This window comes from Citrobacter sp. CK181, from assembly GCF_030333595.1.
In the GTDB taxonomy this organism is placed as follows: Bacteria; Pseudomonadota; Gammaproteobacteria; order Enterobacterales; family Enterobacteriaceae; genus Citrobacter_B; species Citrobacter_B koseri.
In genome coordinates this window covers 251328-308998 of sequence record NZ_JAOWFN010000014.1, presented here as the reverse complement: position 1 = coordinate 308998, position 57671 = coordinate 251328, and the positions used below count along the sequence as shown (strand labels likewise).

Annotated in this window: 50 protein-coding genes and 7 tRNA genes (2 of these 57 cut by a window edge); 18 read left to right on the top strand and 39 right to left on the bottom strand. The window is 54.9% G+C overall.

Annotation, left to right across the window (positions count from 1 at the left end; all coding sequences use genetic code 11):
• Both lptE and leuS read right to left on the bottom strand, forming a co-directional pair.
• Positions 1 to 142, bottom strand: the start of a protein-coding gene (gene lptE, locus OGW17_RS15005; protein WP_024130546.1) for an LPS assembly lipoprotein LptE. 452 nt of this gene lie to the left of the window's left edge; 142 of the gene's 594 nt are visible here — the first part of the coding sequence; its start codon is at positions 140 to 142; its stop codon lies off the left edge, out of view.
• 14 nt (positions 143 to 156) lie between these two features.
• Complete coding sequence (leuS, locus tag OGW17_RS15000; protein WP_081353220.1) at positions 157 to 2739, bottom strand: leucine--tRNA ligase; 2583 nt, start codon at positions 2737 to 2739, stop codon at positions 157 to 159.
• Between the two features lie 235 nt (positions 2740 to 2974).
• Here leuS and OGW17_RS14995 point away from each other — a divergent pair, with 235 nt between their 5' ends.
• Positions 2975 to 3457: a zinc ribbon-containing protein gene (locus OGW17_RS14995; protein WP_012133343.1), complete on the top strand. Its 483-nt coding sequence runs from the start codon at positions 2975 to 2977 to the stop codon at positions 3455 to 3457.
• Between the two features lie 93 nt (positions 3458 to 3550).
• On the opposite strand, the gene rihA is transcribed toward OGW17_RS14995, so the two are convergent.
• The 10 genes from rihA to miaB form a co-directional block, all read right to left on the bottom strand.
• The gene (rihA, locus tag OGW17_RS14990; protein ID WP_047458179.1) at positions 3551 to 4489 is read right to left on the bottom strand and encodes a pyrimidine-specific ribonucleoside hydrolase RihA; all 939 of its coding nucleotides are present in this window, start codon (positions 4487 to 4489) and stop codon (positions 3551 to 3553) included.
• Between the two features lie 116 nt (positions 4490 to 4605).
• Positions 4606 to 5331 (bottom strand): glutamate/aspartate ABC transporter ATP-binding protein GltL, encoded by a 726-nt coding sequence (gltL, locus tag OGW17_RS14985; protein ID WP_012133341.1) that lies wholly within the window; start codon positions 5329 to 5331, stop codon positions 4606 to 4608.
• Entirely contained in the window at positions 5331 to 6005 is a 675-nt protein-coding gene (gene gltK / locus OGW17_RS14980) for a glutamate/aspartate ABC transporter permease GltK (protein WP_012133340.1), read from the bottom strand. The genes gltL and gltK overlap by 1 nt, the downstream gene beginning before the upstream one ends.
• A complete protein-coding gene (gene gltJ, locus OGW17_RS14975) occupies positions 6005 to 6745 on the bottom strand; it encodes a glutamate/aspartate ABC transporter permease GltJ (protein ID WP_012133339.1) in 741 nt (246 codons plus the stop codon). Before gltJ ends, gltK begins: the two co-directional genes overlap by 1 nt.
• A gap of 162 nt (positions 6746 to 6907) precedes the next feature.
• Positions 6908 to 7816 (bottom strand): amino acid ABC transporter substrate-binding protein, encoded by a 909-nt coding sequence (locus OGW17_RS14970; protein ID WP_286452246.1) that lies wholly within the window; start codon positions 7814 to 7816, stop codon positions 6908 to 6910.
• Between the two features lie 360 nt (positions 7817 to 8176).
• Positions 8177 to 9715: an apolipoprotein N-acyltransferase gene (lnt, locus tag OGW17_RS14965; RefSeq protein WP_012133337.1), complete on the bottom strand. Its 1539-nt coding sequence runs from the start codon at positions 9713 to 9715 to the stop codon at positions 8177 to 8179.
• 24 nt (positions 9716 to 9739) lie between these two features.
• Positions 9740 to 10618: a CNNM family magnesium/cobalt transport protein CorC gene (corC, locus tag OGW17_RS14960; protein ID WP_024130542.1), complete on the bottom strand. Its 879-nt coding sequence runs from the start codon at positions 10616 to 10618 to the stop codon at positions 9740 to 9742.
• A gap of 84 nt (positions 10619 to 10702) precedes the next feature.
• Positions 10703 to 11170 (bottom strand): rRNA maturation RNase YbeY, encoded by a 468-nt coding sequence (ybeY, locus tag OGW17_RS14955; protein WP_012133335.1) that lies wholly within the window; start codon positions 11168 to 11170, stop codon positions 10703 to 10705.
• Positions 11167 to 12213 (bottom strand): PhoH family protein, encoded by a 1047-nt coding sequence (locus tag OGW17_RS14950; protein ID WP_071259757.1) that lies wholly within the window; start codon positions 12211 to 12213, stop codon positions 11167 to 11169. Before OGW17_RS14950 ends, ybeY begins: the two co-directional genes overlap by 4 nt.
• Before the next feature lie 243 nt (positions 12214 to 12456).
• Complete coding sequence (miaB, locus tag OGW17_RS14945; RefSeq protein ID WP_071259755.1) at positions 12457 to 13881, bottom strand: tRNA (N6-isopentenyl adenosine(37)-C2)-methylthiotransferase MiaB; 1425 nt, start codon at positions 13879 to 13881, stop codon at positions 12457 to 12459.
• A 145-nt stretch (positions 13882 to 14026) separates the two neighbouring features.
• Between miaB and ubiF the strand changes: the two genes are divergently transcribed.
• Positions 14027 to 15202 (top strand): 3-demethoxyubiquinol 3-hydroxylase, encoded by a 1176-nt coding sequence (gene ubiF, locus OGW17_RS14940; protein ID WP_071259752.1) that lies wholly within the window; start codon positions 14027 to 14029, stop codon positions 15200 to 15202.
• 101 nt (positions 15203 to 15303) lie between these two features.
• Here ubiF and OGW17_RS14935 read toward each other — a convergent pair.
• From OGW17_RS14935 to nagB, 12 genes are all read right to left on the bottom strand, one after another.
• A tRNA-Gln gene (locus tag OGW17_RS14935) sits at positions 15304 to 15378 on the bottom strand.
• 43 nt (positions 15379 to 15421) lie between these two features.
• Positions 15422 to 15496, bottom strand: a tRNA-Gln gene (locus tag OGW17_RS14930).
• Between the two features lie 6 nt (positions 15497 to 15502).
• Positions 15503 to 15579, bottom strand: a tRNA-Met gene (locus OGW17_RS14925).
• A 16-nt stretch (positions 15580 to 15595) separates the two neighbouring features.
• Positions 15596 to 15670: transfer RNA gene (locus tag OGW17_RS14920), tRNA-Gln, on the bottom strand.
• A gap of 36 nt (positions 15671 to 15706) precedes the next feature.
• Positions 15707 to 15781, bottom strand: a tRNA-Gln gene (locus OGW17_RS14915).
• A 23-nt stretch (positions 15782 to 15804) separates the two neighbouring features.
• Positions 15805 to 15889, bottom strand: a tRNA-Leu gene (locus tag OGW17_RS14910).
• Positions 15890 to 15897: 8 nt separating this feature from the next.
• Positions 15898 to 15974: transfer RNA gene (locus tag OGW17_RS14905), tRNA-Met, on the bottom strand.
• Between the two features lie 222 nt (positions 15975 to 16196).
• A complete protein-coding gene (gene asnB, locus OGW17_RS14900; protein WP_047458165.1) occupies positions 16197 to 17861 on the bottom strand; it encodes an asparagine synthase B in 1665 nt (554 codons plus the stop codon).
• A gap of 281 nt (positions 17862 to 18142) precedes the next feature.
• Positions 18143 to 18895, bottom strand: a complete 753-nt coding sequence (gene nagD / locus OGW17_RS14895; RefSeq protein WP_012133329.1) for a ribonucleotide monophosphatase NagD — start codon at positions 18893 to 18895, stop codon at positions 18143 to 18145.
• A gap of 46 nt (positions 18896 to 18941) precedes the next feature.
• On the bottom strand, positions 18942 to 20162 hold the full coding sequence (gene nagC / locus OGW17_RS14890; protein WP_058668765.1) for a DNA-binding transcriptional regulator NagC: 1221 nt from the start codon (positions 20160 to 20162) through the stop codon (positions 18942 to 18944).
• Positions 20163 to 20170: 8 nt separating this feature from the next.
• Positions 20171 to 21319 carry an N-acetylglucosamine-6-phosphate deacetylase gene (gene nagA / locus OGW17_RS14885; RefSeq protein WP_012133327.1) on the bottom strand — a complete coding sequence of 383 codons (1149 nt, stop codon included), beginning with the start codon at positions 21317 to 21319 and terminating at the stop codon, positions 20171 to 20173.
• 59 nt (positions 21320 to 21378) lie between these two features.
• On the bottom strand, positions 21379 to 22179 hold the full coding sequence (gene nagB, locus OGW17_RS14880; protein WP_012133326.1) for a glucosamine-6-phosphate deaminase: 801 nt from the start codon (positions 22177 to 22179) through the stop codon (positions 21379 to 21381).
• A 343-nt stretch (positions 22180 to 22522) separates the two neighbouring features.
• Here nagB and nagE point away from each other — a divergent pair, with 343 nt between their 5' ends.
• The 4 genes from nagE to chiQ all read left to right on the top strand — a co-directional run bounded on the left by nagE (position 22523) and on the right by chiQ (position 28694).
• Positions 22523 to 24472: a PTS N-acetyl glucosamine transporter subunit IIABC gene (gene nagE, locus OGW17_RS14875; protein WP_071259749.1), complete on the top strand. Its 1950-nt coding sequence runs from the start codon at positions 22523 to 22525 to the stop codon at positions 24470 to 24472.
• 322 nt (positions 24473 to 24794) lie between these two features.
• Positions 24795 to 26462 carry a glutamine--tRNA ligase gene (gene glnS / locus OGW17_RS14870; protein WP_012133322.1) on the top strand — a complete coding sequence of 556 codons (1668 nt, stop codon included), beginning with the start codon at positions 24795 to 24797 and terminating at the stop codon, positions 26460 to 26462.
• Between the two features lie 443 nt (positions 26463 to 26905).
• Positions 26906 to 28312 (top strand): chitoporin ChiP, encoded by a 1407-nt coding sequence (chiP, locus tag OGW17_RS14865; protein ID WP_071259746.1) that lies wholly within the window; start codon positions 26906 to 26908, stop codon positions 28310 to 28312.
• Between the two features lie 49 nt (positions 28313 to 28361).
• Positions 28362 to 28694 (top strand): ChiQ/YbfN family lipoprotein, encoded by a 333-nt coding sequence (gene chiQ, locus OGW17_RS14860; RefSeq protein WP_071259744.1) that lies wholly within the window; start codon positions 28362 to 28364, stop codon positions 28692 to 28694.
• Between the two features lie 123 nt (positions 28695 to 28817).
• On the opposite strand, the gene fur is transcribed toward chiQ, so the two are convergent.
• From fur to ybfF, 4 genes are all read right to left on the bottom strand, one after another.
• The gene (gene fur / locus OGW17_RS14855) at positions 28818 to 29264 is read right to left on the bottom strand and encodes a ferric iron uptake transcriptional regulator (RefSeq protein WP_007373881.1); all 447 of its coding nucleotides are present in this window, start codon (positions 29262 to 29264) and stop codon (positions 28818 to 28820) included.
• 289 nt (positions 29265 to 29553) lie between these two features.
• A complete protein-coding gene (gene fldA / locus OGW17_RS14850; RefSeq protein ID WP_047458152.1) occupies positions 29554 to 30084 on the bottom strand; it encodes a flavodoxin FldA in 531 nt (176 codons plus the stop codon).
• Positions 30085 to 30234: 150 nt separating this feature from the next.
• Positions 30235 to 30528, bottom strand: a complete 294-nt coding sequence (gene ybfE, locus OGW17_RS14845; protein WP_012133315.1) for a LexA regulated protein — start codon at positions 30526 to 30528, stop codon at positions 30235 to 30237.
• A gap of 128 nt (positions 30529 to 30656) precedes the next feature.
• Entirely contained in the window at positions 30657 to 31430 is a 774-nt protein-coding gene (gene ybfF, locus OGW17_RS14840; protein ID WP_049009846.1) for an esterase, read from the bottom strand.
• A gap of 197 nt (positions 31431 to 31627) precedes the next feature.
• Between ybfF and seqA the strand changes: the two genes are divergently transcribed.
• Both seqA and pgm read left to right on the top strand, forming a co-directional pair.
• A complete protein-coding gene (gene seqA / locus OGW17_RS14835; RefSeq protein WP_071259742.1) occupies positions 31628 to 32173 on the top strand; it encodes a replication initiation negative regulator SeqA in 546 nt (181 codons plus the stop codon).
• A 24-nt stretch (positions 32174 to 32197) separates the two neighbouring features.
• On the top strand, positions 32198 to 33838 hold the full coding sequence (gene pgm / locus OGW17_RS14830; RefSeq protein WP_012133312.1) for a phosphoglucomutase (alpha-D-glucose-1,6-bisphosphate-dependent): 1641 nt from the start codon (positions 32198 to 32200) through the stop codon (positions 33836 to 33838).
• Between the two features lie 90 nt (positions 33839 to 33928).
• Here the strand turns inward: pgm and potE are convergent, their stop codons facing one another.
• From potE to kdpF, 9 genes are all read right to left on the bottom strand, one after another.
• Positions 33929 to 35248, bottom strand: coding sequence for a putrescine-ornithine antiporter (potE, locus tag OGW17_RS14825; RefSeq protein WP_012133311.1), 1320 nt, complete (start codon positions 35246 to 35248; stop codon positions 33929 to 33931).
• The gene (gene speF / locus OGW17_RS14820; RefSeq protein WP_049009856.1) at positions 35245 to 37443 is read right to left on the bottom strand and encodes an ornithine decarboxylase SpeF; all 2199 of its coding nucleotides are present in this window, start codon (positions 37441 to 37443) and stop codon (positions 35245 to 35247) included. Before speF ends, potE begins: the two co-directional genes overlap by 4 nt.
• Positions 37444 to 37699: 256 nt before the next feature.
• The gene (gene speFL, locus OGW17_RS14815; protein WP_114149115.1) at positions 37700 to 37804 is read right to left on the bottom strand and encodes a leader peptide SpeFL; all 105 of its coding nucleotides are present in this window, start codon (positions 37802 to 37804) and stop codon (positions 37700 to 37702) included.
• A 278-nt stretch (positions 37805 to 38082) separates the two neighbouring features.
• The gene (gene kdpE / locus OGW17_RS14810) at positions 38083 to 38760 is read right to left on the bottom strand and encodes a two-component system response regulator KdpE (RefSeq protein WP_071259738.1); all 678 of its coding nucleotides are present in this window, start codon (positions 38758 to 38760) and stop codon (positions 38083 to 38085) included.
• Positions 38757 to 41444 (bottom strand): two-component system sensor histidine kinase KdpD, encoded by a 2688-nt coding sequence (kdpD, locus tag OGW17_RS14805; protein ID WP_071259736.1) that lies wholly within the window; start codon positions 41442 to 41444, stop codon positions 38757 to 38759. Before kdpD ends, kdpE begins: the two co-directional genes overlap by 4 nt.
• On the bottom strand, positions 41444 to 42010 hold the full coding sequence (kdpC, locus tag OGW17_RS14800; RefSeq protein WP_071259733.1) for a potassium-transporting ATPase subunit KdpC: 567 nt from the start codon (positions 42008 to 42010) through the stop codon (positions 41444 to 41446). Before kdpC ends, kdpD begins: the two co-directional genes overlap by 1 nt.
• A gap of 8 nt (positions 42011 to 42018) precedes the next feature.
• The gene (gene kdpB, locus OGW17_RS14795; RefSeq protein ID WP_071260123.1) at positions 42019 to 44067 is read right to left on the bottom strand and encodes a potassium-transporting ATPase subunit KdpB; all 2049 of its coding nucleotides are present in this window, start codon (positions 44065 to 44067) and stop codon (positions 42019 to 42021) included.
• A gap of 20 nt (positions 44068 to 44087) precedes the next feature.
• Positions 44088 to 45767: a potassium-transporting ATPase subunit KdpA gene (kdpA, locus tag OGW17_RS14790; RefSeq protein ID WP_071259730.1), complete on the bottom strand. Its 1680-nt coding sequence runs from the start codon at positions 45765 to 45767 to the stop codon at positions 44088 to 44090.
• Complete coding sequence (gene kdpF, locus OGW17_RS14785; RefSeq protein ID WP_047458128.1) at positions 45767 to 45856, bottom strand: K(+)-transporting ATPase subunit F; 90 nt, start codon at positions 45854 to 45856, stop codon at positions 45767 to 45769. The genes kdpA and kdpF overlap by 1 nt, the downstream gene beginning before the upstream one ends.
• Before the next feature lie 309 nt (positions 45857 to 46165).
• Between kdpF and OGW17_RS14780 the strand changes: the two genes are divergently transcribed.
• The gene (locus OGW17_RS14780) at positions 46166 to 46372 is read left to right on the top strand and encodes a YbfA family protein (RefSeq protein WP_024130535.1); all 207 of its coding nucleotides are present in this window, start codon (positions 46166 to 46168) and stop codon (positions 46370 to 46372) included.
• A gap of 371 nt (positions 46373 to 46743) precedes the next feature.
• Here OGW17_RS14780 and OGW17_RS14775 read toward each other — a convergent pair whose 3' ends face one another.
• Entirely contained in the window at positions 46744 to 48225 is a 1482-nt protein-coding gene (locus tag OGW17_RS14775; RefSeq protein ID WP_071259727.1) for an MFS transporter, read from the bottom strand.
• 266 nt (positions 48226 to 48491) lie between these two features.
• Here OGW17_RS14775 and ybgI point away from each other — a divergent pair, with 266 nt between their 5' ends.
• From ybgI to nei, 8 genes are all read left to right on the top strand, one after another.
• The gene (ybgI, locus tag OGW17_RS14770; protein ID WP_024130534.1) at positions 48492 to 49235 is read left to right on the top strand and encodes a radiation resistance protein YbgI; all 744 of its coding nucleotides are present in this window, start codon (positions 48492 to 48494) and stop codon (positions 49233 to 49235) included.
• 25 nt (positions 49236 to 49260) lie between these two features.
• Positions 49261 to 49917: a 5-oxoprolinase subunit PxpB gene (pxpB, locus tag OGW17_RS14765; protein ID WP_071259723.1), complete on the top strand. Its 657-nt coding sequence runs from the start codon at positions 49261 to 49263 to the stop codon at positions 49915 to 49917.
• Positions 49911 to 50843, top strand: a complete 933-nt coding sequence (pxpC, locus tag OGW17_RS14760; RefSeq protein ID WP_012133297.1) for a 5-oxoprolinase subunit PxpC — start codon at positions 49911 to 49913, stop codon at positions 50841 to 50843. Before pxpB ends, pxpC begins: the two co-directional genes overlap by 7 nt.
• Complete coding sequence (gene pxpA, locus OGW17_RS14755) at positions 50833 to 51567, top strand: 5-oxoprolinase subunit PxpA (protein WP_047458118.1); 735 nt, start codon at positions 50833 to 50835, stop codon at positions 51565 to 51567. Before pxpC ends, pxpA begins: the two co-directional genes overlap by 11 nt.
• Before the next feature lie 79 nt (positions 51568 to 51646).
• On the top strand, positions 51647 to 52372 hold the full coding sequence (locus tag OGW17_RS14750; protein WP_071259720.1) for a DUF969 domain-containing protein: 726 nt from the start codon (positions 51647 to 51649) through the stop codon (positions 52370 to 52372).
• Positions 52369 to 53364, top strand: a complete 996-nt coding sequence (locus OGW17_RS14745; RefSeq protein ID WP_012133294.1) for a DUF979 domain-containing protein — start codon at positions 52369 to 52371, stop codon at positions 53362 to 53364. The genes OGW17_RS14750 and OGW17_RS14745 overlap by 4 nt, the downstream gene beginning before the upstream one ends.
• 9 nt (positions 53365 to 53373) lie before the next feature.
• Positions 53374 to 54018, top strand: a complete 645-nt coding sequence (gene pcp / locus OGW17_RS14740; RefSeq protein WP_012133293.1) for a pyroglutamyl-peptidase I — start codon at positions 53374 to 53376, stop codon at positions 54016 to 54018.
• Between the two features lie 14 nt (positions 54019 to 54032).
• Entirely contained in the window at positions 54033 to 54824 is a 792-nt protein-coding gene (gene nei, locus OGW17_RS14735; RefSeq protein ID WP_071259717.1) for an endonuclease VIII, read from the top strand.
• 67 nt (positions 54825 to 54891) lie between these two features.
• Here nei and OGW17_RS14730 read toward each other — a convergent pair whose 3' ends face one another.
• Positions 54892 to 55740, bottom strand: coding sequence for an AraC family transcriptional regulator (locus tag OGW17_RS14730; RefSeq protein ID WP_058668776.1), 849 nt, complete (start codon positions 55738 to 55740; stop codon positions 54892 to 54894).
• Between the two features lie 193 nt (positions 55741 to 55933).
• Here OGW17_RS14730 and OGW17_RS14725 point away from each other — a divergent pair, with 193 nt between their 5' ends.
• Positions 55934 to 57671 carry the 5' portion of a DUF2264 domain-containing protein gene (locus OGW17_RS14725; protein ID WP_225622038.1) on the top strand. 44 nt of this gene lie beyond the right edge of the window, so the window shows 1738 of its 1782 coding nt (coding positions 1-1738); the start codon lies at positions 55934 to 55936; its stop codon lies beyond the right edge, outside the window.

Below are 57671 nucleotides of genomic sequence, written 5' to 3'. Positions count from 1 at the left end.
TTAATGGTCCATTCGGATCGCTTGTATCAAGAATCATAGTTTTCATCGTGCTGGGCACCTGCGTAGTGCTACGCAGGTGCCAGCCGCACCCGGCGGTGACCAGCACCGCCAGGGATAACAACAATGTTGTCAGATGTCGCACGCTTCCTCCCGCGCTTAGCCAACGACCAAATTGAGGAGTTTACCCGGAACGTAAATCACTTTACGCACGGTAACGCCATCAAGATATTTTGCGACCAAATGTTCCTGGCCAGCACGTTCACGAACCTGTTCTTCAGTGGCGTTCACCGGTACGGTGATTTTGCCACGGACTTTACCGTTCACCTGAACCACAACCAACGTAGAGTCTTCTACCATTGCTTTGTCGTCAGCGACCGGCCACGGCGCGTTATCGATATCGCCTTTGCCTTTCAGCGCTTCCCACAGCGTGAAGCAGGCATGTGGGGTGAACGGGTTGAGCATACGCACGACAGCCAGCAGCGCTTCCTGCATCAGGGCGCGATCCTGCTCGCCTTCCTGCGGCGCTTTCGCCAGTTTGTTCATCAGCTCCATAATCGCGGCAATCGCGGTGTTGAAGGTCTGACGGCGGCCGATATCATCGGTCACTTTCGCGATGGTTTTGTGGACGTCGCGACGCAGCGCTTTCTGATCTTCGCTCAGCGCATCAACGTTCAGTGCCGCAACCTCGCCTTTCGCGGTGTGCTCATAGACCAGTTTCCAGACGCGTTTCAGGAAGCGGTTTGCCCCTTCCACGCCAGATTCCTGCCATTCCAGCGTCATATCGGCCGGGGAAGCAAACATCATGAACAGACGCACGGTGTCCGCGCCGTAACGCTCAACCATTACCTGCGGGTCGATGCCGTTGTTTTTGGACTTGGACATCTTGCTCATGCCGGTGTACACCAGCTCATGGCCCGCCGCATCTTTCGCCTTAACGATGCGGCCTTTCTCGTCGCGCTCAACGATGGCATCAACCGGGGAAACCCAGTTACGCTCGCCGTTTTCGCCTACATAATAGAACGCGTCTGCCAGCACCATACCCTGGCAGAGCAGCTGTTTCGCCGGTTCGTCAGAGTTCACCATGCCCGCGTCGCGCATCAGCTTGTGGAAGAAGCGGAAGTAGAGCAGGTGCATGATCGCGTGTTCAATACCGCCGATGTAGATATCGACCGGCAGCCAGTAGTTTGCTGCTTCCGGGTCCAGCATCCCTTCGTTGTACTGCGGGCAGGTGTAGCGCGCGTAGTACCAGGAGGACTCCATAAAGGTGTCAAAGGTGTCGGTTTCACGCAGCGCAGGCTGACCGTTAACGGTGGTTTTCGCCCACTCAGGATCGGCTTTGATCGGGCTGGTGATGCCGTCCATGACGACGTCTTCCGGCAGGATGACCGGCAGTTGATCTTCCGGGGTCGGCAGAACGGTGCCGTCTTCCAGAGTCACCATCGGAATCGGCGCGCCCCAGTAACGCTGACGGGAAACGCCCCAGTCGCGCAGACGGTAGTTGACTTTACGCTCGCCGACGCCTTTTGCCGCCAGTTTATCGGCAATCGCGTTGAAGGCGTCTTCAAAGCCCAGACCGTTAAACTCGCCGGAGTTAAACAGTACGCCTTTCTCGGTCAGCGCCTGTTCGGACAGATCCGGTTCAGAGCCGTCCGCTGCCAGGATAACCGGCTTGATGGTCAGGCCATATTTGGTGGCAAATTCATAGTCTCGCTGATCGTGGCCCGGAACGGCCATGACCGCACCAGTACCGTACTCCATCAGCACGAAGTTGGCGGCCCATACCGGGATCGCTTCGCCGGTCAGCGGGTGAATGGCTTTAAAACCGGTGTCGACGCCTTTTTTCTCCATCGTTGCCATATCGGCTTCCGCCACTTTGGTGTTGCGGCATTCGTCGATAAAGGCAGCCAGTTCCGGGTTGTTGGCAGCCGCTTTCTGCGCCAGCGGGTGACCTGCGGCAACCGCCAGGTAAGTGGCACCGATGAACGTGTCTGGACGCGTGGTGTACACCGTCAGCGTATTGTCGTAGCCGTTCACGTCAAAAGTGATCTCGACGCCTTCAGAACGGCCGATCCAGTTGCGCTGCATGGTTTTAACGGTGTCTGGCCAGTGATCCAGTTTATCCAGATCGTTCAGCAGTTCGTCGGCGTAGGCGGTGATCTTAATGAACCACTGCGGGATCTCTTTACGCTCAACTTTGGTGTCGCAGCGCCAGCAGCAGCCGTCGATAACCTGCTCGTTCGCCAGTACGGTCTGGTCGTTCGGGCACCAGTTCACCGCAGAGGTCTTTTTGTACACCAGGCCTTTTTTATACAGCTCGGTGAAGAATTTCTGCTCCCAGCGGTAGTATTCCGGGGTGCAGGTCGCCAGCTCGCGGCTCCAGTCATAGCCGAAGCCCAGCATTTTGAGCTGGTTTTTCATGTAGGCGATGTTGTCATAGGTCCACGGCGCCGGCGCCGTGTTGTTTTTCACCGCCGCGCCTTCAGCAGGCAGGCCGAAAGCATCCCAGCCGATGGGCTGTAGAACGTTTTTACCCAGCATGCGCTGGTAGCGGGCAATCACATCACCGATGGTGTAGTTACGCACATGGCCCATGTGTAGTCGACCAGAAGGATAGGGAAGCATCGACAGGCAGTAATACTTCTCTTTGCTCTCGTCTTCGGTTACTTCAAAGGTGCGCTTCTCGTCCCAGTGTTGCTGGACTTTTGATTCTATCTCTTCCGGGCGGTATTGCTCTTGCATGGCAGCCAGTGGTCCTGTTTTCATTACGGCTACAAACGTAGCGTTAGATGTGGTGTTTCAGATCCGCATAGCATAGCCCAAACGCCTGCGCCAAAACAGCCTTTCGCGCATTCTGCATTGAATTCCCGCCATGACAATCCTTGCATGAATTTACACACTCTGTGGGCGGTCTTGCAAAGCGCGGCGTAAATAACGTCTATTATTATAGACAGTTAACGACCCAGGAGGCGAAGCGATGAACAAGGTTGCTCAATATTATCGTGAACTGGTGACGTCATTAAGCGAACGCCTGCGTAATGGCGAACGCGATATTGACGCGCTGGTGGAACAGGCGCGTCAGAGCGTAATGAAAGCAGGGGAGTTAACGCGAATCGAGGTGGACGAACTGACGCGCGCCGTCAGACGCGACCTGGAAGAGTTCGCCATGAGCTACGAGGAGAGCCAGGAAGAGGAGAGCGACAGCGTCTTTATGCGAGTGATTAAAGAGAGCCTCTGGCAGGAGCTGGCGGACATCACCGACAAAACGCAACTGGAGTGGCGCGAAGTGTTCCAGGATCTCAATCACCACGGGGTCTACCACAGCGGCGAGGTGGTCGGCTTAGGCAACCTTGTGTGCGAGAAGTGTCATTACCATTTAGCGGTGTATACGCCGGATGTACTGCCGCTGTGCCCGAAATGCGGCCACGATCAGTTCCAGCGCAGACCGTTTGAGCCGTAATCGGCAGTGCCGGATGGCGACGCGAAGCGTCTTGTCCGGCCTACAAATTGTACGCTGATGTAGGCCGGATAAGCGTTAGCGCCATCCGGCTGGTTATGATGCGTAGAACGCCAGCCTCTCCGCCAGTAAATCCACAAAGCCCTGCCGGTCGATATCGACCATCACCGTCGCATTCGGTTTATTCCCCGTCAGGAAGTAATAATCCACGACCGTCATTCCCTGGGTGTATTTCCCCTGAGTCTCCACGCCGACCCAACGTTCAACGGTGGTGAAAAGCTCGGGTTTTAGCAGCCAGGCGATGGTGCAAGGGTCATGCAACGGCGCGCCGGTAAAGCCCCACTTTTCGTCTTTGTGATATTCGAGGAAGAAATCCAGCAGCTCCGCCACGATCGTGGAAACAGGATTGCCTATCGCCCGGAAACGCTCGGTATCTTCAGCATGAATCTGCGCTTTGTGCGTTACGTCCAACCCGGCCATCACCACGGGAATCCCTGACTGGAAAACAATCTCTGCCGCTTCGGGGTCGACGTAAATATTGAATTCTGCCGCTGGCGTCCAGTTACCTAATCCCATCGCGCCGCCCATGATCACAATACGGGCGATTTTACGGTGCAATTCTGGATGGCTGTTCAGCAGCAAGGCGACGTTGGTTTGCGGCCCGGTGGCGACGATGGTTACCGGTTCCGGGCTTTCGCGCAGGGTTTTCGCCATCAGCTCAACGGCGGTGCAGGTCTGCGGCGCAAATGACGGCTCCGGTAGCGCCGGGCCGTCCAGTCCGCTTTCGCCGTGTACGTTATCGGCGATGATCAGATCGCGCATCAGCGGTTTTATCGCGCCGCCCGCGACAGGAATATCGGTACGCCCCAGTAGCGTCAGCATACGCAATACGTTACGCAGCGTTTTGTCAGGCGTCTGGTTACCGGCGGAAGAGGTGATCGCTTTCACATCCAGTTCAGGCGATGCGAGGGCGAGAACAATTGCGATGGCGTCGTCATGACCTGGATCGCAATCAAAAAGGACTGGAAGTGCCATTGTTGCTCCTTGTAAGTGGTACTTTGTGACAAGGGTAACGCCGGGATGAGTGCGATTCGAGATATGAAGAGATAAAGCGTGATATGGCGCGCACTCTGTCGTGCGCGCCGGGAGGATTAATGCAGGATTTTCGCCAGGAAGTCTTTGGCGCGGTCCGATTTCGGGTTGGCGAAGAACTCCTCTTTCGGCGAGTCTTCGACAATTTTCCCTTCGTCCATAAAGATCACCCGATTGGCCACCTTACGGGCAAAGCCCATTTCGTGGGTGACGACCATCATGGTCATCCCTTCGTTTGCCAGCTCGACCATAACGTCCAGCACTTCGTTGATCATTTCAGGATCGAGTGCGGATGTCGGTTCATCAAACAGCATAGCGATAGGGTCCATGCACAGCGCGCGCGCGATTGCCACACGCTGTTGCTGCCCGCCGGAAAGCTGCGCCGGGAACTTATTGGCATGGGCCGAGAGTCCTACGCGCTCAAGCAACTTCTGCGCTTTTTCACGGGCGGGCGCTTTGCCGCGTTTGAGCACTTTCACCTGCGCCAGCGTCAGGTTTTCAATGATCGACAGATGCGGGAACAGTTCAAAGTGCTGGAACACCATTCCGACCCGCGAGCGGAGCTTCGCCAGATCCGTTTTTTTGTCATTCACTTTGGTGCCGTCAACGGTGATTTCACCCTGTTGCACCGGTTCCAGTCCGTTCACCGTTTTGATCAGGGTCGATTTACCGGAACCCGACGGGCCGCAGACTACCACCACTTCACCTTTTTTCACTTCCGTGGAGCAGTCGGTCAGCACCTGAAAGTGACCATACCATTTAGAAACATTTTTCAGGGTAATCATTAAACTGTCCTTTTCTTCAAATAGCTGACCAACAACGACGCGCTCAGGCTGATAACAAAGTAGACGGCACCGGCAAAGAGGATCATTTCGACCTGCGTACCATCACGCTCGCCAATGGTGGTGGCGGTGCGGAAGAAATCCGCGAGGCTTAACACGTAAACCAGGGAGGTATCCTGGAACAGTACGATACCCTGGGTAAGCAGCAGCGGCACCATCGCACGGAACGCCTGCGGCAGGATGATGAGCTTCATCGACTGCCAGTGGGTCATCCCCAGCGCCAGCGCAGCGCTGGACTGCCCGCGTGAAATGCTCTGAATACCCGCACGGATAATCTCCGAGTAATACGCCGCCTCAAACATGGAAAACGCGACCATCGCTGAAATCAGGCGAATATCCGTTTTGGGCGAAATACCCAGTACGTCCTGCAACAGACCCGGCACAATCAGGTAGAACCATAGCAGCACCATCACCAGCGGGATGGAGCGGAAAACGTTGACGTAAGCTTTCGCAAACCAGGCGACAGGGGCGAAACTTGAAAGACGCATTACCGCCAGAATGGTGCCCCAGAGAATCCCGATCACCACGGCGGTGACGGTAATTTTCAGGGTGATCACCAGCCCGGCCAGCAAATACGGCATGGAAGGAACGATCGAACTCCAGTCAAACTCGTACATTATTTGCCTCCCATATTGCCAGGCAGGCGGACTTTACGTTCCACCAGATTCATCACCAGCATAATGACGGCATTAATCAGCACGTAGGCCAGCGTAATCGCGGTGAACGACTCCCAGGCGTGGGCGGAGTAATCCAGCAGCTTGCCCGCCTGCGCCGCCATATCCACCAGACCAATGGTCGATGCGATGGCGGAGTTTTTCACCAGGTTCATCATTTCCGAGGTCATCGGCGGGACAATCACCCGATAGGCGTTCGGTAACAGAACATAGCGATAAGCCTGAGGCAGCGTCAGCCCCATCGCCAGCGCAGCGTTTTTCTGCCCGCGAGGCAGCGACTGAATCGCGGCGCGTACCTGCTCGCAGACGCGCGCAGCGGTAAACAGCCCCAGACAGATCATTGATGAGAGGAAAAATTGAATGTTCGGGTCCAGTTCCGCCTTGAACCACATGCCGATATTTTCCGGCAACAGCTCAGGCACGACCAGATACCAGGTAAAGAACTGAACAATCAGCGGGACGTTACGAAACAGTTCCACGTAAAGCGTCCCCATTCCTGAGAGGAAGCGGTTAGGTACAGTACGTAAAATGCCGAATAACGAGCCGACGAGGAAAGCAATAATCCAGGCGGTGATGGATAACGCGACGGTGACCTGGAAGCCGCTCCAGAGCCAGCCGAGATACGTGGTGTTGCCGAACGGGGCTTGTTGTAAAAAAATCCCCCAGTTCCAGTCTATTGACATAAATCTACTCCAGAAAAAAAAGGGTAGCAGCGCTACCCTCGAAGATTGTTATCCAGCGTTTTGCGGTTTTCAGGCCTGATGGGGAACGACCATCAGGCTTATAGTCTGTCCGTGCTGAATGACAATCGAGAGGGCAAGGAGATCCCGCCCCATTTATTTTAGTTAGTTAAGTGCTTTGTCATTCGGTTCTTTGAACAGCGCCTTCATCTCGTCGGACAGTTCGAAATTCATGTTCAGGTTTTTCGGCGGGATTGGGTTTTTAAACCACTTATCAAACCATTTTTCCGCTTCGCCTGAGGTCTGCACCTGGGCAATCGTGTCATCTACCAGCGTTTTAAACTCAGGATCGTTTTTACGCAGCATACAGCCGTAGGCTTCCTGAGATTGCGGCTTACCGACGATCTCCCAGTTGTCTGGTTTTTTGGCTTTCGCACGTTCACCCGCCAGCAGGGCATCATCCATCATAAAGGCGACGGCGCGACCGCTTTCCAGCGTACGGAAGGAGTCGCCGTGGTCTTTCGCGCTGATAATGCGTATATTCATTTTTTGTTCTTCATTCAGCTTGTGCAGCAGAATTTCAGAGGTGGTACCGGAGGTGACCACGACCGCTTTTCCTTTCAGGTCCGGGAAGTCTTTAATATCGCCGTCTTTTTTCGCCAGCAGACGCGTACCGACGATGAAAATGGTGTCAGAGAACGCGGCCTGTTTCTGGCGTTCGACGTTGTTGGTGGTGGAGCCACATTCAAAGTCGAAGGTTCCGTTCTGCAACAGCGGAATACGGTTCTGGGAGGTAATTGGGATCAACTTCACCTGCAGGTCAGGTTTGTTAAGCTTTTTCTTCACGGCTTCAACGATGGCGTTGGAGTAGTCCTGTGAATAACCGACCACTTTTTGCTGGTTGTCGTAGTAAGAGAACGGCACGGAGGACTCGCGGTGGCCGACGACGATAATGCCATTCTTCGCGATTTTATCCAGCGTACTGCCCGCCGCCGGCGCGGCGTCTTCCGCGTGTGCCAGACCGGCAGACATTCCCATGACCAGCATTGCTGTGGCTAGCTTACGTAATTGCATATCCAACTCCTTTATCGTCTGCGCCATCGACGCATTGATACCCATTGTGAGTGTTTGTGTTGTTATCGTCTGCAACTTGAGCGTGCAGTGTTATGCGTGTTTGTTAACATTTAGTTTGGCTGAATGTAAAGATTTTGCTGCTTTATTGTTTATTTTTGCGAAGTGCGCCGCACCGTTTAGAGGCAAAAATCTTTCATTGCACTGTTTGGGTGCTACCGATGATCGATATTGGTGCGACCAGGTTGCACATATAGCCAAAACAAGGTTTACCTTGTTTAACAAAGCAATAGGCGTGCCAGAATGGAGGGATATAGCCAGGCCGGGTAAGACGCATCGCGTCTTACCCGGTAATAAGGGAGATTATTTACGACGCTGACGCAGGCTCATCACCACGGCGCCAAAGCCCATCAGCGCGGTGAGCAACCATAACGGCCAGTTGCCGGTACGGGCATAAGGCGTTAAACCACGGGTTGGCGTAACGTGGGTGGTCAACACGTCGCGGGTAAACTGCGGGATCATCGCCTGAATTTCACCCTGCGGGCCAATGACTGCCGTAATGCCGTTGTTGGTGCTGCGCAACAGCGGGCGCGCCAGCTCCAGAGAACGCATTCTCGCCATCTGGAAGTGCTGCCACGGGCCGATAGATTTTCCGAACCAGGCGTCGTTAGAGATGGTCAGCAGATAGTCAGTGTCCGGGCGGAAATTGTCCCGAACCTGTTCACCCAGAATGATTTCGTAGCAAATCGCCGCCGTCAGTTTAAAGCCATGCGCATGCAGCTGTGGCTGTATGTACGGCCCACGGCTGAATGAGGACATCGGCAGGTCAAAGAACGGCGCTAACGGGCGCAGAATCGACTCCAGCGGCACGAACTCGCCAAATGGCACCAGGTGGTTTTTGTTGTAGCGATTGCTGGAATCGTAGCTGTACGGGCTGTCTTTACCCAGCGTGATAATCGTGTTGTAGGTGTCGTAGCGGTTCTGCTTGTTCAGACGCGCATCGACGATGCCGGTAATCAACGTGCTGTTTTTGGATTTCAGCAGATCGTCCATCATGCCCAGAAAACGCTGCTGATTAATCTCCAGATCGGGAATGGCGGACTCCGGCCAGATAATCAGTTGCGATTTACCCATTTCCGGCTGGGTGGCGTCGAGATAGATTTTCAGCGTATTGATAAGCTGACTCTCATCCCACTTCAGCGATTGGGGAATGTCGCCCTGAACCAGCGATACCTGCGTGGTTTTTTCCGGCTCCAGCGTATACCACTGGATGTAACGCAGCGGGAAGGGTAGGGCAAATAACACCAGCGCGACGACCAGAGGACGCCAGTTGCGGGTAACTGCCGCCAGCACCAGCAGGCCGCTGACCATCATCAGCAGGAAGTTGATGGCCTCAACGCCCATCACCGGCGCCAGCCCTTTTAGCGGGCCGTCAATCTGGCTATAGCCGAACTGTAGCCACGGGAAGCCGGTCAGTACCCAGCCACGCAGAAACTCGGTGATTTGCCAGACTACGGGGGCGGCGATCGCCACGCGCAGCCAGGTGGTTTTCGGCCACAGACGCGACAGAATACCGGCAAACAGGCCCGTGTAGAGGGAAAGGTATGCGGCAAGCAGCACCACAAGAAAGACGTTTATCGGGCCGGGCATACCGCCGAACTGCGCGATACTGACGTAGACCCAGTTGATGCCGGAGCCAAAGAGTCCCAGCCCCCAGAAGTAGCCGATAGCAGCCGACTGGAGCGGACGGCGGTGTAAGGTTAACGCCTGTAGGCCCATAAGCGAGATAAGCGCGGCGGGCCAGACGTCATACGGAGAAAAAGCCAGCGTTCCGCAGGCGCCGAATAATAACGCCAGCAGCAGGCGAATGCGCTGGCGTTCAATCAGTGAGGCAAATGCCATTTAGTCTTTAGTCCACTTTTGGTTTTATTCGTCCAGTTTAGGCTGGGGCGAGTCATCCGGTATTCTGACATGAACCTGAATAATACGACGGCTGTCGGCCATAGCGACTTTGAACTGGTAACCATCAATGTCAATGGTCTCACCGCGCGCAGGCAAATGACCGAACGCCTGCATCACCAGACCGCCAATGGTATCGACCTCTTCATCGCTGAAGCTGGTGCCGAAGGCTTCGTTGAAGTCTTCAATCGGTGCGAGAGCGCGAATGGTCCAGGTGTGGCGACTGAGCTGACGGAAGTCGATATCGTCTTCTTCATCATACTCGTCTTCAATTTCACCCACGATCAGTTCGAGAATGTCTTCAATGGTCACCAGACCCGACACCCCGCCAAACTCGTCGATAACGATCGCCATATGGTAACGCTGGGAGCGGAACTCTTTGAGCATGCGGTCAACGCGCTTACTCTCCGGGACAACAACGGCCTGGCGTAACACTTTTTCCATGCTGAAGGCTTCGGCATCGCTGCGCATAAACGGCAGCAGATCCTTCGCCATCAGAATCCCTTCAATGTGATCTTTGTCTTCGCTGATGACCGGGAAACGCGAGTGTGCTGACTCAATGATGACATCAAGGCACTCATCCAGCGTCTGGTTGCGTTTCAGGGTAATCATCTGGGAGCGGGGGATCATGATGTCGCGAACGCGCTGGTCCGCAATGTCCATCACCCCTTCGAGCATATCGCGCGTATCTTCATCGATAAGGTCGTTCTGCCCGGAATCACGGATCAGCGCCAGCAGTTCGTCACGGTTTTTGGGTTCACCGTGGAAAAGTTGGCTCAGTAACAGGGAAAAAAATCCCTTTTTGCTGTTTAACGTGTCACTACTGTGTGAATTGTCGTCGCTCATGGCGTCGTATGGGTTCTCATGTTGGTTAATAGGTTGCTCGTCATGCATATACTTAACGGCTGACGGCATGTTTGTTCATCGTACTTAGTCTTTCTCGGAAATGTACGGGTCCTCATAGCCCAGAGCAAGCATAATCTCTGTTTCGAGGGCTTCCATCTCTTCCGCTTCATCGTCTTCGATATGGTCGTAGCCCAGCAAATGCAAACTGCCGTGCACGACCATATGCGCCCAGTGGGCCTCCAGCGGCTTATCTTGTTCTTTCGCTTCTTGCTCCACTACCTGGCGGCAGATGATCAGATCGCCCAGCAGCGGCATCTCCATACCTGGCGGCGCTTCAAACGGGAAAGAGAGCACGTTGGTTGGCTTATCTTTCCCGCGGTAGGTCAGGTTAAGATCGTGGCTTTCGGCTTCATCCACCAGGCGAATCGTCACTTCTGATTCTTCCTGAAACTGTGGGATCACCGCATTCAGCCACGTCTGAAACTGGCTCTCTTCCGGCAGGCCGGAATGGTCTTCACATGCCAGTTGTAAATCGAGGATCACCTGACTCATTTTTGTTCCTGCTCCTGCGCTTCACGCTTACGTTCTGCCGCCAGCGCTGCCTTGCGTTTTTGCTCCGCTTCTTCCCAGGCTTCATAGGCGTTAACGATACGGGCAACTACCGGATGGCGCACCACGTCTTCGCTGTGGAAGAAGTTAAAGCTGATCTCTTCGACTTCCGCCAGCACTTCTATCGCATGGCGCAGGCCAGACTTCGTGTTGCGCGGCAGGTCAATCTGCGTGACGTCACCGGTAATAACCGCTTTCGAATTAAAGCCGATACGCGTCAGGAACATCTTCATCTGTTCGATGGTGGTGTTCTGGCTCTCATCGAGAATAATAAAGGCGTCGTTCAGCGTACGACCGCGCATATAGGCCAGCGGCGCGACTTCAATGACGTTGCGCTCAATCAGCTTTTCTACTTTCTCGAAGCCGAGCATCTCAAACAGCGCGTCATACAGCGGGCGAAGATACGGGTCTACCTTCTGGCTCAGGTCGCCTGGCAGAAAGCCCAGTTTTTCCCCGGCTTCCACTGCCGGACGGGTTAGCAGAATACGACGAATTTCCTGACGCTCAAGAGCGTCCACGGCGGCGGCAACGGCGAGGTAGGTTTTCCCCGTACCGGCAGGGCCAACGCCGAAAGTAATGTCGTGAACGAGAATGTTGGCGATGTACTGCGCCTGATTCGGCGTGCGCGGCTTAATCACGCCACGCTTGGTTTTAATATTTATCGCCTTGCCATAGTCAGGAACGCTCTCCGCGCTTTGTTCCAGCACGCGCGCTTCTTTAATCGCAAGGTGGATTTGTTCCGGCTCGATGTCCTGAATCTGACCGCGCATCGGGGCGGTATCGACGTACAGGCTGCGCAGGATATCTACCGCGGCGGTGACGCAAATCGGGCGACCGGTCAGCTTAAAGTGATTGTCACGACGGTTGATCTCGATGCCGAGACGGCGTTCCAGTTGTTTGATGTTGTCGTCAAACGGGCCGCAAAGGCTCAACAGACGGGCGTTGTCTGCGGGCTCAAGGGTAATTTCGCGAGTGTCTATGTTCAAACTGTTCCTCTTATGCCTGAGTCGCCGGAAAATGAAAATTCACCGGCAGATAAGGAAATTATTCACGCCACAGGATAAAGGCGCAAGCATTGCAATGAAGATGGGGGCGTAGGGGGGAATTACAAGGCCTGTCTGTTATTTGCCGGATGGCAGCACAAGTGCCTTATCCGGCCTACGAACCATATTGTGCCGTAGGCCCGATAAGTGCAGCGCCATCGGGCATTTTTTCGCTTTTCAGCAGGATTAAGGCTGGTAAAAACCGACGCCAATCTCGTTTTCTTTACGGGTACGGGCAATGACTGACTCCGGCGTTTCAGCCACGCGCAGCCCCATCTCATCTTCGGTGCGTACAACCTTGCCGCGCAGAGAGTTGGTGTAGACATCGGTGATTTCCACATCCACAAACTTACCGATCATCTCCGGGGTGCCTTCAAAGTTCACCACGCGGTTATTTTCGGTACGGCCTGACAGTTCCATAATGCTCTTACGCGAGGTGCCTTCCACCAGAATACGCTGGACGGTGCCGAGCATCCGACGGCTCCAGGCCATCGCCTGCTGGTTAATACGCTCCTGTAGAATATACAGACGCTGCTTTTTCTCTTCTTCCGGCACATCGTCAACCATATCGGCCGCCGGTGTTCCCGGACGCGCCGAGAAAATAAAGCTGTAGCTCATGTCGAAATTGACGTCGGCAATCAGCTTCATGGTCTGTTCGAAGTCCTGAGTCGTTTCGCCCGGGAAACCAACGATGAAGTCCGAGCTGATTTGAATATCCGGGCGCGCCGCGCGCAGTTTACGGATGATCGCTTTGTACTCCAGCGACGTGTGGGTACGCCCCATCAGATTCAGTACGCGATCCGCACCGCTCTGTACCGGCAGATGCAGGAAGCTCACCAGTTCCGGCGTATCACGGTAAACTTCGATGATGTCGTCGGTGAACTCGATCGGATGGCTGGTGGTGAAGCGGATGCGATCGATCCCGTCGATGGCGGCAACCAGGCGCAGCAGGTCGGCAAAGGAGCCGGTGGTGCCGTCGTAGTTTTCACCGCGCCAGGCGTTAACGTTCTGACCGAGCAGGTTGACTTCACGCACGCCCTGAGCGGCAAGCTGGGCGATCTCAAACAGGATGTCGTCAGACGGACGGCTGACCTCTTCACCACGGGTATACGGCACCACACAGTACGTGCAGTATTTATTACACCCTTCCATGATGGAGACAAACGCGGTCGGGCCTTCCGCACGCGGTTCCGGCAGGCGGTCGAACTTCTCGATTTCCGGGAAGCTGATGTCCACCACCGGGCTGCGGTCGCCACGAACGGAGTTGATCATTTCCGGTAAGCGGTGCAGCGTTTGCGGGCCAAAAATAATATCGACATAGTGCGCACGCTGACGGATGTGGTCGCCTTCCTGGGAGGCCACGCAACCGCCGACGCCGATAATCAGGTCCGGGTTCTTCTCTTTTAAGAGCTTCCAGCGGCCTAATTGATGGAAGACTTTTTCCTGAGCCTTCTCGCGGATTGAGCAGGTATTCAGCAGCAGCACATCCGCTTCTTCCGCGACCTCGGTCAGTTGATACCCGTGGGTAGCATCCAGCAGATCGGCCATCTTCGATGAATCGTACTCGTTCATCTGACAGCCCCAGGTTTTAATATGGAGTTTTTTGGTCATCGACTTGCTCTTGCGAAATAGTGGCTGAATTGCAGGGCGCATAGTGTAATGCTTTGGCGCGGTTGTGACCAGTATGACGCTTATCAGCCCTTAGAGGTAAAAAATCCTGTAAACTTGTCTTATCAACGTAACAGGATGAGTGACCATGACAAATCAACCAACGGAAATTGCCATTGTTGGCGGGGGGATGGTCGGTGGCGCGCTGGCGCTGGGACTGGCGCAGCATGGATTTACCGTCACGGTGATTGAACATGCTGAGCCTGCGCCGTTTGTGGCCGACAGCCAGCCTGATGTGCGTATTTCAGCGATCAGCGCGGCGTCGGTGTCGCTGCTTAAAGGCCTGGGCGTCTGGGATGTGGTGCAGGGGATGCGCAGCCATCCGTACCGTCGTCTGGAGACCTGGGAGTGGGAAAACGCCCATGTGGTGTTTGACGCCGCCGAGCTTAAGTTACCGCTGCTTGGCTATATGGTTGAGAATATCGTGCTGCAACAGGCGCTGTGGCAGGCGCTGGACGCGCACCCGAAAGTGACGCTGTGCGCGCCTGCTTCACTGATTGCGTTGCATCGCCACAATGATCGACATGAGCTGGAGCTGGCGGATGGCGAGCGTCTTACCGCAAAACTGGTGATCGGCGCTGACGGTGCGAACTCGCAGGTACGACAGCTGGCGGGGATTGGCATTCATGCCTGGCAGTATGCTCAGTCCTGTATGCTGATTACCGTACAGTGTGAGAGCGAGCCCGGTGACAGCACCTGGCAGCAATTTACGCCAGACGGCCCACGGGCCTTTTTACCGTTGTTCGACAACTGGGCATCGCTGGTGTGGTATGACTCACCGGCGCGTATTCGCCAGTTGCAGAACCTGAGTATGCCGCAGTTGCAGGCGGAAATTATGCAACATTTTCCGTCGCGTCTGGGGGCGGTCACACCGGTTGCGGCAGGCGCTTTTCCGCTGACGCGCCGCCATGCGTTGCAATACGTACAGCCTGGTCTGGCGCTGGTGGGGGATGCGGCGCATACCATTCATCCATTAGCCGGGCAGGGGGTAAACCTGGGGTATCGTGATGTGGATGCGCTGCTGGATGTGTTGATCAGCGCCCGCAGTCATGGCGAAGTCTGGGCCAGTCACCAGGTGCTGAAACGCTATCAGACGCGCCGCATGGCGGATAACTTCATTATGCAAAGCGGAATGGATCTGTTCTATGCCGGTTTCAGCAATAATCTTCAGCCGCTGCGCGTTATGCGTAATATTGGATTGATGGCGGCAGAGCGCGCAGGCGTGTTGAAACGTCAGGCTCTGAAGTATGCGTTAGGGTTGTAGGATATTCTGTGCCTGATAGCGTTGCGCTTATCAGGTCAACACCGCCCCCCGGCGCGCCGGGCAGAAAAGCAAAAAGCTCGCCGAAGCGAGCTTTTTTAATGTGGCTGGGGTACGAGGATTCGAACCTCGGAATGCCGGAATCAGAATCCGGTGCCTTACCGCTTGGCGATACCCCAATGGTTGGGTCTTTGCGTTCGTCATCCGAACGTCTTTCAAATTTGGCTGGGGTACGAGGATTCGAACCTCGGAATGCCGGAATCAGAATCCGGTGCCTTACCGCTTGGCGATACCCCAAAAATTTGGTGGCTACGACGGGATTCGAACCTGTGACCCCATCATTATGAGTGATGTGCTCTAACCAACTGAGCTACGTAGCCAGATTGTTTTCTTCGATGGCTGGGGTACCTGGATTCGAACCAGGGAATGCCGGTATCAAAAACCGGTGCCTTACCGCTTGGCGATACCCCAATGACCGTCGCGGCAATCCGCAAACTCGAAGAAATATGGCTGGGGTACCTGGATTCGAACCAGGGAATGCCGGTATCAAAAACCGGTGCCTTACCGCTTGGCGATACCCCATCCGTGCAACGCGTACTGGTGAATGGTGCGGGAGGCGAGACTTGAACTCGCACACCTTGCGGCGCCAGAACCTAAATCTGGTGCGTCTACCAATTTCGCCACTCCCGCAAAAAAGATGGTGGCTACGACGGGATTCGAACCTGTGACCCCATCATTATGAGTGATGTGCTCTAACCAACTGAGCTACGTAGCCATCTTTTTTCGCGTTACCTTATCGGCGTTGCGGGGCGCATTATGCGTATTGAGCCTTGAAGCGTCAACCTCTTTTTCATTGAAAATGGCCGGAATGTGACTGTTTGGTTAGGTTGCGAACAGCGTGACGCAATATTCGGCAATTATTGGTTATTAATCGTTTTTTGCGGTGAAAAAACGGCGTAAAAAAAGAGCCCCGCAGGACTCTTTTTAACACGATAACTTATTTATAAGCGGACTGGTGTACGCCGACGGCGCGGCCTGATGGATCGTCCATCGTTTTGAACGCCTCATCCCATTCGATGGCCTTCGCAGAAGAACAGGCGACGGACGGGCCGCCTGGCACACATTCTGCCGCGCTGGGTACCGGGAACAACTCTTCGAAGATTTCACGGTACAGGTACGCTTCTTTAGAAGATGGCGTGTTGTACGGGAAACGGAAGCGGGCGGTTTCCAGTTGCTGGTCGGAAATTTGCTCTGCCGCGACCTCTTTCAGCGTGTCGATCCAGCTGTAGCCGACGCCGTCAGAGAACTGCTCTTTTTGACGCCATGCCACGCTTGCGGGCAGGTAGGATTCAAAACATTCACGCAGGATATGTTTCTCCATTTTGCCGTTGCCGCACATTTTGTCTTCCGGGTTGATGCGCATCGCCACATCAAGGAATTTCTTATCCAGGAACGGGACGCGGGCTTCGACGCCCCAGGCAGACATCGCTTTGTTGGCGCGAGCGCAGTCAAACATATGCAGCGCCTGTAGCTTACGCACGGTCTCTTCGTGCAGTTCTTTGGCGTTTGGCGCTTTATGGAAGTAGAGATAGCCGCCGAACACTTCATCGGAACCTTCGCCGGACAGCACCATTTTGATTCCCATCGCTTTGATTTTACGCGACATTAAATACATCGGCGTCGAGGCGCGAATGGTGGTGACATCGTAAGTTTCGATGTGGTAAATCACGTCGCGAATCGCATCCAGACCTTCCTGCACGGTGAAGTGAATTTCGTGATGCACGGTGCCGAGATGGTTTGCCACTTCCTGCGCGGCTTTCAGATCCGGGGAGCCTTCCAGACCGACAGCAAAGGAGTGCAACTGAGGCCACCAGGCTTCCGAACGTTCCTGATCTTCCACGCGGCGTGCGGCGAATTTCTTGGTGATGGCGGAAATGATAGAGGAATCCAGGCCGCCCGAGAGCAATACGCCGTATGGCACGTCTGACATCAGGTGGCTTTTGACGGACTCTTCCAGCGCCTGGCGCAACACGTTTTTGTCCGTTTCGTTGTCTTTTACTGCGTCGAACTCGAACCAGTCGCGCTGGTAATACTGACGAATCTCACCGTCTTTGCTCCACAGGTAGCTGCCTGCCGGGAACTCTTTAATCGTGCGGCAGACTGGCACCAGCGCCTTCATTTCAGAGGCGACATAAAAGTTGCCGTGTTCGTCATGACCCATATAAAGCGGGATGATCCCGATGTGGTCGCGACCAATCAGCCAGGCATCCTGTTCGCTGTCGTACAGCGCAAAGGCGAACATACCCTGTAAGTCGTCGAGAAATTCCACCCCTTTTTCCTGGTACAGCGCGAGGATCACTTCACAGTCAGACCCGGTCTGGAACTGATAGCGGTCGCCATATTCCGCGCGTAATGCCTGGTGGTTATAAATTTCACCGTTAACGGCCAGCACATGTGTTTTCTTTTCGTTGTACAGCGGCTGCGCACCGGCGTTGACGTCGACAATAGACAGACGCTCGTGTGCCAGAATCGCGTTATCGCAGGCGTAAATACCGGACCAGTCTGGGCCGCGATGGCGCATCAAACGTGACAGCTCAAGGGCTTTTTTACGCAGCTCAACCGCGTCTGTTTTGATATCGAATACGCCAAAAATAGAACACATAACCTTCTCCATTAACCCGTTGCGTGGTGCTTTTTTGTGTTTGCTTGTTTATGAAAATGCCGCAAAGCCGCAGGGTTCGCAAGAGATTTGGCGTGATGAAAGCAAAAAATGCAATGGCAGTTGTTGAATGATGAAAAAAGATTACGTAATGAGCGTGTTTATTGATGAATCGATAATTTTATGGCGATTTTATTAAACGATGTTTTTTATCAGGCCTACGATTCGAACAGAACAATATTGTAGGCCTGATAAGCGCAGCGCCATCAGGCAGGGGGACGTTTTCAGATAACGTCGATTTCGGCGACGGAAGGATAAATCCAGCTTGGTCTGAACGGCATGTCGTCGATATCGTTGAGCGTTGAGACGCCAGAGAGCACCAGAATGGTTTCCAGACCGGCCTGGAATCCTGCCAGAATATCGGTGCGCAGATTGTCGCCGACGATAACGGTCTCTTCCGAGTGCGCCTGCATTTTGTTTAACGCGGCGCGGATAATCCACGGGCTGGGTTTACCGACGTAAAAAGGCTTACGACCAGAGATTTTTTCAATACCTGCACAGAGCGCGCCGCAGGCCGGATAGAAACCACGACCGTGGGTATCGGGGTTGGTGGCGATGAAACGGGCGCCGTTGGCGACGAAAAAGGCCGCTTTATGCATCATGTCCCAGTTATAGGAGCGGGTCTCGCCGACAATCACAAAATCGGGATTGACGTCAGTAATGGTAAAACCTGCTTTATACAATTCGTGAATTAGTGCGCCTTCACCGACCACATAGGCTTTCTTGCCTTCCTGACGACGCAGGAAATCGGCGGTGGCCATCGCGGAAGTATAAAAAACGCTGTCAGGTACGTTAACCCCTGCGGTGGCAAAGCGGTTCGCCAGATCCTGGCCGGTCTGCGAAGGGTAATTGGTCAGCAGCACCAGCGGCAGACCTTTTTCCATTACATCCGTCAGAAATTCTGCCGCACCGGGTACGGCAACATTGTCGTGCATCAGCACGCCGTCAATATCACAAATTACATTCTTGATGGTCATGAACTACCCAAAGGATTTAGTCATAATGCGCCACTATAAAAGCTCATTAATTTTCCAGCAAATGTTGCAACAAAATGCCGTTGAGCATGGCGCGTTTCACCAGCGCAAATGCGCCGATGGCGGAGCGGTGATCCAGCGTGGAACGGACAACCGGCAAATTTTTGCGAAACGCTTTCAGCGCCTGTGTGTTGATGCAGCTTTCAATCGCCGGCAGCAGCACTTTATCCGCTTCGGTAATTTCACCGGCAATCACGATTTTTTGCGGATTAAACAGGTTGATAGCGATAGCGATGGTTTTGCCCAGATGACGACCAACGTGTTCAATCACCTCTGCCGCTAAGCTGTCACCTTTATTAGCTGCCTTGCAGATGGTTTTAATCGTGCAGTCGTCCAGCGTAACGCGACTTTGGTAGCCCTGCTTGAGTAAGTGCTGTACGCGTTGTTCAATGGCCGCGTTGGCGGCGATGGTTTCCAGACAGCCAAAATTGCCGCAGTGACAGCGCTCGCCCAGCGGCTCGACCTGAATATGACCGATCTCTCCGACGTTGCCGTTGCGACCAATAAAAATGCGGCCATTTGAGATAATCCCGGCGCCAGTCCCCCGGTGTACGCGCACCAGAATGGAATCTTCGCAATCCTGGCTTGCACCGAAATAGTGCTCGGCCAGCGCCAGACTGCGGATATCGTGACCGACAAAACAGGTTACGTGAAAACGTTTTTCCAGCGCTTCAACTAATCCCCAGTTTTCAACCTGAATATGCGGCATATAGCGGATCACGCCGCTTTCGGGATCGACAAGACCCGGCAGGATCACAGAAATCGCGATTAACTCGCGAAGTTTACGCTGGTTACTGTCGATGAACGTGGTGATGGCATTGAGCAGGGCATGTTCCAGCGTCTCCTGAGTGCGCTCTGGCAGCGGGTAGTGCTCTTCAGCCAGCACTTTACTGCTCAGGTCAAACAGGGTAATGGTTGCGTCATGACGACCCAACCGCACGCCAATAGCATGGAAATTGCGGGTTTCGGTAACGATGGAGATGGCGCGGCGGCCCCCGGTGGAGGCCTGCTGATCAACTTCTTTGATCAGCCCGCGTTCAATGAGTTGACGCGTAATTTTGGTTACGCTGGCGGGAGCAAGCTGGCTTTGCTCGGCAATCTGAATACGCGAGATTGGCCCATGCTGGTCAATCAGGCGGTAAACGGCCGCGCTGTTAAGCTGTTTTACGAGATCAACATTACCTATTTGAGCTTGTCCGCCTGGTGTCATACTTTCTCTTACTCAGTAACGACCTCGTTACCATTAACGATGGTCTTGATGATTTTAAAGTCGTGGGTGAAGGCGGTCAGGTTCGCAACTTTACCCGGCGCGAGGCTGCCGAGCTGCTTATCGACGCCAATCGCGCGCGCAGGGTAGAGCGTTGCCATACGCAGCACTTCATCCAGCGCAATACCGCAATGTTCAACCAGATTACGCACGCCTTCGATCATGGTTAATGATGATCCGCTCAGCGTACCGTTCTCATCCACACACAGTCCATTACGGTAGTATATTGTTTTACCAGCAAAAATGAACTGTTCAATGTTTGCACCCGCCGGGGCGGTTGCATCAGTCACCAGGCAAAGTTTGTCACCTTTCAGACGTTTAGCGTTACGAATGTTGACGTAATCAACATGCAGACCATCCGCGATGATGCCGCAATAAATATCGGCATCGTCAAGAATGGCGCCCGCCAGACCCGGTTCACGGCCCGTAATATACGGCATCGCGTTGAACAAGTGGGTGGCAAAGGTGATCCCTGCGCGGAAACCGGCTTTCGCCTCTTTTAACGTCGCGTTGGAGTGACCGGCTGAAACCACAATGCCCGCCGCCGTCAGTTTGGCGATCACTTCCGCCGGCACCATTTCCGGCGCCAGCGTGACTTTGGTGATCACATCGGCATTATCGCACAGGAAGTCCACCAGCGCAGCGTCAGGTTGGCGGACAAAACTCGGATTATGGGTGCCTTTTTTGACCAGGTTCAGCCACGGACCTTCAAGATGAAGACCTAATGCCTGATTCGGGTATTTCGCCAGGTATTCACGCATGACGCGAATGCCCTGTTTCATCAGATCGTCGCTGGTGGTAATCAGCGTCGGCAGGTAGCTGGTGCAGCCTGATTTCTCATTGGCTTTCTGCATGATTTCCAGCGTTTCGACAGTCACCGCGTCAGCGGTATCGTTGAACTGGACGCCGCCGCAGCCGTTTAATTGCACATCAATAAAACCGGGGGAGAGAATGGCCCCATTCAACGCGCGTTGTTCTATCTCTGGCGGCAGTTCCGCCACTGGACAGATGCGATCAATCAGGCCATTGGCGACAACAATCGCATGGTCATCAAGAATTTCGTGACCGGTAAAAATCCGGCCCTGGGTTAAAGCATACATTCCGACCCCCGATTTCAAAAAAATGCCGCCCTGCGTCTGCGTACAGGGCGGAGATAACATTACAGACCTTTAATATTTTCGGCTTCTAACTCGTTGAAATATTTCAGTGTCTTAACTTTCAGTTCCATAGTGGAAGGTTCGTCGCACACCACGACCGCTTTCGGATGCAGTTGCAGACAGCTAATGGTCCACATGTGGTTGACGTTGCCTTCGACAGCCGCTTGTAGCGCCTGCGCTTTCTGATGGCCCAGCACCAGGATCATCACTTCTTCTGCGTCCAGCAGCGTACCCACGCCTACGGTCAGCGCATATTTCGGCACCTGATTGACGTCGCCGTCAAAGAAGCGGGAGTTTGCCACGCGGGTGTCATGGGTCAGCGTTTTGATACGCGTACGGGAAGCCAGGGAAGAAGCCGGTTCGTTAAACGCGATATGGCCGTCGTTGCCTACGCCGCCCATAAACAGGTGAATTTTACCGTAAGAACGGATTTTTTCTTCATAATTACGGCATTCCGCATCGATATCCGGCGCGTTACCGTTGAGCAGGTTAATATTTTCTGCCGGAATATCAACGTGATCGAAGAAATTGCGGTGCATGAAGCTGTGGTAGCTTTCCGGGTGTTCTTTCGGAAGGCCAACATATTCGTCCATGTTGAACGTCACCACATGCTTAAAGCTGACCTGGCCCGCTTTGTGCATTTCGACTAATGCTTTATACGCCGTCAGCGGCGTGCCGCCGGTCGGCAGGCCCAGGACAAACGGGCGATCGGCGGTAGGTTTGAAGGCGTTAATACGGTTAACGATATGGCGAGCAGCCCATTTGCCGACCTGTTCTGCGGACGTCAGGGGGATCAGTCTCATTCTTCACCTCAAAAGTAAAAGTAATAAATTGGCGGATTGAGCATCTGTACGTTAGTAAGCGTAACCTGGATTCGTATGGACAGGCGCTAATCCGTGTTGATTTTTTGAATGATAAAATAAGTTTTCGCAGTTAGCCAGTATAAGGGAGGGTGAATAACGATATTTGGTGATTCAAATCACAAAAAACACGCGTTTAATTTGCGATACGAATTAATTTTTCACACACTCTGAGCGTAGATGAATAATTCATACCGTTGTTGCCAAACATCACGCTTTAACGATTTGTCGCACAATAAAAAAATGGCTTCCAGAAGCCTAATCGGGGTCTCGTAGGGGGAATAAGATGAATATTTTAGGTTTTTTCCAGCGACTGGGTAGGGCGTTACAGCTCCCTATCGCAGTGCTGCCAGTGGCGGCACTGTTGCTGCGATTCGGTCAACCAGATTTACTGAATGTCGCCTTTATCGCGCAGGCGGGCGGGGCGATCTTCGATAACCTCGCACTGATCTTCGCCATCGGTGTGGCATCCAGCTGGTCTAAGGACAGCGCGGGTGCAGCAGCGCTGGCGGGTGCGGTCGGGTACTTCGTCCTGACCAAAGCGATGGTGACGATTAACCCGGAAATCAACATGGGCGTCCTGGCGGGTATCATTACCGGTCTGGTGGGCGGCGCCGTTTATAACCGTTGGTCCGGTATCAAACTTCCTGATTTCCTGAGCTTCTTTGGCGGCAAACGTTTTGTGCCGATCGCCACGGGCTTCTTCTGTCTGGTGCTGGCGGCGATTTTCGGTTACGTCTGGCCTCCGGTTCAGCACGCTATTCATTCGGGCGGTGAATGGATCGTCGGCGCGGGCGCGCTGGGTTCCGGTATCTTCGGTTTCATCAACCGTCTGTTGATCCCGACAGGTCTGCATCAGGTGCTGAACACCATCGCCTGGTTCCAGATTGGCGAGTTCACTAACACGGCAGGTACGGTATTCCACGGCGACATCAACCGCTTCTACGCGGGTGACGGCACGGCGGGGATGTTCATGTCCGGCTTCTTCCCGATCATGATGTTCGGTCTGCCGGGTGCGGCGCTGGCGATGTACTTCGCTGCGCCGAAAGCGCGTCGTCCAATGGTTGGCGGTATGCTGCTGTCCGTTGCGATCACCGCGTTCCTGACCGGTGTTACTGAGCCGCTGGAATTCCTGTTCATGTTCCTGGCGCCGTTGCTGTACCTCCTGCACGCAGTATTGACCGGTATCAGCCTGTTCATCGCGACGCTGCTGGGTATTCATGCGGGCTTCTCCTTCTCCGCAGGCGCAATTGACTACGTGTTGATGTATAGCCTGCCTGCGGCCAGCAAAAACGTCTGGATGCTGCTGGTGATGGGCGCGGTCTTCTTCGTCATCTACTTCCTGCTGTTCAGTGCGGTAATTCGCGTGTTCAACCTGAAAACGCCGGGTCGTGAAGATAAAGACGACGATATCGTGACTGACGAAGCGAACAGCAACACTGAAGAAGGTATGACTCAACTGGCGACCAACTACATTGCTGCGGTTGGCGGTACGGATAACCTGAAAGCGATCGATGCCTGCATCACCCGTCTGCGCCTGACCGTTGCTGACGCGGCTCGCGTGAGCGATGCGATGTGTAAACGTCTTGGTGCGTCCGGCGTGGTGAAACTGAACAAACAGACCATCCAGGTTATCGTCGGCGCGAAAGCGGAATCTATCGGCGACGAAATGAAGAAAGTGGTGGCGCGTGGCCCGGTTGCGGCAGCGTCTGCTGACAGCGCGCCAGTGACTGCGGCGCCGGCGGCAAAACCGCAGGCGGTTCCTAATGCGGTGACTATCGCGACGCTGGTTTCTCCAGTCACGGGTGACGTGGTTGCGCTGGAACAGGTTCCTGACGAAGCGTTCGCCAGCAAAGCGGTTGGCGACGGCGTGGCGGTGAAACCAACGGATAAAACCGTTGTTTCCCCGGCGGCAGGCACCATTGTGAAAATCTTCAACACCAATCATGCGTTCTGCCTGGAAACTGAAAAAGGCGCGGAAATCGTTGTCCACATGGGGATCGATACCGTTGCGCTGAACGGTCAGGGCTTCAAACGCCTGGTGGAAGAGGGTGCCGAAGTGGTTGCCGGTCAGCCGATCCTGGAAATGGATCTGGAGTTCCTGAACGCCAATGCGCGCTCGATGATTAGCCCGGTGGTTTGCAGCAACATCGACGACTTCAGCGGTCTGGTGATTAAAGCTGAAGGTCAGGTGGTTGCGGGTCAAACGCCACTGTATGAGATTAAAGGCAAATAATCGCTCCTGAGTAGAGTTTGTGCCTGAGCGGCGGCGGGAAACCTCCGCCGCTTTTTTTTGCAGCCTGTAGGCCGGATAAGGTATAGCCGCTATCCGGCAAATGCGCCTGATGGCGCTGCGCTCATCAGGTCTACGGTTCGACGCAGTTTGTAGGCCGGATAAGGCGTAGCCGTCATCCGGCAAAGCGCCGTCGCTTTTTTTTACAGCAATCAGCCCTCATATTTTCTTCAAAGCCACTTTTTAAGTAACTAAAGGTTGTCAGTCTGTCCGGCTTATAAGATCATATGCCGTTATACGTTGTTTACGCTTTGAGGAATCCACGATGAGTGAGGCTGAAGCCCGCCCGACTAACTTTATTCGTCAGATCATCGATGAAGATCTGGCCAGTGGTAAGCACACCACAATCCACACCCGTTTTCCGCCGGAGCCGAATGGCTATCTGCACATCGGCCACGCGAAATCCATCTGTCTGAACTTTGGCATCGCGCAAGATTATCAGGGCCTGTGCAACCTGCGTTTCGATGATACCAACCCGGTAAAAGAAGATATCGAGTACGTTGATTCGATCAAAAACGACGTCGAGTGGTTAGGTTTTCACTGGGCTGGCAACGTTTGCTACTCCTCAGATTACTTCGATCAACTGCATGCGTATGCGGTTGAGCTGATCACCAAAGGTCTGGCGTACGTCGATGAGCTGACGCCGGATCAGATCCGCGAATATCGCGGTACGCTGAAAGAGCCGGGTAAAAACAGCCCGTTCCGCGATCGCAGCGTGGAAGAGAACCTGGCGCTGTTTGAAAAAATGCGTACCGGTGGTTTTGAAGAAGGTAAAGCGTGCCTGCGCGCCAAAATTGATATGGCGTCGCCGTTTATCGTGATGCGCGATCCGGTGCTGTACCGCATTAAATTTGCCGAACACCACCAGACCGGCAACAAGTGGTGCATCTACCCGATGTACGACTTTACCCACTGCATCAGCGATGCGCTGGAAGGCATTACGCACTCTCTGTGTACGCTGGAATTCCAGGACAACCGTCGTCTGTACGACTGGGTGCTGGACAACATCACCATCCCGGTTCACCCGCGTCAGTACGAATTCTCGCGCCTGAATCTGGAATACACCGTGATGTCCAAGCGTAAGCTGAACCTGCTGGTGACGGACAAACATGTTGAAGGCTGGGACGATCCGCGTATGCCGACCATTTCTGGCCTGCGTCGTCGTGGCTATACCGCGGCCTCCATCCGTGAATTCTGCAAACGCATCGGCGTTACCAAGCAGGACAACACCATTGAGATGGCGTCGCTGGAGTCCTGCATTCGTGAAGATCTGAACGAAAACGCACCGCGCGCGATGGCGGTTATCGATCCGGTGAAACTGGTTATCGAAAACTACCCGCAGGGCGAAAGCGAAATGGTCACCATGCCGAACCATCCGAACAAACCGGAAATGGGCAGCCGTGAAGTACCGTTTAGCGGTGAAATCTGGATCGATCGTGCCGACTTCCGCGAAGAAGCGAACAAGCAGTACAAGCGTCTGGTGATGGGGAAAGAAGTGCGTCTGCGTAACGCCTATGTGGTGAAAGCTGAGCGCGTGGAGAAGGATGCGGAAGGCAATATCACCACCATCTTCTGTACCTATGATGCGGACACCCTGAGCAAAGATCCTGCCGATGGCCGTAAAGTGAAGGGCGTCATTCACTGGGTAAGCGCGGCACACGCGCTGCCGGTTGAAATTCGTCTGTACGATCGTCTGTTCAGCGTGCCGAACCCGGGCGCCGCAGAGGACTTCCTGTCCGTGATCAACCCTGAATCGCTGGTGATTAAGCAGGGTTACGCGGAACCGTCGTTGCAGAACGCCGTAGCGGGTAAAGCGTATCAGTTTGAGCGTGAAGGCTACTTCTGCCTGGACAGCCGCTACACAACGGCGGATAAACGCGTATTTAACCGTACCGTAGGTCTGCGCGATACGTGGGCTAAAGCGGGCGAGTAAAGCCACCGCATCACATCACCTTCCAACGCCGCATTTTGCGGCGTTTTTTTATCCTTTCCATTTTGTCATCCCGCTCTCTGTTTGCAGAGCGAATTAATGCCGTCGGGAAAATAATTTCGCAACAAAATAGTTTTGGCATAGTGAATTTATGGAATGAATATCATTTCATGTGAAACCGATTTCATGTGCATGGAAAACAAGACAATTTTAACTTTTGTTCATCTTTTTTAGCGCCTGATGAAAATGTAACAGAAAGCAATGAAATATGTGCGGTTGCTCATACTCTTACATTCTCGTTACAGAAAGAGATTGATAATTCGCGTCGCGAAAAATAGTCTATTCACTGTAGTCTGCGAGGTTTTTCTCAACGCTACTTTTACATTTTTATTTTTCGCTGTCCGCTTTTGTTCGGCAGCATTTTATACGTCAAAGAGGATTAACACATGCGTACGTTTAGTGGCAAACGTAGTACGCTGGCGCTGGCTATCGCCGGTATCACAGCAATGTCAGGTTTGGTCGTCGTTCCACAGGCTCAGGCCGAAGGCTTTATTGACGATTCCACGTTAACAGGCGGCATCTATTACTGGCAGCGTGAGCGTGACCGTAAAGATGTCACCGACGATGACAAATATAAAACCAACCTTTCACACGCGACCTGGAACGCCAACCTGGATTTCCAGTCTGGTTATGCGGATGATATGTTCGGTCTGGATATCGCGGCATTTACCGCGATAGAAATGGCGGAAAACGGCGACAGCGGACACCCCAACGAAATCGCCTTCTCGAAAAAGAATAAAGGTTATGATGAGGATTATTCTGGCGATAAGAGCGGGATCAGCCTTTATAAAGCCGCGGCAAAATTTAAGTACGGGCCAACCTGGGCGCGTGCGGGGTATATCCAGCCGACCGGTCAGACGCTGTTAGCGCCGCACTGGAGCTTTATGCCGGGTACTTATCAGGGCGCGGAAGCCGGAGCGAATTTTGACTACGGTGATGCGGGCGCGCTGAGTTTCTCCTATATGTGGGCCAACCAATATAAAGCGCCGTGGCACACCGATGTTGATAAATTCTATCAGGCCGATAAAAAGACCAAAGTGGATTACCTCCACTCTATCGGCGCTAAATACGATTTCAAAAATGACCTCGTGCTGGAAGCGGCATTTGGTCAGTCAGAAGGGTATGTCGACCAGTATTTTGCCAAAGCCAGCTACAAATTTGATTTGGGCGGCAACCCGTTCACCACCAGCTATCAGTTCTATGGTGCGCGCGACAAAGTTGATGATCGCAGCGTAAACGATATTTATGACGGCACCGCCTGGTTGCAGGCGCTGACTTTCGGTTACAAAGTGGCCGAAGTCGTCGATTTGCGCCTGGAAGGGACCTGGGTTAAGGCGGACGGTCAACAAGGTTACTTCCTGCAACGTATGACGCCAACTTACGCATCCTCAAACGGTCGTCTGGATATCTGGTGGGATAACCGCTCAGACTTTAACGCCAACGGCGAAAAAGCCGTCTTCTTCGGTGCGATGTACGATCTGAAAAACTGGAACCTGCCGGGCTGGGCAGTGGGGGCGTCATACGTTTACGCCTGGGACGCGAAGCCATCAACCTGGCAGATTACCCCGGATGCGTACTATGACAAAAACCGTACCATTGAAGAGTCTTCTTACAGCCTTGATGCGGTCTACACCCTACAGGAAGGCCGTGCCAAAGGCACCATGTTTAAACTGCACTTCACGGAATATGACAACCACTCCAACATCCCAAGCTGGGGCGGCGGTTACGGCAACATCTTCCAGGATGAACGTGACGTGAAGTTCATGGTTATCGCTCCGTTCACTATTTTCTGATGCCCGTTGCGGCAGGCGATTTGTCTGCCGCAACGTTGAGGACACTGATATGAAAAAACTGTTACTCATCGCCATGATGGCATCGGGACTGGTGGCCTGCGCGCAGCCAACCGCGTCCAAAGAAGACAGTCAGTTAAAAGAGGCGTACAGCGCCTGCATCAATACGGCGCAAGGTTCGCCAGAGAAAATCGAGGCCTGTCAGAGTGTACTGAACGTGCTGAAGAAAGATGACCAGCACAAGCAGTTTGCTACAGAAGAGAGCGTGCGCGTGCTGGATTATCAGCAGTGCATTCAGGCTACGCGTACGGGGAACGATCAGGCGGTGACCGCCGATTGCGATAAAATCTGGCAGGAAATTCGCAGTAAAAATAGCGCCAAATAAAAGCAGGGCGGGTTAATGGCGGGCGGAGAGAACTCTCCGCCCGTTTGCGTTTTTTAAGACTGCTACCGGCTCGGAGGCATAAAAAAAGCCAACCGGTCGGTTGGCTTTTTAGGAGGGTTCACATTACTTCGCGTCGTGCGCGTGCTCGTCTTCCCGGCAATCGCCTTCAGCGCAGTGGCCGTAGAGATAGAGGCTGTGGTTCGTCAAACGAATGCCATGCTTAGCCGCAATCTCACGCTGGCGCGCTTCGATAGAATCATCACTGAATTCGATCACTTTGCCACAATCGAGGCAAATAAGGTGATCGTGATGATGCTGTTGGGTCAGCTCAAAAACGGATTTACCGCCTTCAAAGTTGTGGCGGGTTACGATACCGGCGTCATCAAACTGGTTCAGCACGCGGTACACGGTCGCCAGCCCAATCTCTTCACCCATGTCGATCAGACGTTTATATAAATCTTCCGCACTGACGTGATGGTTATCCGGTTCCTGAAGAACTTCCAGAATTTTTAAACGAGGAAGCGTTACTTTCAGGCCAGCCTTCTTTAATGCGGTATTGTTGTCAGTCATGCGGAATCTGTCCTGTTGCTAAACGATTCACTTCAAACAAAGAAGTGACAGAAATTGCACTTGAGATAATGCGTTTCATTATAGAACTGCCACGCCTAAATGAAAACTGCAAGCCTCCGGCAAATATTGTTAATAAAAACGAGGTATCGCCAACAAACACACTGTGCAATACCAGAATAACACCCGGACATTGTACAGGGTCAGGCAAGAAAGTTACAAATTTGTAGCAATTATTTTAATTGGTTTTATCTATTGATGCGACGCAGATGCTTTTCTGCGCCGCACAAAATCAGGCGTTAATGATTTCGTCGAGGTGCAGTTCGCCGGAAATCTGTTTAACCCATTTTTCAACGCGCTCTGCGGTCAGTTCAGGCTGACGGTCTTCGTCGATAGCCAGACCAACAAAGTGATCGTCGTCAGCCAGACCTTTGGACGCTTCAAAATGGTAGCCCGCCGTTGGCCAGTGGCCGACGATGGTCGCGCCGCGCGGCTCAATGATGTCGCGGATGGTGCCTAACGCGTCACAGAAATATTCTGCGTAATCTTCCTGGTCGCCGCAGCCGAACAGCGCCACCAGTTTACCGTTAAAATCAATCTCTTCGAGAGTCGGGAAGAAGTCATCCCAGTCACATTGCGCTTCACCGTAGTACCAGGTCGGGATGCCCAGCAGCAGGATGTCGTACCCTTCCAGGTCCTCTTTGCTGCTTTTCGCAATGTCATGCACATCGGCAACGTCTTTACCAAGCTGTTTTTGAATCATTTTTGCGATATTTTCGGTATTACCGGTGTCGCTGCCGAAAAAGATGCCAGTGATTGCCATGAGTAAAATAACCTCTTGAAACTTATTGAAATGGTGGTGGCGTATTGCCCGCAGATAAGGGCAATCATAGCAGAACAGTCAGGCATGCGGAAACAGCAATCACGCGGGACTGCACTCTGTGCTACATGATTTATGATATTGAGCAGTTTTTCAGACTACGCCCTGGCCGCGCAGCGCTGCCAGTTGAGTCATCAGCATCTCTTCGATGAGTTCGCTACGGCTCATATTGCGGGATTCGGCCAGCTCGTTCAGCGCATCGACAGCCTCAGCGTTGAGTTTCAGTTCGACACGCTTAAGGCCACGTACTTTGTCGCGTTTTAGCTGGTTACGCTTATTAATGCGCAGCTGTTCATCACGCGAAAGCGGATTGGTTTTGGGTCGTCCCGGGCGACGCTCGTGTGCGAACAGATCTAATGTCGTACGGTCCGTTTGTTCTTTGGCCATGATTTTGGTGACTTCGGGGAAACAATCAGCCAGGCGTCTGCCCGGATGGATAGCGCGCCATCATACATCAGCAAGGCAGACACGCCAACGCCCGCGGACGTAATCGCGCGCGGACGCTGAGTTTTTAATCAGTTGGCCTTATCTGCCAGATAGCGACGAATGGCGCGCAGCACCGCATCGGGTTTTTCCGCGTGAACCCAGTGGCCCGCTCCGGCGATGACGTGCGCCCGCGCCTGAGGGAACTGCGCCAGCAGATCGTGACGATATGCTTCGGTCACATAAGGCGAGTTGCCGCCGGGGATAAACAACGCCGGGCGATCCCAGGCTGGAATGGTCTCCCAGCCCACAATATGTGGATACTGTTCCCACAATACCGGTACGTTAAAGCGCCATTCGCCGTCGATAAACGATTTCAGCAGAAACTGGATGACGCCTTCTTCTTGCAGGTGTTGACGCATAACGGTGGCGGCCTGTTGACGGGTTTCGGCGCCCGCGTCGGTAACGGCATTGATGGCGGCGAAGATTTCATCGTGGCGGCGAACGTGGTAATCGACCGGCGCGATGTCTATCGCGACCAACTGGTCAATACGCTCCGGCGCCAGCGCGGTGAGCGCCATTACCGCTTTACCGCCCATGGAGTGGCCGATAAAGGTGGCTTTCTCAATGCCTTCGGCATCAATGGTATCCAGTAAGTCTTGCGCCATTGCCGGGTAGTCCATCACCGGATCGCGAGGGGAGAGACCGTGGTTGCGCATATCAACCTGAATGATATCGTGATCGGTCACCAGGTCGCGCGCCAGCACGCCGAGGTTGTCCAGGCTGCCAAACAAACCGTGAACGAGGACGATGGGAGAATTATTGTGCAGGTTTTGTGCAGTTTGCGCTCGGATATTCAATTTCATGGCAAAGTTCTTTTTTTCGCTCTGTCGGGTTAGGGTATTATGTTGACTATTCTGCCACAGGGCTGCAACAACTACGGTTTACTCCGAGTTTTTCCGTCAGCCAGGTTTGACGCTATCCGCTGTTGGAATTTGCCTTTACACTACGTGCAGGTAATCCCAACGACTTGTATTCAGATAAGACACCGCACTGGATTAAGATGAAAACGATTGAAGTTGATGATGAACTCTATAGCTATATTGCCAGCCACACCAAGCATATTGGCGAGAGCGCATCCGACATTTTACGGCGCATGTTGAAGTTTTCCGCCGTATCACAGCCTGTCACTCCGGCGGCGAAAGAGGTTCGCATCGCGCAACCTGCTATCGTGGAAGCGAAGCCCGTCAACCCCGTAAAAGATAAAGTCCGCGCCATGCGTGAACTGCTGCTTTCCGACGAGTACGCGGAGCAGAAGAAAGCGGTAAACCGCTTCATGCTGGTGCTGTCTACACTCTACTCACTGGATAATCGCGCGTTTGCCGAAGCGACGGAGTCGTTGCATGGCCGTACGCGCGTCTATTTTGCGGCTGATGAACAAACGCTGCTGAAAAATGGTAATCAAACCAAACCGAAACATGTGCCCGGCACGCCGTATTGGGTGATTACCAACACCAACACCGGCCGTAAATGCAGCATGGTTGAACACATCATGCAGTCAATGCAATTCCCGGCGGAATTGATTGAGAAGGTTTGCGGAACAATTTAATCCTTGCATTAAAAGGACCAGGCAATGGCAATCCACAACCGTGCAGGTCAACCTGCGCAACAGAGTGATTTGATTAACGTCGCCCAACTGACGGCACAGTACTATGTACTGAAACCCGAAGCAGGGAATGCAGAGCACGCCGTGAAGTTCGGTACGTCCGGGCATCGCGGTAGCGCAGGTCGTCATAGTTTTAACGAGCCGCACATCCTGGCGATCGCCCAGGCGATTGCGGAAGAGCGTGCAAAAAACGGTATTACTGGTCCTTGTTATGTGGGCAAAGATACCCACGCGCTGTCTGAACCGGCATTTATCTCTGTACTGGAAGTGCTGGCGGCGAACGGTGTTGATGTCATCGTGCAGGAAAACAATGGCTTCACGCCAACGCCTGCCGTTTCTAACGCTATCCTGGTTCACAATAAAAAAGGCGGCCCGCTGGCTGATGGCATCGTGATCACGCCATCTCACAATCCACCGGAAGACGGCGGTATTAAGTACAATCCGCCAAACGGCGGCCCGGCGGATACCAACGTCACCAAAGTGGTGGAAGACAGGGCCAACGCGCTGCTGGCTGACGGCCTGAAGGGCGTGAAGCGTATCTCTCTGGATGCGGCGATGGCCTCAGGCCACGTTAAAGAGCAGGATCTGGTGCAGCCGTTTGTTGAAGGGCTGGCGGATATCGTCGATATGGCGGCGATTCAGAAAGCGGGCCTGACGCTGGGCGTCGATCCGCTGGGTGGTTCCGGTATCGAATACTGGAAGCGTATTGCTAAGCACTACAACCTGAACCTGACTATCGTTAACGATCACGTTGACCAGACGTTCCGCTTTATGCATCTCGACAAAGACGGTGCAATCCGTATGGACTGTTCCTCCGAGTGCGCGATGGCGGGTCTGCTGGCGCTGCGTGATAAGTTCGATCTGGCGTTCGCCAACGACCCGGACTATGACCGCCACGGCATCGTGACTCCGGCTGGGCTGATGAACCCGAACCACTATCTGGCGGTAGCGATCAACTATCTGTTCCAGCACCGTCCGCAGTGGGGCAAAGAGGTGGCGGTCGGTAAAACGCTGGTTTCCTCTGCGATGATCGACCGCGTGGTGAACGATTTGGGGCGTAAACTGGTGGAAGTGCCGGTCGGCTTTAAATGGTTCGTTGACGGTCTGTTCGACGGCAGCTTCGGCTTCGGCGGCGAAGAGAGCGCCGGGGCGTCTTTCCTGCGTTTCGACGGCACGCCGTGGTCTACCGATAAAGACGGCATCATCATGTGCCTGCTGGCGGCGGAAATCACGGCCGTCACCGGGAAAAACCCGCAGGAGCACTACAACGAGCTGGCGGCTCGCTTTGGCGCGCCGAGCTATAACCGTTTGCAGGCAAGCGCAACGTCTGCGCAGAAAGCCGCATTGTCTAAGCTCTCTCCAGAAATGGTGAGCGCCAGCACGCTGGCGGGCGATCCGATCACCGCGCGTCTGACGGCGGCGCCGGGTAACGGCGCGTCGATTGGCGGCCTGAAAGTGATGACCGACAACGGCTGGTTTGCCGCGCGGCCTTCTGGCACGGAAGACGCTTATAAGATTTATTGCGAAAGCTTCCTCGGCGAGGAACACCGCAAGCAGATCGAAAAAGAAGCGGTTGAGATTGTCAGCGAAGTGCTGAAAAACGCGTAGGTGCGGTTTGTGTGCCGGGCGGTACTGCATTTGCCCGGCTACAACAACGATCGTAGGCCCGGTAAGCGTTAGCGCCACCGGGCTTTTTTTTTAGCCGTGTTTGTTTTTCAGCTCAAAGCGCGGCGATACCAGCCCATACAGCGTCCAGCCGAGGAAGGTCACGATGGAGCCGTACAGCATCGCTTCTTCACCGGAGGAATACAGCGCATAGAAGCTGTACAGCGCGCCGATGAATGCCACGAAGTTCGCCGTTTTGGCTTTTGACGACGGAACATTTGCCACTTTCTGAATGATCACCAGCGCGGCCATCGACAGAATGTACGGGATAATGTTTGTTACCACCGCCAGGTTAACCAGCACGTTGAACTGGCTGTTCAGCGATGGGCTGATGGTCATCAGCGATAATCCGCTCTGGATAATCACGATGGTCAGCATCCCCTGAACCGGCGCATCCACTTTCGTTACGCGAGAGAAGATTTTCGGGAAATATCCTTCATCCGCCGAGGACTTGAAGACCTGGGCGATAGTGAACTGCCAGCCCAGCAGCGAACCGCAGCAGGACATCACCATTAACGCCATGATCACTTTACCGACTTCCGGGGTAAACATCTGTGCGAACGCCAGACCGAACGGCGCGGTGGAGTTGGCCAGATCCATGTTTGGTACGATCCCGGCAATCACGTTGGTGGAGATGATGTAAATCACCGCCGCGCCCAGCGTACCGCCTAATACCGCAATCGGTACGTTACGCTCCGGGTTTTCCACCACTTCGGCGTTGGCGCAGGCAGATTCCAGACCGAGGAAGGCCCACAGCGTCATCGCAATAGAAGAACCGACGGCGGTGAAGAACGGTACGTGATGCGGGTTCCAGGAGTTGGCGTACAGCGTCGGGCTAAACCAGAACCAGCCGATGATGCACAGACCGACAACCGGAATAATCACGCCCCAGACGGTGATACTGCTGATTTGCCCGGTAATGCGCGCGCCGCCGAAGTTGGCGACGGTGCACAGCCACAGCACGCCGATGGTCGCCAGACCGATCTGCACCGGTGACAGCGTGGCGCCGAATAACTCGGTGCCGTAGCCGACGGCGGAGATGGCGATAGCGACGTTGGCAATCAGCAGCGAAACGCCATAGGTGTAGTTCGCCATAAAGTTGCCGGATTTACCAAAGGCATACTCCGCGTAGCCGCCCATGCCGCCGGATTTACGGCTGAACATCCCGCATTTGGCGAAAGCCCATGCCAGCGCCATTGAACCAACGGCAGTCACCAGCCACGAGATGATCGAGATGGTGCCGACCTCCGCAAGTTTGGTGGGCAGCATGATAATCCCGGAGCCCATCATATTGACCATTGTCAGGATGGTGAGCTGAACGACGCCCATTTTATTGGATTTGGCTTTACTCATAATTTTTCCCCTTTCAGCAGGGTGTTCTGTGCTTCGCGCGGTTTAATGACGTAGCACCACACCTGTTTACGGCCGTCGTGTTCTTCGATGTAAACGCCCTGTAGTTCAGGCGCAAAGCCCGGCAGCAGGTTGATCCCTTCTTCCAGCGCGCTGAAATAACGCAGCACCGCACCGCCCCAGATTTCACCCGGAACAACGCACAAAACCCCTGGCGGATACGGAAGCGCGCCTTCTGCCGCGATCCGTCCTTCCGCGTCCGGCAGGCGAACCAGTTCGACTTCACCGCGCAGATAGGCGTAGTTGGCGTCCTGCGGGTTCATGCTGACGCGTGGGAAATGGGATTTACGGAACATCTCTTTTTGCAGCTGTTTCACGTTATGGCGTGCGTACAGATCGTGCATCTCCTGGCACAGCTGACGCAGGGTGTAGCCGGCATAACGCGCTTCATGCTGCTTATAAATTGACGGCAGAACGTCAGCCAGCGGCGCATCGGCTTCCAGCAGTTTCTCAAAGCGCACCAGCAGGGCGACGAGTTGCTGCAATTTCGCCATGTCTTCCGCTGGCGTCAGCAGGAACAGGATCGAGTTGAGATCGCATTTTTCCGGTACCACGCCGTTTTCACGCAGGAAGTTGGCAAGGATGGTCGCCGGAACGCCGAAGGTGTCGTATTCGCCGTTGCGCGCATTGATGCCCGGCGTCGTGAGCAGCAGTTTGCACGGATCAACAAAGTACTGGTGTTCGGCGTAGCCTTCGAAGGCATGCCAGTGTTCGCCCGGCACAAAGTGGAAGAAGCGCAGGTCGTTTGCGATCTCCGCCGTGGGGTAAGACTGCCACGGTTTGCCGTCGATCAGTTCCGGCACGAACGGACGGATGTGATGGCAGTTATCAAGGATCAGCTTACGTGCATTGATGCCGTTCGCCACGCAGTCCATCCACATGTTACGGCCACCGACGCCTTCGTGCATTTTGGCGTTGATGTCCAGGGCGGCGAACAGCGGGTAGAACGGGCTGGTGGAGGCGTGCATCATGAACGCGTTATTCATACGTTTATGCGGCACATAGCGAGACTGACCTTTGATATGGCTGTCTTTCTTGTGGATCTGCGAGGTCTGGGAGAAACCGGCCTGCTGTTTGTGAACAGACTGCGTGACCAGGATACCCGGATCGTTCTCGTTCAGGTCCAGCAGCAACGGCGAGCAATCGGCCATCATCGGAATAAACTGCTCGTAGCCGACCCATGCGGAGTCAAACAGGATGTAGTCGCACAGATGACCAATCTTATCCACCACCTGACGGGCGTTATAGATGGTGCCGTCGTAGGTGCCTAACTGGATCACCGCCAGGCGGAACGGACGGGCGTCTTGCGCGCGTTGCGGCGCCACTTCGCTGACCAGTTCACGCAGATAGCCTTCTTCAAAGCAGTGGGCGTCGATCCCGCCGATGAAGCCGTACGGGTTGCGCGCGGTTTCCAGATAAACCGGCGTCGCGCCCGCCTGCAACAGCGCGCCGTGGTGGTTCGATTTGTGGTTATTACGATCGAACAGCACCAGATCGCCTGGGGTCAGCAGCGCGTTAAGTACCACTTTGTTTGACGATGAGGTGCCGTTCAGCACAAAGTAGGTTTTGTCGGCGTTAAACACTTTCGCGGCGTGTTGTTGCGCGATGCACGGCGCGCCTTCATGGATAAGCAGATCGCCCATCGCCACGTCGGCATTACACAAATCAGAGCGGAAAAGCGTTTCGCCAAAGTACTCAACAAACTGGTTCCCTGCGGGGTGACGGCGGAAGAATTCACCACCCTGATGCCCCGGACAGTCAAATGCGCTGTTGCCCTGGTTTACGTAGTCCACCAGCGCCCGGAAGAACGGCGGGCGCAGTTGCGTTTCATAGTGGCTGGCAGCGGTCTCCAGTTGGCGGCCATAGAAGGCGTTACGGGCTTCATTATGTTCGAATACGCCCGAGATCCGCGGCAGATATTCCGCCGGAACGCGCTCTTCATTTTGTGTCGCGATAAACACGGGAATACCGTAGCCTGTCGCATCAATCTCATCGAGTTTACCTCGTTCAATATCATTGATGGATAACACGATAGCGGCAACATCAATGAAATTACTTTCATCAACATTAACGATACTGCGCTGTGTAGAAAAACAATCAGGGCAGGAACGACTGACGGCAATTTTTAATTCAGACATTTTCATCTCTTTATTTTCAGGTAATAGCAGGTCCTCAATTTCTCGAATGAGAAACTGATAGCTCCGGAAAAAAAGCAATACGACGCCACTGATAAATAAATCAGTAAATTGCTTTTTAGAAGATGCAATAAACCCTAACCTTTCCGGTCACAGGTAAAACAGGGTTATGCAGTGTGAGCACCACGAGATACAGGCGTTAGCCTGCAATGCAAGGGGTCAGGAAGACCTGTATGCTGGAGTGCCCTTAGTCGAAAGACTAACGGGCATTAAAGAAATGAAAGTCGAAGCTGTTACGGTGAGCAAACATCATAATATGAGTTGTCCGCCTTATATGGGGCATTGTACGGCTATTATTTTCCATTTTGGTTACCTTTACTGGATAAGTGGAAGGTGAGGGTATTTTATCCAGGAAATGAGCCTGATCTGTGAAGAAGATCAATAAAAAACGATCATTTCTAAAATATTTAGTCGTTGTTTATGCATATCACACGATAAGATATCGTATTGTTGTTTATATGTTATGGGTTTGTATTTTTATATTTTTTAAGGAATGAGCTTACACTGCAAAATACATTATTTGCAGTGTGGTTAATGATAAAAATGATATTTAGGAATTAATTAAAAAAAATGAATAACCATTCATGGCATAAAACGATAACCGATTCCGGTTTCGGTAATGAAATGGCGGGGGCGGGCGGGATCTTTCTCCAGTTTCTGTCGCAGGTGACCCATATAAATACGCAAATAGTGACTGTGCTCGACGGCGTTCGGGCCCCAGACCTGGTTCAACAGCTGCCGCTGGGTGAGCACTTTGCCCGCATTATTCAGCAACACGGCCAGTAAGCGAAACTCAATCGGCGTCAGGTGAATTTCTTTTTCATCACGGTGGACAAGGTGTGCTGCTAAGTCCACTTTTATGCTGGAAAAGTGCGCGATGGGGTCAGAAGAAGAGCCGCTGGCGTGACGGCGCAGCGCCACGCGTAAGCGCGCCTGTAGTTCGCCAATGCCGAAGGGTTTACTCAGGTAGTCATCGGCGCCCGCATCCAGCGCAGTGATTTTATCGCTCTCCTCGCTGCGAGCAGAAAGCACAATCACCGGAATTGCGCTCCATTGTCGCAGGTCGCGAATAAAATCGATGCCGTCGCCGTCAGGCAGGCCAAGATCAAGGATGATGAGATCGGGTTTCCGCGTGGCGGCTTCCAGCAACCCACGGCTTAGCGTCTCTGCTTCGTACACGCGCAGCCCGTCGCTTTCCAGCGCGCTGCGCAGAAAGCGGCGAATAGCCTGTTCGTCTTCAACAATCAGAACGTTGGTCACATATCCTCATGAAAATCTTCAAGTTCAGGCGCAGTTTCCTGCGGGAGTGTAACACGGAAACAGGCTCCGCCCTGCGGGCGATTGTGGGCGGAAATCGTTCCACCGTGCACTTCAACAATCGCCTGGCAAATAGCCAGCCCCAGCCCAACGCCCGGTACGGCAGACTCTTTATTTCCCCGGGCAAATTTGTCGAAGATGCTTTTCTCCTGCCCGTCAGGAATGCCGGGGCCATTATCCCAGACGTCAAGCTGAAGATGTTCGTCTTCAATATGGGCATCAATGCCGATCTCCGCCTGTGAACCGGCGTATTTGACGGCGTTTTCCAGAAGGTTGATCAGTACCCGTTCAAACAGCGGGCCGTCAACGTGTACCAGCGTCAGCGGCGCTGGCAGCGACAGGTTAATGGGGTGGGGTAGCCCCGGCTCCAGCATTTGCAGGGCGCTGCCGACAACCTCTTCCAGCGTCAGCCACTCTTTTTTAAGATTAAATCCACCGGACTGAATGCGCGCCATATCCAGCAGGTTATTCACCAGCCGGGTGGTGTTGAGAATGTGCTGGCGGATTTCGCTGGCCTGGCGCGCATGTGGCGATCCTTCACTTGCCAAATCCAGGGTTAAAATCTCCGCCTGACCAAACAGCACCGTCAGCGGCGTGCGCAAGTCGTGGGAGAGGGCGGCGAGCAGGGCATTGCGAATGCTCTCGCGCTCGCTGGCGAGTCGGGCCAGCTCTTCACTGGCGGTAAGCGTCAGACGCTCCAGCGCGCTGGCGACCAGCAAGGTGAATGTTTCCAGTAGCCGCTGTTGCTCCGGGATCATCAACTGACGAAGATTCCCCGGCTCGACCACCACCAGTCCATGCGTTTTATCGGCGCTTTTTAACGGTAAAATTTGATACGGCACGCCGGGCAGGGTATCTGTGCCCGCCCCGGCCGGCTGGCTTTTGTCAAAGCTCCACCGGGCGATGGCGTCATCCCACGGCGTTATGCCCTGCTGGTGGGTCAGCGGCGTCAGCGTGCCGTTTTCATCCGGCAATAACACCTGGCTGCGGGCCTGAAACGTGGAGGCGATAAACTGTTCGCTGGTGGCGGCGATATCCTGCCTGCTTCGCCCCACCGCCAGCGCTTTGGACATCTCGTACAGATGGCGCGTGCGCTGTTCCCGATAGCGGGCAACCCGCGCCTGATAGCGCACGCCCGCCGTCAGGTTACCAATCACCAGCCCCACCGTCAGCATCACGGCGAAGGTCAACAGATACTGCACATCGGAAACGGCAAGCGTGCCGCGAGGAGCAATAAAAAAGAGATCGAAGCTGGCGACGTTAATAAAGGTTGCCACTACCGAGGGCCAGCGCCCATAAAACAGAGCGATAATCACCACGCCCAGCAGATACAGCATCACCAGGTTAGCGGCATCAAAGGCGACCATCCACTGTACGGCGATGACGGTGGTCACTGCGCAAAGGGCGATCGCGACCAGGCAGCCCTGTATCTGCACCCGCCACTTATCTTTGAAGGCACGGGTATCCGGTGTCTGATTCAACGGGCGAGTCGGGGGATCATCAAGGGCGACGACCACCTGATCGAGATCCGGCGCCTGTTTCGCCAGGCGATCGGCAAACGAATCTCTGCGCCACCAGCGTCGCGTTGCCGGGCGACCCAGCACAATTTTGCCGAGGTTATGTTCCCGGGCGTAACGCACAACCGCTTTTTCTTCGGCGGGATCGGAAAGCGTGGCGGTTTCTGCGCCCAGCTCCTGCGCCAGACGCAGGGCGCTTAAGATGGCGCGCCGCTGCTTTTCCGGCAGGCGATGCAGCGCCGGGGTTTCGACATACACCGCGTGCCAGACGCTGCCGAGGCGGGCAGCCAGCCGCGCGGCGGCACGCACCAGTTTTTCACTGCCGGTGTTGTGCCCGATGCACAGCAGAATGGCGTCGCGGGTATGCCACACTTTCTCTTCGCCCGGATGGCTCCGCCAGGCGCGCATTTGATCGTCCACCCGGTCGGCCGTGCGGCGCAGCGCCAGTTCACGTAGGGCGATCAAATTGCCTTTGCGAAAGAAGTGCTCAATGGCGCGTTCAGCCTGACCGGCAATGTACACCTTACCCTCTTTCAGACGCGCTCGCAGATCGTCAGGCGGCAGGTCGACCAGAACCACCTCGTCGGCGGCATCGAAGAAAGGGTCTGGCACGGTTTCACGAACCTGAATGCCGGTCACGCCGCTGACCACATCGTTGAGGCTTTCCAGGTGCTGGACGTTGACGGTGGTAAAGACGTCAATACCCGCTTCCAGCAGTTCTTCGATATCCTGCCAGCGTTTGGGATGGCGCGAGCCTGGCGCATTACTGTGCGCCAGTTCGTCCATGAGAATAATCGCCGGGCGACGGGCCAGCGCCGCGTCGAGATCGAACTCGCTGAGATGGCGTCCGTGACGCGTCTGCCGTTTTAGCGGCAGGATGCTGAGGCCGTCCAGCAGCGCAGCGGTCTCTTTACGCCCGTGGGTTTCCACGACACCCGTCAAAATATCCAGCCCTTGCGCCCGCAGTCGCTGCGCCTCAGCCAGCATCGCCCAGGTTTTCCCGACGCCTGCGCAGGCGCCGAAGAAGATTTTCAGTTTTCCCCGGTGTGGTGCGGCGGTCTGTTCCAGCAGGCGATCGGGGTCAGGGCGTAGCGGTTCTTCATTAACCATCAGAGCTTATCCAGCGCTAAATTGAGTTCCACGATATTGACCACTGGCTGGCCGATAAAACTCACCAGCGGCTTTTGCGTATATTCTGCGACCAACTGCGTCACGGCTTCAACGCTGAGATTTCGCGCTTTGGCGACGCGCGGGATCTGCCACGCCGCCGCTGCTGGCGTCAGGTTATTGTCCAGCCCGCTGGCGGAGGCGGTGAGCAGTTCCACCGGAATCGTCGTGCTGGCGTCCGGGTTAGCGGCCCGCAGCGCCTTCACCCGCTGCTGCAACTGTTTATCCAGCACCGGGTTGCTGACCGCCAGATTACTGCCGCCGGAAGCCATGGGATTATAGGGCATTTCCGCCGTTGCTGACGGGCGTCCCTGAAAATAGCCGTCGGCGGTAAAATTCTGCCCGATAAGCGCAGAGCCGCGCACGAGACTGCCATCAACAATCAGTGAACCGTTAGCCTGATGCGGGAACCACCATTGCCCCAGCGCGGTGGTAAGCAGCGGGTAAATGCCGCCGGTTAGCAGCGTCAGAAACACCAGCGTTGATAATGCAGGACGTAATCCACTCATTATAAACCTCACACCAGACCCAGCAGAGTCAGCAGTAAATCAATCACTTTAATGCCGATAAACGGCACAACCAGACCACCCAGGCCGTAGATCCACAGGTTACGGCGCAGCATGGCAGAGGCCGAAAGCGGCTTATAGCTCACCCCTTTCAATGCCAGCGGGATCAGAAAAACGATAATCAACGCATTGAAGATCACCGCGCTGAGGATTGCGGAATTCGGCGAATGCAGACGCATAATGTTCAGCGTATTCAACTGCGGGTACGTCGCGGCAAACGCCGCCGGAATGATGGCGAAATATTTCGCCACGTCATTGGCGATACTGAACGTGGTGAGCGAACCGCGCGTCATCAGCATCTGTTTACCGATATGCACCACTTCGATCAGCTTGGTCGGGTTGGAATCCAGATCCACCATGTTACCGGCTTCTTTCGCTGCCTGAGTACCGGAGTTCATCGCCACCGCCACATCAGCCTGCGCCAGCGCCGGTGCATCGTTGGTTCCATCGCCGGTCATCGCCACCAGGCGACCTTCAGCCTGGTACTGGCGGATCAACGCCAGCTTGGCTTCTGGTGTGGCTTCCGCCAGGAAATCATCCACTCCGGCTTCGGCGGCAATCGCCGCTGCCGTCAGGCGGTTGTCGCCGGTGATCATCACCGTTTTGATGCCCATTTTGCGCAACTGGGCAAACCGTTCCTTAATCCCGCCTTTGACAATATCTTTCAGCGCGATAACGCCCAGCACGCGGGAACCTTCCACCACCACCAGCGGCGTGGCGCCAAGACGGGCGACGCTATCCACTTTTTGCTCCACGTCAGCGGGGAAGTGACCGCCGCTGGCTTCAACGTGGCGGCGAATGGCGTCCACGGAACCTTTACGGATCATTCGGTTATCAATGTTGATGCCGCTCATCCGGCTTTGCGCGGTAAAGGGAACAAAGGTGGCATGGCGCGACTGCACATCGCGCTCGCGCAGATTAAAACGCTGTTTGGCGAGAATGACGATGCTGCGGCCTTCCGGCGTCTCGTCGGCCAGCGAAGAGAGCTGCGCCGCGTCGGCCAGCGTCTTTTCATCCACGCCCTGAGCGGGCAGAAAGTCCGAGGCCTGACGGTTGCCGAGGGTGATGGTGCCGGTTTTATCCAGCAGCAGCACGTCCACGTCGCCTGCGGCTTCTACCGCCCGCCCACTGGTGGCGATGACGTTTGCTCCCAGCATTCGACTCATCCCGGCGACGCCGATCGCCGAAAGTAATCCGCCGATAGTGGTGGGGATCAGGCAAACCAGCAGGGCGACCAGCACCGTCACGCTGACGGCATGGCCGCCCCAGGCGGAAAAGGGCCAGAGCGTGGCGGTTGCCAGTAAAAAGACAATAGTCAGGGCAATCAGCAGAATGGTCAGCGCGATTTCGTTTGGCGTTTTACGGCGCTGCGCGCCTTCCACCATCGCGATCATCCGGTCAAGGAAGGTTTCGCCGGGATTCACGCTGCATTCGATGACCAGCCAGTCGGAGAGAATACGTGTTCCGCCGGTCACTGAGGCAAAGTCGCCGCCGGATTCACGAATCACCGGCGCGGACTCACCGGTAATGGCGCTTTCGTCCACCGATGCGCCGCCTTCAATGACCTCGCCGTCGCAGGGAATAATATCGCCCGCTTCAACCAGGACGATATCCCCTTTACGCGGCTCATCGGCAGGGAGGCGATCCGCCTGCGCGCCATACTTTGGTTCACGCAGTTTGCGGGCAAATGCCGTTTTCTTCACCCCTTTCAGACTGCTGGCCTGCGCTTTGCTGCGACCTTCCGCCAGCGCTTCGGCAACGTTAGCGAACAGGACGGTAACCCATAGCCAGAGGCTTATCGCGCCAGTAAACCGGGGATTCCCTGGCATCTGCCCGGTTGCCATCGCCACCGTGATAAGGGTCGTCAGCAGACTGCCGATCCAGACAATAAACATGACCGGATTGCGCCACTGGGTATGTGGGCTTAATTTTTTCACGGCCTCGATCAGCGCCTGAGCGACCAGTGAGGGCTCGAACAGCGCCAGTTGTTTGCGACTCATCACCATGTACTCCGCTTCGCTCAATATAAAGAGAGGTGTTCAGCAACCGGCCCAAGCGCCAGCGCGGGAATAAAGGTCAGTGCGCCCACCAGCAACACCGTACCGATTAGCAGGCCGACAAACAGCGCGCCGTGCGTCGGCAGTGTGCCGGGGCTGGCCGGCTGGCGCTTTTTACCGACCAGCGATCCGGCAATTGCCATGACCGGGATAATCACCCCGAAGCGACCGACAAACATGCAGAAGGCCAGCAGGCAGTTCCAGAAGGGCGTGCTGGCGTTCAGGCCGGCAAAGGCGCTGCCGTTGTTGTTGGCCGCCGAAGAGACGGCGTACAGCACTTCGCTAAAACCGTGTGGGCCGGGGTTGAGCATTCCGCTACGGCCGGTTTCGGTCATCATCGCCAGCGCCGTACCGAGCAATACCAGCGTCGGGGTAATCAGAATCGCCAGAGCGGTCATTTTCATTTCGCGCACGTCGATTTTTTTACCCAGATATTCTGGCGTGCGGCCAATCATCAGCCCGGCGATAAATACGGCTAACAATACGAACAACAGCATGCCGTACAAACCCGAACCGACGCCGCCAAAAACCACTTCGCCGATTTGCATCAGCCACATTGGCACCATGCCGCCCAGCGCGGTAAAGGAGTCATGCATAGCGATAACCGCCCCGCAGGAGGCCGCCGTGGTCACGACGGCGAACAGGCTGCTGACCAGCACGCCAAAGCGACTCTCTTTGCCTTCCATATTGAGGCTGCTGTCGGCGCCAAACTTCAGCAGATGAGGATTGCCCTGGACTTCCGCCGACATCACCACGGCGACGCAGACCACGAAAATGATCGACATCGCCCACAGCAGCATCTGCCCCTGACGGCGATCGCCTGACGCATCGCCAAAGGCAAAGCAAAGCGCGGCGGGAATCAAAAAGATCGCCAGCATCTGTACCATGTTGGTTAATGCGCTCGGGTTTTCAAACGGATGCGATGAGTTGGCGTTGAAGAACCCGCCGCCGTTGGTGCCGAGCATCTTTATGGCTTCCTGTGAAGCTACCGGCCCCATCGGCAAAAGCTGTTTCACACCTTCAACGCTGGTGAACGGTTGATAGGGCAGCAGGTTTTGCAGTGCGCCCTGCTGGATGAAAAGCAGGGCGATTAACAGGGCGAGCGGCAATAAGATCCACAGCGTAATGCGCACCAAATCCATCCAGGCGTTGCCCAGCGTATCCATGTTCTGGCGCGTAAAGGCGCGGATCAGGGCGAAGATCACTGCGATACCGGTAGCCGCCGACAGGAAGTTCTGTACGGTCAGTCCCGCCATCTGGCTGAAGTAGCTTAAGGTGGTTTCCCCGCCGTAGGACTGCCAGTTGGTATTGGTGACAAAACTGATGGCCGTATTGAGCGCCAGATGCCAGGAAAGACCAGGCAACTGCTGCGGGTTCAGCGGCAGCAGGTTTTGCCCCAGCAGCATCAGAAACAGCACTGCCAGACCCAACAGATTCAGGGTAAGAATGGCCAGCAGATACTGTTTCCAGTCCATTTCCTGCGTCGGTATCCCCAACCCGCGCCATAGCAGACGCTCTGCGCTGGCGGTGCCTGGCAGGGGAATGTCGTTGATAAGTCGCGCCAGACCCACGCCTAAAGGGCGGGCGAGCACGAACAGGATCAGTAAAAAACTGGCTGTCAGTAAAAATCCCTGGGCCGCCATCAGAATGCCTCCGCATTAATCAGGGCATACACCAGGTAACCCAAAAGTAAGAAAATCAGCATGATGCCGATGATTACGCCTGCACTCACGGTGCACCTCCAGTGGTTTTTCTTCTGATATGCGGAGGGTAATTTTTTGCCTGCAAAGATTTCGCAAAAATCGGCGCGTAGGGTGTAAAAAAAGTATAAAAATGGAAAAGACCATCATTTAACTAATGATTAGTATTAATTTAACTTTTATGTAACTTAATTACAGGGCGAATGTAAATAAACCTTAAATAGACAAAAATAAGTGGTCGGATGAGTAGTAAAATTACACGCAAAGCGGTACTATTTTCAGCAGATAACCAATTTGACTTTACCGGTGATGATTACCGGCCAGATAAAGGGGAGAAAGGTATGGAACTCTATAAAGAATATCCAGCTCATGTTGTTTTGTTACGCCGCACTCTCGCCGTTGTGGCTGGGGTTCTGGCGCTGCCGGTCATGTTGTTCTGGAAAGACCGTGCTCGTTTTTACAGCTATCTGCATCGCGTCTGGTCGAAAACCAGCGATAAACCGGTGTGGATGGAGCAGGCAGAAAAAGTGACCTGCGATTTCTACTGATATACAGCATCGTCCGAGAAAACCGCCAACAGAAATGTGGCGGTTTTTTTTTATACGTTATGCCGGATGGCGGCGATGCCTTATCCGGCCTACAGATAGTGCCACGCTGTAGGCCCGGTAAGCGTAGCGCCACCGGGCGTAAGAAATGTGGCGGTTTTTTTTATACGTTATGCCGGATGGCGGTGATGCCTTATCCGGTCTACAGATAGTGCCACGCTGTAGGCCCGGTAAGCGTAGCGCCACCGGGCGTAAGGAAGGAATGTGGCGGTTTTTTTATACGTTATGCCGGATGGCGGCGATGCCTTATCCGGCCTACAGATAGTGCCACGCTGTAGGCCCGGTAAGCGTAGCGCCACCGGGCGTAATGTCATTCAGGACTCAACCGCCAGCGGGCGGTTTCTGAATTTGAGTGACTGATACAGCCAAATCAGCAGTACCAGCGCCACGCAGGCCAGCGCTCCCCAGGTTATCTGGTCGAACACATCGATATAGGCATTGATGGCGTAGTTGATCGCGCCGCTTGCATCAAACGCGCTCTGCGAGGTCTGATCGGCAATGACGCCAGCCAGATAGTTGGCGATTGCGCCGGAGAGCAACATATAGATACCGGTCAGAACGCCCGTCACGCCAGGGATCTCAATACGTGTAATCTGCGACATTGCGACCGGGTCGATGAACAACTCGGCAAAACCCATTACCGCCAACCCTAAGGTCATCAGTGGCATAGAAGAGTGACCGTAGGCGGCAGATAACCGGGCGCTTACGGTCAGAATGCAGAATCCGGCGCTCATCAAACCGAGGCCCAGGGCGAATTTCCCCCAGATCCGCACGGTACGGTTGCCGCCCATACTCTCCTTAATCAGCCAGGCCAGCACCACGCCGCACAGCATGACCGCGAAGGCATTCACTGACTGGAACATCGCCGTCGGTACTTCGTAACCCAGAATCGTACGGTTCACAAATCGGTCGATGTACAAACTGATGGAACTGCCGCCCTGTTGGGCGAACGCCCAGAACAACATGCTGAAGAAGGTGAGAACCACAATCAGCCCCAGCTCTTTACGCTGTTTTTGCGTCTGTGCCTGACGGTAGATTTTTGTCAGCACCGCAAGACCAATGACGGTGGCGACAATCAGCGCATAGACCGACCATTCTTTCCAGAACAGCACCGTGATCAGCAGCGGCGCGGCGACCAACAGCACCAGCAGCCAACACCAGTTGGGCAGAACAAACGTTCTGGCGTGCAGCGCGGCTTTATTCACCCCAGTGGTGTGGGCGAAATGGCGATTGCCGCACAGGAAGATAATTAACCCGGCGATCATGCCGATGGCGGCCAGCGCAAAACCCATCGCCCAGCTGTACTCTTCCTGAACATAACCACAGGTGATAGGGGCAACGATCGAGCCGATATTGCCGGCGGCATACAGCAGTGAGAATCCCCCATCGCGGCGTGGATCTTCCGGTTTATACAGCTCACCCAACAGGCAACTGATGTTGGATTTGAACAGACCGTAACCGCAGACGATGATCGCCAGCGACAAATAAAGGAAGGTCGGCGCGATTTCACTCGCCCCCAGCACCAGATGCCCAACGGCCATCAAAAATGCTCCCAGCATGACCGCCATGCGATTACCAAGCACTTTATCCGCCAGATACCCGCCGAGAATCGGGGTGACATAGACCAGCGAACAGTAAGCGCTGAACAGCGCATACGCATGGTTATCGTCGTATTTTAGCTGGTTGGTGAGGTAGAGAATCAGCAGGGCGCGCATGCCGTAAAAGCTGAAGTATTCCCAAATTTGCAGTGCGACGACGTAATAAATGGCGCGCGGTTGAGAAGATGGTTTATTCATTGTGATTCCGGGATGGATGTCACACCGCAAAAGAAATCCGCGGCGTGAGAGTGTTTCCTTAAAGTTATAACTTCGATACAGATCTGATTATTTTTGCAATATGCTGTCTGATTGCATAAATATACATGAATCAGATCGAGTAAGGGTAAGCATTTTGCGTCTTAAAACGGCGTGATTGTTTCTCAATGTGTCGAAGAAATGGCTATCGACGAAGTGACGGGAGAACGCTATTTTAACGTAGTGCACATATGAAGAAGGGAGCGATGATGAAAAACACCGAACTGGAACAACTGATCAATGAAAAGCTGAACAGCGCGGCCATCAGCGATTACGCGCCGAATGGCTTACAGGTTGAAGGCAAAGAGACGGTGCAAAAAATCGTGACCGGCGTGACGGCAAGCCAGGCCTTACTGGATGAAGCGGTACGCCAGCAGGCTGATGCGGTCATCGTTCATCATGGTTACTTCTGGAAAGGGGAATCTCCGGTCATTCGCGGTATGAAACGCAATCGGCTGAAAACGCTGCTGGCGAATGACATTAACCTCTATGGCTGGCATCTGCCGTTGGATGCGCACCCGGAACTGGGAAACAACGTGCAGCTGGCGGCGCTGCTTGGCATTACCGTGATGGGGGAAATCGAGCCGCTGGTGCCGTGGGGAGAGTTATCAATGCCGGTGCCGGGGCTGGAACTGGCCTCGTGGATTGAAGCGCGCCTGGGGCGTAAACCGTTATGGTGCGGCGATACCGGGCCGGAAAAAGTGCAGCGTGTGGCCTGGTGTACCGGTGGCGGGCAAAGTTTTATCGACAGCGCCGCGCGCTTTGGCGTGGATGCGTTTATTACCGGCGAGGTCTCTGAACAAACGATTCACTCCGCCCGCGAACAGGGGCTGCATTTCTATGCCGCCGGACACCACGCCACCGAGCGCGGCGGCATTCGCGCGTTAAGCGAATGGCTGACTGAAAATACGAGTCTGGATGTGACCTTTATTGATATTCCCAATCCGGCATAAAGCATAAAACACGAGAGGGACGAAAGTGCAACGAGCGCGTTGTTATCTGTTAGGTGAAACGGCGGTGGTGCTGGAGCTTGAGCCGCCGGTCACGCTGGCATCCCAGAAACGCATCTGGCGACTGGCGCAGCGTCTGGTCGATATGCCGAATGTTGTTGAAGCAATTCCGGGTATGAACAATATCACGGTGATCCTGCGCGAGCCGCAGACGCTGGCGCTGGATGCGATTGAACGTTTGCAGCGCTGGTGGGAAGAGAGCGAGGCGCTGGAGCCTGATTCACGCTTTATCGAAATTCCCGTGACCTACGGCGGCGAGGGCGGCCCGGATCTGGCGGAGGTGGCGCGACACAGCGGATTAAGCGAAAAGCAGGTAGTTGAACTGCACGCTTCAGTGGAGTACGTCGTCTGGTTTTTAGGTTTTCAGCCGGGCTTCCCGTATCTCGGGGGCTTACCGGAACAATTGCACACGCCAAGGCGGGCAGAACCGCGCCTGATTGTTCCGGCGGGTTCCGTGGGGATTGGCGGCCCGCAAACCGGGATTTACCCTCTGCCGACGCCGGGTGGCTGGCAACTAATCGGCCATACGTCGCTGAAGCTGTTCGACCCACAGCGGGATGAGCCCATCCTGTTACGTCCGGGCGACACCATACGCTTTGTCCCGCAGAAGGAGGGGGTATGCTGAACATTATTCGCGCGGGTATGTACACCTCGGTGCAGGATGGGGGACGACACGGCTATCGTCAGTCCGGTATTAGCCATTGCGGCGCGCTGGACAAACCGGCGCTGCATATCGCAAACCTGCTGGTGGGGAATGACGCCAGTGCTCCGGCGCTGGAGATTACGCTCGGCCAACTGGTGGTGGAATTTGAATCCGACGGCTGGTTTGCATTGACCGGCGCCGGGTGCGAGGCCCGTCTGGACGACCAACCGGTCTGGACCGGCTGGCGGCTGCCGGTGAAAGCGGGGCAGCGTCTGGCGCTGAAGCGCCCGCTCCACGGAATGCGCAGCTATCTGGCCGTGGCGGGCGGCATTGACGTGCCTGAAGTGATGGGGTCGTGCAGTACCGACCTGAAGGTCGGCATTGGCGGGCTGGAAGGGCGCTTGTTAAAAGATGGCGATCGGCTGGCGACAGGAAGATCGGAACGCCAGTTCAGCGGCCCGCAGGGCGTTAAACAGCTGCTGTGGGGGAACCGGATTCGCGCGTTGCCTGGCCCGGAATACCAGGAGTTTGAAGCGGCCTCGCAGGAGGCGTTCTGGCGCTCGCCGTGGCAGCTTAGCCCGCAAAGTAACCGTATGGGCTATCGTTTGCAGGGGCAACCGCTGAAACGTACCACCGAACGTGAGTTACTGTCGCACGGGCTGCTGCCGGGCGTTATTCAGGTGCCGCATAATGGTCAGCCGATCGTGCTGATGAACGATGCCCAGACCACCGGCGGCTACCCGCGTATCGCCTGCATCATTGAGGCGGATATGTATCATCTGGCGCAGATCCCTCTCGGGCAACCGATCCATTTTGTTCAGTGTACGCTGGAGGAGGCGCTTAAGGCGCGTCACGATCAGCAGCGTTATCTGGAACAGTTAACATGGCGACTCAACGATGAACATTGATCTTAACGCAGACTTAGGAGAAGGGTGCGCCAGCGATGCGGCGTTACTGCAACTGGTGTCATCCGCCAACATCGCCTGCGGATTTCACGCGGGCGATGCGCAAACCATGCTGGCGAGCGTGCGCGAAGCGCTGAAAAACGGCGTAGCGATTGGCGCGCATCCCAGTTTCCCTGACCGGGAAAATTTTGGCCGCACCGCCATGACGTTACCGCCGGAAACCGTCTACGCCCAGACGCTGTACCAGATCGGCGCGCTGGCGGCGATAGCCCGCGCGGAAGGCGGCGTTATGCGTCATGTCAAACCGCACGGTATGTTGTACAACCAGGCGGCGAAAGATCCACAGCTGGCGGATGCCATCGCCAGAGCGGTACATGCCTGCGATCCGTCGCTGATTCTGGTCGGGCTGGCGGGTAGCGAACTGATTCGCGCAGGCGAGCATTATGGCCTGACGACGCGTCAGGAGGTTTTTGCCGATCGGGGGTATCAGGCTGACGGCAGCCTGGTGCCGCGAACCCAGCCGGGCGCGCTGGTAGAAGACGAAGAACACGCGTTGGCGCAAACGCTGGGCATGGTGGAATCCGGTAGAGTGAAAAGCATTACCGGTGAATGGGCGAACGTTGTGGCGCAAACGGTATGTATTCACGGCGACGGCGAGCACGCACTCGCTTTTGCCCGTCGTTTGCGCGCGGCGTTTGAAGAACGCAGTATCAGGATTATGGCATAACCAATAACCAGGCTGACACAGTGCCCGAAGAGGCGCTGTGCAAATAAAAACAACGCAACACGACTGACAGGAACGGATCATGGGAGACGCAATTTCTCTCTGGCCACTGATGGGTATCGCCGTCATTGTGGCTGGATTTCTTTTACGCTTTAACCCGGTATTAGTGGTCATTATTGCCGGGATCGTTACGGGACTGGCGGCGCAGATGCCGATCGCCACGATCCTCGAAAAACTGGGTGAAGGGTTCCTCAATACCCGTAACCTGCCCTTTATTCTGCTGATTCCGCTGGCGGTTATCGGTCTGCTGGAACGCCACGGGCTTAAAGAGCGCGCGCAGGCGTGGATCGCGAAAATCCGCAGCGCCACGGCAGGACGTCTGCTGATTGTCTATCTGTTTGTCCGCGAAGCGACGGCAGCGCTGGGGCTGACCAGTCTCGGCGGCCATCCGCAAATGGTGCGTCCGTTGCTGGCGCCGATGGCGGAAGGGGCGGCAGAGAAAATACACGGGGAACTGCCAGGCACGGTTCGCTACCGGCTGCGGGCAATGTCAGCAGCCACCGATAACGTCGGGTTGTTTTTTGGCGAAGACATTTTCGTGGCTTTTGGCGCCATCATCTTTATGCACAACTTCATGCTGGAGTCCGGCGGAATTCAGACCGAGCCGCTGCATATTGCGCTGTGGGGGATTCCGACGGCGATCTGCGCTTTTCTGATTCACGGCGCGCGCCTTTGGCGTCTGGACAATTATCTGCAACGTGAAGTGGCGAAAATCAGCGCGGCGATGAGCAAAGGAGAGGCGAAATGAATTTTCAACAAAGCTATCTCTATTGGCTGGCCGGTGTGGTGCTGTTGATTGTCGCCGTCATGTCGTGGCAGGACAAAGCCAACCCGCGTCGCCTGACGACGGGGTTATTCTGGGGCGTTTATGGCGTACTGTTCCTGCTCGGCGACTGGACTTATCAGCTGGTGGGCGACAAACGCATGGTTAACATCGCCGTCGGTGGGGCGGTGGTGGTGATGGCGTTGATTGCCGGTTTCGGCGGCGTGAAGCTCGGAAGCTATCACCAGCGAACTCGCGAACAGCGTGAGGAAAGCGCCAGTCGTCTGGGCAACCGCCTGTTTTATCCGGCGCTGGCGATCCCGGTGGTCACGGTGATCGGCGTGCTTATGTTCAACCATGTTCCCGGATTGCAGGAGGCGCTATTCGGGCCGGGCAATCACGCCACGCTGGTGACGCTGTTTTCCATGACTGCGGGGTCATTGATTGGTCTGGGGATGGCGATAAAGATGACGCATGAGAAGGTGCACCAGCCGATTCAGGAAGCGCGTCGTCTGCTGGATTCCATCGGTTGGGCGTTCATTTTGCCGCAGATCCTCGCCACGTTAGGGCTGTTATTTACCGCAGCAGGCGTCGGCAGCGGAATTTCGTATCTCACCCAGGAATATCTTGCCGTCGATAGCCGTTTTATCGCCGTGGCGGTCTACACCATCGGTATGGCGCTACTGACGATGGTGATGGGGAACGCCTTTGCCGCATTCCCGATTGTGACGGCGGGGATTGGGATTCCAATCCTGGTGCTGCAACATGGCGGGAATCCGGCGGTGATGGCGGCAATCGGCATGTTCTCCGGCTACTGCGGAACGCTGATGACGCCGATGGCGGCAAACTTTAATATCGTGCCTGCGGCGCTGCTGGAACTGCCGGATAAAAATGCGGTGATCAAAGCGCAGGTGCCGACCGGTATTGTGCTGCTGTTGGTTAACGTGTTTCTGATGTATTTCCTGATGTTTCTGTAAGGAGGAAGGATGAAGACGGTATTAATCACCGGGTTTGAACCCTTCGGCGGCGAGCAGGTTAACCCTTCCTGGGAAGTGGTCTCGCGTCTCGACAATGCTATCATCGCAGGGTGTCGCGTGGTGGCCCGCCAGCTCCCTTGCGTCTTTGGCGACTCTCTCACCGTGCTGAATGCGGCGATTGACGCGTTATCCCCGGTGCTGGTGCTGGCGATAGGGCAGGCCGGAGGGCGTACGGATATTACCGTGGAGCGCGTGGCGATTAATATTGACGATGCGCGTATCCCCGATAATCGCGGCAGGCAGCCAGTTGATGAGCCCATCGTGGCGGAAGGCCCGGCAGCCTGGTTTAGCACGCTGCCGATCAAAGCGATGGTCTCGGCGATGCGTGAAGCGGGGATTCCGGCATCGGTCTCTCAGACCGCAGGCACTTTTGTCTGCAACCACGTAATGTATGGACTGTTGCATAAATTGCGCGATATTCAGGACGTGAAGGGTGGATTTATCCATATTCCTTATCTGCCGGAACAGGCGGCGGCACATCCTGGTGCGCCCAGCATGGCGGCGGAAACGGTGCGTCAGGCGTTGGAAATCGCCATTGTCACAGCGCTTCATGTGGAAACTGACATTGCAGTAACAGGCGGAGCAACTCACTAACAAAGGACAGAACTATGCCTGAAGGCCCGGAGATCCGTCGTGCGGCGGATAACCTGGAGGCGGCGATCAAAGGCAAACCGTTGACGGACGTCTGGTTTGCCTTTTCGCAGTTAAAACCGTATGAATCGCCGCTGATTGGGCAGACGGTCACCCATATCGAAACGCGGGGGAAAGCGTTGCTGACCCACTTTTCGCAGGGGCTGACGCTCTACAGCCATAACCAGTTGTATGGCGTATGGCGAGTAGTGGAGACGGGGAACATCCCGGCAACCACCCGGGTATTACGCGTTAACCTGCAAACGGCGGATAAAACCATTCTGCTTTACAGCGCGTCCGACATTGAAATGTTGACGCCGGAACAGCTCGCCACCCACCCGTTTCTGCAACGCGTCGGGCCGGACGTGCTGGACCCGCGGCTGACGCCCGATGATGTAAAAGCGCGTCTGCTCTCTGCGCGTTTTCGTAATCGTCAGTTTTCCGGGCTGTTGCTGGATCAGGCGTTTCTCGCCGGGCTGGGCAACTATCTGCGTGTGGAAATTCTCTGGCAGGTAGGGCTGACGGGGCAGCATAAGGCGAAAGATCTCAGTGACCAACAGCTGGAGGCGTTATCTCATGCGCTGCTCGATATCCCGCGCCTTTCTTATACCACGCGCGGTCAGGCGGATGAGAACACGCATCACGGCGCGCTGTTTCGCTTTAAGGTGTTCCACCGGGACGGCGAAGCCTGCGAGCGCTGCGGCGGCATTATTGAGAAAACGACGCTTTCCTCGCGCCCGTTCTACTGGTGTCCACACTGCCAGACGTAATTCGTCAACGCGCCGGATGGCGGCTTCGCCTTATCCGGCCTACAGGCCAGACCATCCGACGTGGGAACTAGGCGGGGGAATAGGTTTTGCGATATTGCAACGGCGTTTTACCCATATTCTTGCGAAAACAGGTAATAAACCAGGCGTACTCGGAGAAACCGACCTGTTCGGCAATCTCACGCACTGAGCTGTTGGTGTGCAGCAGCAATTCACATGCCTGACGGATACGGCGCATCATCAGATACTCCTGAATGGTGCCGCCCGTTTCCTCGTGAAAGCGGCGTGAGGCATGTCCGCGCGAGCAGCCCATCTCGCGGGCGATATCGTCCAGCGAGCAGCGCTGGTGAAAATGAGTTTCTATCCAACGGATAATGCTGACCGAAAAGGTATTGTATCCCGTCGCCTGCTCCTGATGCGGCAGCAGGCTGATAATCTGCATCACCAGAAATGCGCTGTCGCTGACGCTGAACGTTTTGCTTTTTACCAGCGTTTCAAAACGGCTCAGCAGCGTTTCAATCACCGGCTGTACGTCGCCGACATCAAATACCCGCGCCTTTTCTCCCCGACCGCAGAGCTGACGCAGCAACATTTGCTGACGCGGAAAATCCCGCAGGTACTGCTCAATAATTGAGCCATTAAAATGCAGCGTTGTACGGTGATAAACATTACGATCGTCCTGCTCGACAAACACCTTATGCAGCTTTCCCGGCGGAAAAATAAAAATGCGCCCCGGTTTAACGGTGTACTGCTGGTGCTCCATTAGCGCGATGCCAACTCCCTGAGAAACTGACAGGATCTCCACACACTGATGCCAGTGGTAGTAGTTGGCAGGCATATTCTTCATGCGGTTAAAGTAAATCGACTTATCGTTGAGGTTGATATTCTCAAGATAACTGCTGTCTTCCATTCGCTGCATTTCTGCCCGCCCCTCCCGCAATGTGAATAAACTTAAACTTTTATCACTCTAATCGAATTTTTGTCGCTAAAAGAGGATGAATGTTGTTATTCATCACCGACGTTGTCCGAAAATACGACAATTATCACATTTGTCTGTCCGTCTGAATCCTTATTATGCGTCCAACATTTATCAAATGAAACGAGGTTTCATTATGCGAATAAGGCAAGAATATGTCGGACTGGCGCAACAATGGCTGGCGTCAGCCGTCCCCCATTTGAGGCGAGGGAACACGCGTCTGGACGCCGGAGAAACGTCTGCACACTACCCGGCGGATGTCGCCGGAATGGAAGGTTTCTCCCGTCTGCTGTGGCTGCTGGCGCCGTTACTGAGCGGTGGCGAAGCCGATGATTTTCGCGAGACGTTTATCGACGGTATTCGTCACGGCTGCGATCCCGAACATCCTGATTACTGGGGTTCTCTGGCGGATAACGATCAGCGATGCGTCGAAATGGCGGCGTTTGGCCTGGCGCTGGCGTTACCGGGAACGGGGCTTTGGTCAGCGCTCTCCACCGACGAGCAAAACAATCTGGAGCGCTGGTTACGCCAGAGCGCCGACATTCAGATCCCCGATAACAACTGGCATTTCTTCCCGGTGCTGGTGCAGGTGGGGCTTAAGTGCGTCGGGCGGCATTACGACATGATGGTAATTGATAAGCATCTGAATGCCATTGAACCGTTCTGGCTTGGCAACGGCTGGTACGCCGATGGCGCCGGTAAGCCGCGCGACTACTACATCTCCAGCGGGTTTCACTTTTACAGCCTGCTGTACAGCCACTTCATGCAGGATGCTGATCCCGAACGTTGTCTGCGCTATCGTCAGCGCGCGCGTCAGTTCGCGAAAGATTATATCCATTACTTTACCGGTGACGGCAATGCGATCCCCTTTGGTCGTAGCCTGACTTATCGCTTCGTACAGGTCGCATTCTGGAGCGCGGTGGCATATACCGGACTGGATGTGTTTAGCGTACCGGTTATCAAAGGGCTGATCCTGCGGCATATCGACTGGTGGCTGAGCCAACCGTTTATCGGCCCGGATGGTTTGTTCACGCTGGGGTACACATACCCGAATCTGGTGATGACCGAAGATTACAACAGCCCCGGTTCGCCGTACTGGGCATGTAAGGCATTGCTGATTCTGGCGCTGCCGCAAGAGAGTGCGTTCTGGCAGGCGGAACCCGCGCCATTGCCCGCGCTGGAGACGGTTCACCCGATAGCGGAAGCCGGGCAGTTTATTGTTCATGCGGAGGATAACCATCACGTCTGGATGCTGATGTCCGGGCAGTACGATCGCAATAACTTCGTCAATTTCGACGCCAAATACTGCAAGTTCGCCTATTCCAGCCACTTTGGTTTCACCCTTGAACGCGGCGTGTATGGTCTGAACCATGCCGCCTGTGATTCAACGCTGATGTTCAGCGAGCAGGACGGCTACTGGCGCGGGCGGCGCGAGTGCGATGCGGTGGAGATGACGCCAGCGTGGCTTCGAAGCGTCTGGCGCCCCTGGCCGGATGTCAGCGTCACCACCTGGCTTATCCCGCATGAGCAGGGGCATCTCCGGCTACATCGCGTTGTAACCCCACGCACGCTCGACTGCGTGGAAGGCGGATTCGCACTGAATCGCCATCATCTGACGACGACCCGAATGGCAAAAAACGGGCTGACTCTCAGTACCACTTCCGGCGTGTGTCAGATCGAGGATTTGCTGGCTGAACGCCAGCCGCTGGTCGTCACCACCCCGCCGAACAGCAACATTCTGTATGCCTCTCCTGGAGAGATCCCCTGTCTCGGCACGACGCTCACGCCGGGCACTCACTGGCTGGCCTGTAGCGTTAACGCCACGATGTCTCCGACGCTGCCGCCGCCGGTGGTCATGGCATTCGATCGTGTCA

Bases quoted from the DNA above. Each gene is read 5' to 3' on its own strand.
- leuS (WP_081353220.1), bottom strand. From the start codon at position 2,739: ATGCAAGAGCAATACCGCCCGGAAGAGATAGAATCAAAAGTCCAGCAA.
- OGW17_RS14995 (WP_012133343.1), top strand. From the start codon at position 2,975: ATGAACAAGGTTGCTCAATATTATCGTGAACTGGTGACGTCATTAAGC.
- rihA (WP_047458179.1), bottom strand. From the start codon at position 4,489: ATGGCACTTCCAGTCCTTTTTGATTGCGATCCAGGTCATGACGACGCC.
- gltL (WP_012133341.1), bottom strand. From the start codon at position 5,331: ATGATTACCCTGAAAAATGTTTCTAAATGGTATGGTCACTTTCAGGTG.
- gltK (WP_012133340.1), bottom strand. From the start codon at position 6,005: ATGTACGAGTTTGACTGGAGTTCGATCGTTCCTTCCATGCCGTATTTG.
- gltJ (WP_012133339.1), bottom strand. From the start codon at position 6,745: ATGTCAATAGACTGGAACTGGGGGATTTTTTTACAACAAGCCCCGTTC.
- OGW17_RS14970 (WP_286452246.1), bottom strand. From the start codon at position 7,816: ATGCAATTACGTAAGCTAGCCACAGCAATGCTGGTCATGGGAATGTCT.
- lnt (WP_012133337.1), bottom strand. From the start codon at position 9,715: ATGGCATTTGCCTCACTGATTGAACGCCAGCGCATTCGCCTGCTGCTG.
- corC (WP_024130542.1), bottom strand. From the start codon at position 10,618: ATGAGCGACGACAATTCACACAGTAGTGACACGTTAAACAGCAAAAAG.
- ybeY (WP_012133335.1), bottom strand. From the start codon at position 11,170: ATGAGTCAGGTGATCCTCGATTTACAACTGGCATGTGAAGACCATTCC.
- miaB (WP_071259755.1), bottom strand. From the start codon at position 13,881: ATGACCAAAAAACTCCATATTAAAACCTGGGGCTGTCAGATGAACGAG.
- ubiF (WP_071259752.1), top strand. From the start codon at position 14,027: ATGACAAATCAACCAACGGAAATTGCCATTGTTGGCGGGGGGATGGTC.
- asnB (WP_047458165.1), bottom strand. From the start codon at position 17,861: ATGTGTTCTATTTTTGGCGTATTCGATATCAAAACAGACGCGGTTGAG.
- nagD (WP_012133329.1), bottom strand. From the start codon at position 18,895: ATGACCATCAAGAATGTAATTTGTGATATTGACGGCGTGCTGATGCAC.
- nagC (WP_058668765.1), bottom strand. From the start codon at position 20,162: ATGACACCAGGCGGACAAGCTCAAATAGGTAATGTTGATCTCGTAAAA.
- nagA (WP_012133327.1), bottom strand. From the start codon at position 21,319: ATGTATGCTTTAACCCAGGGCCGGATTTTTACCGGTCACGAAATTCTT.
- nagB (WP_012133326.1), bottom strand. From the start codon at position 22,179: ATGAGACTGATCCCCCTGACGTCCGCAGAACAGGTCGGCAAATGGGCT.
- nagE (WP_071259749.1), top strand. From the start codon at position 22,523: ATGAATATTTTAGGTTTTTTCCAGCGACTGGGTAGGGCGTTACAGCTC.
- glnS (WP_012133322.1), top strand. From the start codon at position 24,795: ATGAGTGAGGCTGAAGCCCGCCCGACTAACTTTATTCGTCAGATCATC.
- chiP (WP_071259746.1), top strand. From the start codon at position 26,906: ATGCGTACGTTTAGTGGCAAACGTAGTACGCTGGCGCTGGCTATCGCC.
- chiQ (WP_071259744.1), top strand. From the start codon at position 28,362: ATGAAAAAACTGTTACTCATCGCCATGATGGCATCGGGACTGGTGGCC.
- fur (WP_007373881.1), bottom strand. From the start codon at position 29,264: ATGACTGACAACAATACCGCATTAAAGAAGGCTGGCCTGAAAGTAACG.
- fldA (WP_047458152.1), bottom strand. From the start codon at position 30,084: ATGGCAATCACTGGCATCTTTTTCGGCAGCGACACCGGTAATACCGAA.
- ybfE (WP_012133315.1), bottom strand. From the start codon at position 30,528: ATGGCCAAAGAACAAACGGACCGTACGACATTAGATCTGTTCGCACAC.
- ybfF (WP_049009846.1), bottom strand. From the start codon at position 31,430: ATGAAATTGAATATCCGAGCGCAAACTGCACAAAACCTGCACAATAAT.
- seqA (WP_071259742.1), top strand. From the start codon at position 31,628: ATGAAAACGATTGAAGTTGATGATGAACTCTATAGCTATATTGCCAGC.
- pgm (WP_012133312.1), top strand. From the start codon at position 32,198: ATGGCAATCCACAACCGTGCAGGTCAACCTGCGCAACAGAGTGATTTG.
- potE (WP_012133311.1), bottom strand. From the start codon at position 35,248: ATGAGTAAAGCCAAATCCAATAAAATGGGCGTCGTTCAGCTCACCATC.
- speF (WP_049009856.1), bottom strand. From the start codon at position 37,443: ATGTCTGAATTAAAAATTGCCGTCAGTCGTTCCTGCCCTGATTGTTTT.
- speFL (WP_114149115.1), bottom strand. From the start codon at position 37,804: ATGGAAAATAATAGCCGTACAATGCCCCATATAAGGCGGACAACTCAT.
- kdpD (WP_071259736.1), bottom strand. From the start codon at position 41,444: ATGGTTAATGAAGAACCGCTACGCCCTGACCCCGATCGCCTGCTGGAA.
- kdpC (WP_071259733.1), bottom strand. From the start codon at position 42,010: ATGAGTGGATTACGTCCTGCATTATCAACGCTGGTGTTTCTGACGCTG.
- kdpB (WP_071260123.1), bottom strand. From the start codon at position 44,067: ATGAGTCGCAAACAACTGGCGCTGTTCGAGCCCTCACTGGTCGCTCAG.
- kdpA (WP_071259730.1), bottom strand. From the start codon at position 45,767: ATGGCGGCCCAGGGATTTTTACTGACAGCCAGTTTTTTACTGATCCTG.
- OGW17_RS14780 (WP_024130535.1), top strand. From the start codon at position 46,166: ATGGAACTCTATAAAGAATATCCAGCTCATGTTGTTTTGTTACGCCGC.
- OGW17_RS14775 (WP_071259727.1), bottom strand. From the start codon at position 48,225: ATGAATAAACCATCTTCTCAACCGCGCGCCATTTATTACGTCGTCGCA.
- ybgI (WP_024130534.1), top strand. From the start codon at position 48,492: ATGAAAAACACCGAACTGGAACAACTGATCAATGAAAAGCTGAACAGC.
- pxpC (WP_012133297.1), top strand. From the start codon at position 49,911: ATGCTGAACATTATTCGCGCGGGTATGTACACCTCGGTGCAGGATGGG.
- pxpA (WP_047458118.1), top strand. From the start codon at position 50,833: ATGAACATTGATCTTAACGCAGACTTAGGAGAAGGGTGCGCCAGCGAT.
- OGW17_RS14750 (WP_071259720.1), top strand. From the start codon at position 51,647: ATGGGAGACGCAATTTCTCTCTGGCCACTGATGGGTATCGCCGTCATT.
- OGW17_RS14745 (WP_012133294.1), top strand. From the start codon at position 52,369: ATGAATTTTCAACAAAGCTATCTCTATTGGCTGGCCGGTGTGGTGCTG.
- pcp (WP_012133293.1), top strand. From the start codon at position 53,374: ATGAAGACGGTATTAATCACCGGGTTTGAACCCTTCGGCGGCGAGCAG.
- nei (WP_071259717.1), top strand. From the start codon at position 54,033: ATGCCTGAAGGCCCGGAGATCCGTCGTGCGGCGGATAACCTGGAGGCG.
- OGW17_RS14730 (WP_058668776.1), bottom strand. From the start codon at position 55,740: ATGCAGCGAATGGAAGACAGCAGTTATCTTGAGAATATCAACCTCAAC.